The sequence below is a fragment of the Streptococcus sp. OMI750 genome, from assembly GCF_047463895.1.
Taxonomy (GTDB): Bacteria; Bacillota; Bacilli; order Lactobacillales; family Streptococcaceae; genus Streptococcus.
In genome coordinates, this window is the sequence record NZ_JASHCZ010000005.1 from 57,672 (window position 1) to 115,342 (window position 57,671).

51 protein-coding genes (2 of these 51 cut by a window edge) are annotated in these 57,671 nt (G+C 42.9%); 45 read left to right on the forward strand and 6 right to left on the reverse strand.

What is annotated here, in order from left to right; translation table 11 throughout:
* The 4 genes from glgP to nrdI all read left to right on the forward strand — a co-directional run.
* Positions 1-1,603, forward strand: the 3' portion of a protein-coding gene (gene glgP / locus QM830_RS09020) for a glycogen/starch/alpha-glucan family phosphorylase (protein ID WP_070589838.1). The gene continues 656 nt to the left of window position 1, outside the view; the window shows 1,603 of its 2,259 coding nt (coding positions 657-2,259); its start codon lies off the left edge, out of view; the stop codon is at positions 1,601-1,603.
* Between the two features lie 701 nt (positions 1,604-2,304).
* The gene (locus QM830_RS09025) at positions 2,305-5,115 is read left to right on the forward strand and encodes a GbpC/Spa domain-containing protein (protein ID WP_414326582.1); all 2,811 of its coding nucleotides are present in this window, start codon (positions 2,305-2,307) and stop codon (positions 5,113-5,115) included.
* A gap of 427 nt (positions 5,116-5,542) precedes the next feature.
* Positions 5,543-6,058, forward strand: a complete 516-nt coding sequence (locus QM830_RS09030; RefSeq protein WP_414326583.1) for a hypothetical protein — start codon at positions 5,543-5,545, stop codon at positions 6,056-6,058.
* A gap of 61 nt (positions 6,059-6,119) precedes the next feature.
* The gene (nrdI, locus tag QM830_RS09035; protein WP_414326585.1) at positions 6,120-6,575 is read left to right on the forward strand and encodes a class Ib ribonucleoside-diphosphate reductase assembly flavoprotein NrdI; all 456 of its coding nucleotides are present in this window, start codon (positions 6,120-6,122) and stop codon (positions 6,573-6,575) included.
* A gap of 193 nt (positions 6,576-6,768) precedes the next feature.
* Here the strand turns inward: nrdI and QM830_RS09040 are convergent, their stop codons facing one another.
* Together QM830_RS09040 and argS are read right to left on the reverse strand one after the other, a co-directional pair.
* Positions 6,769-7,014, reverse strand: coding sequence for a MarR family transcriptional regulator (locus tag QM830_RS09040; RefSeq protein WP_414326586.1), 246 nt, complete (start codon positions 7,012-7,014; stop codon positions 6,769-6,771).
* Positions 7,015-7,173: 159 nt separating this feature from the next.
* On the reverse strand, positions 7,174-8,862 hold the full coding sequence (argS, locus tag QM830_RS09045) for an arginine--tRNA ligase (protein ID WP_414326588.1): 1,689 nt from the start codon (positions 8,860-8,862) through the stop codon (positions 7,174-7,176).
* Between the two features lie 104 nt (positions 8,863-8,966).
* Between argS and argR the strand changes: the two genes are divergently transcribed.
* Both argR and mutS read left to right on the forward strand, forming a co-directional pair.
* Positions 8,967-9,407: an arginine repressor gene (argR, locus tag QM830_RS09050; RefSeq protein ID WP_009731876.1), complete on the forward strand. Its 441-nt coding sequence runs from the start codon at positions 8,967-8,969 to the stop codon at positions 9,405-9,407.
* A 125-nt stretch (positions 9,408-9,532) separates the two neighbouring features.
* Positions 9,533-12,082 carry a DNA mismatch repair protein MutS gene (gene mutS, locus QM830_RS09055; protein ID WP_414326590.1) on the forward strand — a complete coding sequence of 850 codons (2,550 nt, stop codon included), beginning with the start codon at positions 9,533-9,535 and terminating at the stop codon, positions 12,080-12,082.
* A 36-nt stretch (positions 12,083-12,118) separates the two neighbouring features.
* Here the strand turns inward: mutS and QM830_RS09060 are convergent, their stop codons facing one another.
* Together QM830_RS09060 and QM830_RS09065 are read right to left on the reverse strand one after the other, a co-directional pair.
* Positions 12,119-12,577 carry a DUF3021 domain-containing protein gene (locus tag QM830_RS09060; protein WP_414326592.1) on the reverse strand — a complete coding sequence of 153 codons (459 nt, stop codon included), beginning with the start codon at positions 12,575-12,577 and terminating at the stop codon, positions 12,119-12,121.
* Complete coding sequence (locus tag QM830_RS09065; protein ID WP_414326594.1) at positions 12,574-13,011, reverse strand: LytTR family DNA-binding domain-containing protein; 438 nt, start codon at positions 13,009-13,011, stop codon at positions 12,574-12,576. The genes QM830_RS09060 and QM830_RS09065 overlap by 4 nt, the downstream gene beginning before the upstream one ends.
* 244 nt (positions 13,012-13,255) lie before the next feature.
* Here QM830_RS09065 and mutL point away from each other — a divergent pair, with 244 nt between their 5' ends.
* From mutL to QM830_RS09085, 4 genes are read left to right on the forward strand one after another with little or no spacing between them, the layout of a single operon-like run.
* On the forward strand, positions 13,256-15,199 hold the full coding sequence (gene mutL, locus QM830_RS09070) for a DNA mismatch repair endonuclease MutL (protein WP_414326596.1): 1,944 nt from the start codon (positions 13,256-13,258) through the stop codon (positions 15,197-15,199).
* 20 nt (positions 15,200-15,219) lie between these two features.
* Complete coding sequence (ruvA, locus tag QM830_RS09075) at positions 15,220-15,813, forward strand: Holliday junction branch migration protein RuvA (RefSeq protein WP_414326598.1); 594 nt, start codon at positions 15,220-15,222, stop codon at positions 15,811-15,813.
* Entirely contained in the window at positions 15,813-16,382 is a 570-nt protein-coding gene (locus QM830_RS09080; RefSeq protein WP_414326600.1) for a hypothetical protein, read from the forward strand. The genes ruvA and QM830_RS09080 overlap by 1 nt, the downstream gene beginning before the upstream one ends.
* A gap of 1 nt (position 16,383) precedes the next feature.
* Positions 16,384-16,947, forward strand: coding sequence for a DNA-3-methyladenine glycosylase I (locus tag QM830_RS09085; RefSeq protein WP_414326602.1), 564 nt, complete (start codon positions 16,384-16,386; stop codon positions 16,945-16,947).
* A gap of 54 nt (positions 16,948-17,001) precedes the next feature.
* Here QM830_RS09085 and QM830_RS09090 read toward each other — a convergent pair whose 3' ends face one another.
* Complete coding sequence (locus QM830_RS09090; protein WP_414326604.1) at positions 17,002-18,039, reverse strand: S66 family peptidase; 1,038 nt, start codon at positions 18,037-18,039, stop codon at positions 17,002-17,004.
* A gap of 375 nt (positions 18,040-18,414) precedes the next feature.
* Here QM830_RS09090 and QM830_RS09095 point away from each other — a divergent pair, with 375 nt between their 5' ends.
* The 34 genes from QM830_RS09095 (at position 18,415) to QM830_RS09260 (ending at position 56,108) form a co-directional block, all read left to right on the forward strand.
* On the forward strand, positions 18,415-19,683 hold the full coding sequence (locus tag QM830_RS09095) for a competence/damage-inducible protein A (RefSeq protein WP_414326606.1): 1,269 nt from the start codon (positions 18,415-18,417) through the stop codon (positions 19,681-19,683).
* Positions 19,684-19,802: 119 nt separating this feature from the next.
* Positions 19,803-20,948, forward strand: coding sequence for a recombinase RecA (gene recA, locus QM830_RS09100; RefSeq protein ID WP_003002082.1), 1,146 nt, complete (start codon positions 19,803-19,805; stop codon positions 20,946-20,948).
* A gap of 87 nt (positions 20,949-21,035) precedes the next feature.
* Positions 21,036-21,434, forward strand: coding sequence for a transcriptional regulator Spx (spx, locus tag QM830_RS09105; protein WP_003009108.1), 399 nt, complete (start codon positions 21,036-21,038; stop codon positions 21,432-21,434).
* Positions 21,435-21,570: 136 nt separating this feature from the next.
* A complete protein-coding gene (locus QM830_RS09110) occupies positions 21,571-22,167 on the forward strand; it encodes an SP0191 family lipoprotein (protein WP_031576799.1) in 597 nt (198 codons plus the stop codon).
* A 124-nt stretch (positions 22,168-22,291) separates the two neighbouring features.
* A complete protein-coding gene (locus QM830_RS09115; protein ID WP_003002070.1) occupies positions 22,292-22,558 on the forward strand; it encodes an IreB family regulatory phosphoprotein in 267 nt (88 codons plus the stop codon).
* Positions 22,558-22,977, forward strand: coding sequence for a Holliday junction resolvase RuvX (gene ruvX / locus QM830_RS09120; protein ID WP_049492638.1), 420 nt, complete (start codon positions 22,558-22,560; stop codon positions 22,975-22,977). The genes QM830_RS09115 and ruvX overlap by 1 nt, the downstream gene beginning before the upstream one ends.
* Before the next feature lie 22 nt (positions 22,978-22,999).
* Complete coding sequence (locus QM830_RS09125; RefSeq protein ID WP_003001941.1) at positions 23,000-23,305, forward strand: DUF1292 domain-containing protein; 306 nt, start codon at positions 23,000-23,002, stop codon at positions 23,303-23,305.
* Between the two features lie 256 nt (positions 23,306-23,561).
* The gene (locus tag QM830_RS09130) at positions 23,562-24,794 is read left to right on the forward strand and encodes a bifunctional folylpolyglutamate synthase/dihydrofolate synthase (protein WP_414326610.1); all 1,233 of its coding nucleotides are present in this window, start codon (positions 23,562-23,564) and stop codon (positions 24,792-24,794) included.
* A gap of 76 nt (positions 24,795-24,870) precedes the next feature.
* Complete coding sequence (locus QM830_RS09135; protein WP_414326612.1) at positions 24,871-25,281, forward strand: SP_0198 family lipoprotein; 411 nt, start codon at positions 24,871-24,873, stop codon at positions 25,279-25,281.
* 276 nt (positions 25,282-25,557) lie between these two features.
* Entirely contained in the window at positions 25,558-27,093 is a 1,536-nt protein-coding gene (gene cls / locus QM830_RS09140; protein WP_414326614.1) for a cardiolipin synthase, read from the forward strand.
* Positions 27,094-27,261: 168 nt separating this feature from the next.
* A complete protein-coding gene (locus tag QM830_RS09145) occupies positions 27,262-29,100 on the forward strand; it encodes an MFS transporter (RefSeq protein WP_414326616.1) in 1,839 nt (612 codons plus the stop codon).
* Positions 29,101-29,222: 122 nt separating this feature from the next.
* The gene (nrdD, locus tag QM830_RS09150; RefSeq protein ID WP_414326679.1) at positions 29,223-31,433 is read left to right on the forward strand and encodes an anaerobic ribonucleoside-triphosphate reductase; all 2,211 of its coding nucleotides are present in this window, start codon (positions 29,223-29,225) and stop codon (positions 31,431-31,433) included.
* 11 nt (positions 31,434-31,444) lie between these two features.
* On the forward strand, positions 31,445-31,585 hold the full coding sequence (locus QM830_RS09155; protein WP_129822760.1) for a hypothetical protein: 141 nt from the start codon (positions 31,445-31,447) through the stop codon (positions 31,583-31,585).
* A gap of 45 nt (positions 31,586-31,630) precedes the next feature.
* Positions 31,631-32,131, forward strand: a complete 501-nt coding sequence (locus tag QM830_RS09160) for a GNAT family N-acetyltransferase (protein ID WP_414326618.1) — start codon at positions 31,631-31,633, stop codon at positions 32,129-32,131.
* Positions 32,132-32,140: 9 nt separating this feature from the next.
* Complete coding sequence (locus QM830_RS09165) at positions 32,141-32,686, forward strand: GNAT family N-acetyltransferase (protein ID WP_009731856.1); 546 nt, start codon at positions 32,141-32,143, stop codon at positions 32,684-32,686.
* Positions 32,652-33,251: an anaerobic ribonucleoside-triphosphate reductase activating protein gene (gene nrdG / locus QM830_RS09170; RefSeq protein WP_414326620.1), complete on the forward strand. Its 600-nt coding sequence runs from the start codon at positions 32,652-32,654 to the stop codon at positions 33,249-33,251. Before QM830_RS09165 ends, nrdG begins: the two co-directional genes overlap by 35 nt.
* A 186-nt stretch (positions 33,252-33,437) precedes the next feature.
* Positions 33,438-34,907 carry an LCP family protein gene (locus QM830_RS09175; protein ID WP_414326622.1) on the forward strand — a complete coding sequence of 490 codons (1,470 nt, stop codon included), beginning with the start codon at positions 33,438-33,440 and terminating at the stop codon, positions 34,905-34,907.
* Positions 34,904-35,635 carry a capsular polysaccharide biosynthesis protein Cps4B gene (cps4B, locus tag QM830_RS09180; protein ID WP_414326623.1) on the forward strand — a complete coding sequence of 244 codons (732 nt, stop codon included), beginning with the start codon at positions 34,904-34,906 and terminating at the stop codon, positions 35,633-35,635. The genes QM830_RS09175 and cps4B overlap by 4 nt, the downstream gene beginning before the upstream one ends.
* A 44-nt stretch (positions 35,636-35,679) precedes the next feature.
* A complete protein-coding gene (locus QM830_RS09185; RefSeq protein ID WP_009731852.1) occupies positions 35,680-36,375 on the forward strand; it encodes a Wzz/FepE/Etk N-terminal domain-containing protein in 696 nt (231 codons plus the stop codon).
* Between the two features lie 12 nt (positions 36,376-36,387).
* Positions 36,388-37,080, forward strand: a complete 693-nt coding sequence (locus QM830_RS09190) for a tyrosine-protein kinase (protein WP_414326625.1) — start codon at positions 36,388-36,390, stop codon at positions 37,078-37,080.
* An 18-nt stretch (positions 37,081-37,098) separates the two neighbouring features.
* Complete coding sequence (locus QM830_RS09195; RefSeq protein WP_414326626.1) at positions 37,099-38,475, forward strand: sugar transferase; 1,377 nt, start codon at positions 37,099-37,101, stop codon at positions 38,473-38,475.
* A 3-nt stretch (positions 38,476-38,478) separates the two neighbouring features.
* Complete coding sequence (locus QM830_RS09200) at positions 38,479-39,264, forward strand: LicD family protein (protein ID WP_414326628.1); 786 nt, start codon at positions 38,479-38,481, stop codon at positions 39,262-39,264.
* A 20-nt stretch (positions 39,265-39,284) separates the two neighbouring features.
* Positions 39,285-40,007, forward strand: coding sequence for a WecB/TagA/CpsF family glycosyltransferase (locus tag QM830_RS09205; protein WP_414326680.1), 723 nt, complete (start codon positions 39,285-39,287; stop codon positions 40,005-40,007).
* Positions 39,982-41,067 (forward strand): glycosyltransferase family 4 protein, encoded by a 1,086-nt coding sequence (locus tag QM830_RS09210; protein WP_414326629.1) that lies wholly within the window; start codon positions 39,982-39,984, stop codon positions 41,065-41,067. Before QM830_RS09205 ends, QM830_RS09210 begins: the two co-directional genes overlap by 26 nt.
* Complete coding sequence (gene wecB, locus QM830_RS09215; protein WP_414326631.1) at positions 41,064-42,158, forward strand: non-hydrolyzing UDP-N-acetylglucosamine 2-epimerase; 1,095 nt, start codon at positions 41,064-41,066, stop codon at positions 42,156-42,158. The genes QM830_RS09210 and wecB overlap by 4 nt, the downstream gene beginning before the upstream one ends.
* Complete coding sequence (locus QM830_RS09220) at positions 42,158-43,123, forward strand: glycosyltransferase family 2 protein (RefSeq protein WP_414326632.1); 966 nt, start codon at positions 42,158-42,160, stop codon at positions 43,121-43,123. The genes wecB and QM830_RS09220 overlap by 1 nt, the downstream gene beginning before the upstream one ends.
* 55 nt (positions 43,124-43,178) lie before the next feature.
* On the forward strand, positions 43,179-43,886 hold the full coding sequence (locus QM830_RS09225) for a 2-C-methyl-D-erythritol 4-phosphate cytidylyltransferase (RefSeq protein ID WP_070665026.1): 708 nt from the start codon (positions 43,179-43,181) through the stop codon (positions 43,884-43,886).
* A 1-nt stretch (position 43,887) separates the two neighbouring features.
* The gene (locus QM830_RS09230) at positions 43,888-44,913 is read left to right on the forward strand and encodes a zinc-binding dehydrogenase (RefSeq protein WP_414326633.1); all 1,026 of its coding nucleotides are present in this window, start codon (positions 43,888-43,890) and stop codon (positions 44,911-44,913) included.
* 6 nt (positions 44,914-44,919) lie between these two features.
* Positions 44,920-46,338, forward strand: a complete 1,419-nt coding sequence (locus QM830_RS09235) for a flippase (RefSeq protein ID WP_414326635.1) — start codon at positions 44,920-44,922, stop codon at positions 46,336-46,338.
* 139 nt (positions 46,339-46,477) lie between these two features.
* Positions 46,478-47,635, forward strand: a complete 1,158-nt coding sequence (locus tag QM830_RS09240) for a polysaccharide polymerase (RefSeq protein ID WP_414326636.1) — start codon at positions 46,478-46,480, stop codon at positions 47,633-47,635.
* 82 nt (positions 47,636-47,717) lie between these two features.
* Positions 47,718-48,815, forward strand: coding sequence for a UDP-galactopyranose mutase (gene glf, locus QM830_RS09245; RefSeq protein ID WP_414326638.1), 1,098 nt, complete (start codon positions 47,718-47,720; stop codon positions 48,813-48,815).
* Positions 48,816-48,830: 15 nt separating this feature from the next.
* Entirely contained in the window at positions 48,831-49,883 is a 1,053-nt protein-coding gene (locus QM830_RS09250; RefSeq protein WP_414326639.1) for a galactofuranosyltransferase, read from the forward strand.
* A 145-nt stretch (positions 49,884-50,028) separates the two neighbouring features.
* On the forward strand, positions 50,029-53,505 hold the full coding sequence (locus QM830_RS09255; RefSeq protein WP_414326641.1) for a GBS Bsp-like repeat-containing protein: 3,477 nt from the start codon (positions 50,029-50,031) through the stop codon (positions 53,503-53,505).
* 143 nt (positions 53,506-53,648) lie between these two features.
* Positions 53,649-56,108, forward strand: a complete 2,460-nt coding sequence (locus QM830_RS09260; RefSeq protein WP_414326643.1) for a GBS Bsp-like repeat-containing protein — start codon at positions 53,649-53,651, stop codon at positions 56,106-56,108.
* Between the two features lie 302 nt (positions 56,109-56,410).
* Here QM830_RS09260 and QM830_RS09265 read toward each other — a convergent pair whose 3' ends face one another.
* Positions 56,411-57,274, reverse strand: coding sequence for an RluA family pseudouridine synthase (locus QM830_RS09265; protein ID WP_414326644.1), 864 nt, complete (start codon positions 57,272-57,274; stop codon positions 56,411-56,413).
* A gap of 103 nt (positions 57,275-57,377) precedes the next feature.
* Between QM830_RS09265 and pbp2a the strand changes: the two genes are divergently transcribed.
* On the forward strand, positions 57,378-57,671 hold the start of the coding sequence (gene pbp2a / locus QM830_RS09270; RefSeq protein ID WP_414326646.1) for a penicillin-binding protein PBP2A. Its footprint extends 1,941 nt past the window's final position; 294 of the gene's 2,235 nt are visible here — the first part of the coding sequence; it begins with the start codon at positions 57,378-57,380; the stop codon falls past the right edge of the window.

Genomic DNA, 57,671 nt, shown 5'->3' on the forward strand with positions numbered 1-57,671 from the left:
GACCCTCTTCTTGTACCCAGATGATAGTAACCGTCAAGGGGAATTGCTCCGTATCTTCCAACAATACTTCATGGTATCAAACGGTGCACAATTGATCATCGACGAAGCCATCGAAAAAGGAAGCAACTTGCATGACCTTGCTGACTATGCTGTTGTCCAAATCAACGATACTCACCCATCAATGGTCATCCCTGAATTGATCCGTCTTTTGACAGAACGTGGTATTGGAATGGATGAAGCCATCTCTATCGTTCGTAGCATGACGGCTTACACTAACCACACAATCCTTGCAGAAGCCCTTGAAAAATGGCCACTTGAATTCTTGCAAGAAGTGGTTCCTCACTTGGTTCCAATCATTGAAGAATTGGACCGCCGTGTTCGCGCTGAATACAAAGATCCAGCTGTTCAAATCATCGATGAGAATGATCGCGTACACATGGCGCACATGGATATCCACTATGGATTTAGCGTAAACGGGGTAGCAGCACTTCACACAGAAATCTTGAAGAATTCTGAGTTGAAAGCCTTCTACGACATTTACCCTGAAAAATTCAACAACAAAACAAACGGTATCACATTCCGTCGTTGGCTCATGCATGCCAACCCAACCTTGTCACACTACTTGGATGATATCCTCGGACGTGACTGGCACCATGACGCATCTAAATTGGAAGACCTTCTTTCTTATGAAGATAAAGATGCAGTCAAAGCAAAATTGGAAAACATCAAGTCTCACAACAAACGTAAATTGGCTCGTTTCTTGAAAGACCATCAAGGTGTGGAAATCAATCCTAACTCTATCTTTGATACCCAAATCAAACGTCTCCACGAATACAAACGTCAACAAATGAACGCTTTGTATGTGATCCACAAATACTTGGACATCAAAGCTGGAAATATCCCTGCTCGCCCAATCACTGTTCTCTTTGGTGGTAAAGCAGCTCCTGCCTACACCATTGCACAAGATATCATCCACTTGATCCTTTGCTTGTCTGAAGTGATTGCAAACGATCCAGCAGTAGCTCCACACTTGCAAGTGGTGATGGTTGAAAACTACAACGTAACTGCTGCAAGCTACTTGATCCCAGCTAGCGATATTTCTGAGCAAATCTCTCTTGCTTCGAAAGAAGCTTCAGGTACTGGTAACATGAAATTCATGTTGAATGGTGCGTTGACACTTGGTACTATGGATGGAGCAAACGTGGAAATCGCTGAATTGGTTGGACGTGACAACATCTACATCTTCGGTGAAGATTCAGAAACTGTAATCGATCTATATGAGAAATCAGCATACAAATCAGCGGACTTCTATGAACGTGAAGCTATCAAACCATTGGTAGACTTCATTATCAGCGATGCCGTTCTTGCAGTTGGTAACAAGGAACGCTTGACTCGTCTTCACAAGGAATTGATCAACAAAGACTGGTTCATGACTCTTCTTGACTTGGAAGACTACATTGTCACCAAAGAACGCATGTTGGCTGACTACGAAGACCGTGATGCATGGTTGGATCAAGTCATCGTTAACATTGCGAAAGCAGGATTCTTCTCATCTGACCGTACGATCGCTCAGTACAACGAAGATATCTGGCACTTGAACTAATCGCTATATCTTAGACCAAGGTCCTTGAGACCTTGGTTTTTTTAATTGAGAACTTAGAAAGAAAGTGTAAAAGATAAAGGGAGTTTAGAACTTGTTTCTAAAGAGCGAAGTAGCTAAGTCTTCCAAGATATAGCAGATCTCTCTTGTAGGAGATCTTGATTTGGATATAAGTTAATCAGAGAGAGAATAATCCATTAAAAAATGGTAGAGGTGGAACTGTTGGTTGAATGGTAGACAAAATATAAGCAATACTGGCCCCTGTATGGTTTAAAAGAGGCTAGAGCAAAGGGGGGCCTACTTGAATCGCTTCCTAAAAAAGTATTGTTTTTTTGAATTTCGTAGCCGTACAAGGGAAAAAATTACATAATTTTTTATTTCAAACCTCAAATCTAATTTATTAGTATAAAAATTTACTTCCCCTTGAAAGAAGAGTTGGTAAAATTTTGTGAATGAAAATGGAATGTGAATATCCTTGAAAATAGAGAGTTTTTTATAGGTATTTGCATATATTTATAAGCATAAAATGAAAAAGAGCTCGAAAGTTTGGGATTTCAAGTTGTTATATATTTAAAGTAAAATAAAAAATGAAAATGGACAAATATTTAAAAAGAGTTGATTGTGATACAATTAAATCAGCTGGAGGTAGCAATTTTTTGCCTCTACAGTGAGATTTTTTTAAACAAAAAAGGAGAGTTTTGAAAATGAAAAGCTATCGTGAACATGTTTCGAAGCAGGAAAAATTTTCAATTCGTAAGTTATCAGTCGGTGTCGTTTCATTGGCCATCGCTGGATTGGCTACTGTGAATACCTACGGAGCAGAAGTGAAGGCAGATGAGGCAACTGCGCCTGCAACTGAAGCGATTACTACGGATACAGCAACAAGCGATGCAGCTGTTGCAACAAGTTCTAAGTTGACATCTACAACTGTGACAGAAGGAAATAAAACAGTTACGACGACTTATGTAGAATCACCAGAACTTGAAAAAGCAAAAGCTGATGCAGCTACAGAAGGTGTGACCGTTACAGAAGAAGCTGAAAAAGTTCAACCCTCTATCGCAGCAGCAGAAGCAGATAATAAAGCTCAAACAGCTGAAATCAACACAGTCGTTGAAAACTACAAAAAGGCCAAAGCCGATTATGAAGCAAAATCTCAAGAAATCACATTGATTGAAAAGAGAAATGCGGATGCGGAAGCAGATTACCAAAAGAAAACAGCAAAGTACAATCAGGAAAAGGCAGCTTATGATAAAGCTTTAGAAGAGTACAATACTACAAAAGCAGCCTACGATACCAAAGTAGCAGAAAAAGCAGCAGCAGATCAAGCGAATGCAGAAGCTAAAGCTAAGTATGATGCGGAAATGGCTGTTTACAATACAGCTAAAGCGCAATATGACAAAGATTTACAAGAATATCAAGCTAAGAAAGCTCAATACGATAAAGATAAAGAAGCTTATGGTAAGTTAGTTGCTAAGAAAGCAGAAGAAGATGCTGCCAAGAAAAAATACGACTCTGATCTTAACATATACAATGTTAAAAAAGCACAGTATGAAAATGACTATATTGCTTATCAAAAGGAATTAGCTGAATACGAAATTGCTAAAAAACAATATACGGACGCGAAACAAGCATACGACAAATATATGACAGACAATGCGTATGCTGACCTTAAAAATGTGTCAACTGTCCAAGATTTGACCTTCCAACGTGAAGGTGGAGCAACGCACACCATTGACGGCATTAGCACTTATCTGACCCGTGACGCCCAAGCTCGTTTGAATACCAGCAATGTGCAACAATATGATTCCAATAAATTGGAAGCTGCAGATATTGTAGCAACCAGTCCTTGGGCGAATAATGAGACTGAATACATTCAAGTAAAGGAAGGCGACAAATTTGTTGTTACCTATGATAACTTGAATCAGTCCAGCATGCGTGAAGATACGGATATGCATCCAATCAAACGTGTGATTTACCGTTATGAGATTTTAAGTCTTCCATCAAATGATGGCAAAGGGATTGCAGCAGTCAATGCAGATCCAACAGTAACCATGACAGTGGGTGCTTCAACAGACCAAGACAAACCTGTTAAGGTTGCTGTCGATGTTGAATTCTATGATGGTGATGGCAATAAATTTGATTTGACGAAACGCAATGCCATTGTCGCTTTGAACTCACTCAACCACTGGACAGGTGCTTCCTATGTAGATAGTGGAGATAAACCTCGTGCCCTTACAGTAGAAGCCAAAGATAAAGATGGTAAGACTGTTCGTGGAACTTGGGATCCCTATGCAGATGGTTCGTCAATGAGCATTGAAAACAATGAAGTGAAGGTTAAAACAGGAAGAGCAAACTTTGGTGATGCCACTGTTTCCATTTCAGCGGACAATCCTCTTAAAATTGTGAAACAGACCTATGGTTATGTAGAAGTTGAAGCCGGTAAATGGGCACCAGGTACAACTCCTGAGAAGGAAGAAGTAACAGATGCCTTAACTGTGAATGCTTCAGGTTCAGGAAGTGTTCATTCCATTGGAACGGAAGAATTTACCTTTGAAGGTAAGGATGACGTTCTCGGATCATACAAAGTAGATGCAACGACTGGTCAAATTACGTTCACACCTAAGAAGAAATTCGAAACAGTAGACCACCAAGAGTCTGTAAATGTTGGAAACAATAAATTTATTCCAATTCCAAACTCAAGTGTTTCTTATGATGCGGCTACTAAGGAAGTAACTTCTTTCAAGGATAACCAATATATTGAACATGGTTCCGTCTTTAACGGGGAAACATCTTCAACTCTTGAAGGTTGGGATAATCCATCTTCTAAATATCTCTATTACGGTGGAGCAGGCTTGAAGATGTCTGATGGTCACTTGGTCTTTACAGCTAATGGGGCCAATGCGGCTGGTCAGCCAACGGTTTACTGGTTTGCCATCAACTCAAATGTAGGTCTTCCGAAAGAGCCAGGTAAAGAACCGAAAGAGCCAACAGCACCTGAAGAACCAGAGGCTCCAACTCCACCAACGATTACAATTGAAAAACTACCAGCAATTCCGACGGAACCAACTCCGCCAACAGCTCCTACAGCACCAACCAAACCAACCTACACTGTCATTACGGTCGATGTGAAGGAACCAAAGGCTCCAACTCCACCAACCCAACCAACCCCGCCGACTCCTGAAGTCGTTCCAAATACGAAACCGGTGAAACTGGAAGCTGAAGTGAAATGGCATAAGAATAAAGTGGTAACGGAAACAGACATTCCAACCCCACCAACACTAGTTCCTCCAACTCCACCAACTCCATACAACCCACCAACACCAATCGTTCCTCCAACTCCAGAGGTTCCAACAAAACCAACTCCTGAAGTTCCGGAACAGCCTGTAGAACCTGCGCAACGACAAACACCTGCGCTTCCAAATACAGGTACAGAAAGCTCAGCTGCAGCTGTTCTTGCAGGTGCGATGGTTGGATTGCTTGGATTGGGTCTTGCTCGCAAGAAAAAAGAGGATTAATTCTTATTTCTTTCGTTCATTCATCTAAATAAAGAAAGTCAGAAGGCAAGTCCTTCTGACTTTTTTGATGGAGTGATGACCAAATAGTTGAGAAAAAGGACTGAATAGTTTTTGGATAAGGAACGGAAATGGCTTTTAAAGACCAAATAGTGTCCAAATGAAGCAGAATAGAAATAATCTACTGAAATAGAGAAAAATCAGCTATACTAGTCCTGTTCGAATGAAAGTTTATAGGACTCCGTTAGATCTCTAATCATTCCAATCATACAGTTGCGATGTCTTTTTCATCTTTTGCACACATTACTTTTCCAAATGAATTTCATTTGAACATATCAGCGATCAGGCAAGTACTTCCATGCTTTTGAGGTGCTTGCCTTTCTATCTGTATCGCGATATAATAGTGTGTAAGAAATGAAAAGGAGTTTGTATGAAAAAGAAACCTATCTATTTGTATATCCTGTTATTTTTCTCCACAGTGGGAACCCTAACATCAGCTGTCGCTACCTTTGGAGCTTCAAAGAATTTCGAATTGACAGACGATTTTGCAAACCAACTTGCTTTAACGACAGCTCAAGACAAGGCAGATTACATAGTTTATTATGAAAAATCAGTACAAGTCAATCAGTCTCCACTAGCTTTTTTATTTGTTTCACTGATTTTGATTGCCTTACTTGCAACTTTCTATTTCCTCTTTATGAAGCAGGATCTGTTAACAGCCCATTATACGTATATGGGACAGATTGTGTTAAGTCAAGTCTTCTCTTGTTATAATTATTTTGCAGGGCGCTCACTATTAGCTACTTTTTCAAATCCATCCCTTCGTCAACGATATCTAGCATCTTCATCCCTTGCTTTGTTACTCTTGACGGCTATAGCCATCCTCTTCTTTGGAATTGTTTTGTATAAAGCCTTGCGTTTGAGAAAAGCTCAAGCTAGGGCATAATAGATAAGTTTGAATGGAGCTCTCTTAGAGGATAAGAGAGCTTCTTGATTGGAGAAAAAAGATGAAAGTATCCTTTGTTTATATTAGTCTGAGTGGGAATACAGAAAGTTTTGTCCACCGCTTAAGTGACTATTTGCTGGAAGCCCATCCCGGACTTGAAATTGAGAAAGTTCATGTGAAAGACCTAGTCAAAGAGGGCCAGCCCTTCTTTGAAATGACCAATCCTTTTATCACTTTTTTGCCTACCTATTTGGAGGGTGGAAATGGTGTTGACAATGGCGATGTGGAAATTTTGACGACAGATGTCGCAGATTTTATTGCTTATGGAGACAATGCCAGCAAGTGCTTAGGAGTTGTTGGATCAGGCAATCGGAATTTTAACAATCAATATTGTTTAACCGCTAAGCAATACAGCCAACGTTTTGGTTTTCCCATGCTAGCAGACTTTGAGATGCGAGGCATGTTGGGAGATATTAAAAAAGTAGCTGCCATTGTAGAAGAGTTGTATCATCTGTAAAATAAAGAGAGGCTGGGACAAAAGTCCTAGCCTCTTAATTGTTTTTGGATTATCGAGCAAGACGCAGTGGTTGAGTGGGCTCTACTACACTGATTTTATCAGCTTTTACAGCCCTACTTACTGTGCGGAGGTGGGACGACGAAATCGAATTCTAACGAATTACCGATTTCTGTCCCACTCTCTTTTTTACGGTTTATTTTAATTTCTCTATAACTTCTTTAGCAAGTAAAAGACCTAATCGATAGTCCTTATTGATGGCATGGATGACATCGTTGATGTTGGCGGTCTCTTGGATTTTTTCCTTGATGCTATCTTTGAAAGCTTGGTCTTTCAAAAGTTGTTCTTGTAAGAGTCGTTGGAGTTTTTCTCTTTCGTACTTGTTAAACAAAAAGAGGATCACTAAACTGATGAGGATCAGAATATAAACGGTTTGATTCATAGGGTTCTCCCAGATAAAAATTGATGTGTGAAATGTTGTCTCTTCGAAAATCCGAGCATGGACATGAGAAAAGGAGTGAGAAAGAACTAAATTCAAACGCATTTAGTTTTTTCTCACTCCCATAAGAGATGTTCTACTTATCAATAACTAGATAAGAAATTACATTTTCTCAGGTGCATCGACACCAAGTAAGCGAAGAGCTTCTTTCAAAACAACTGCTGTTGAGTAGCTAAGAGCAAGGCGGCTATCGCGTTCTGGACTTTCATCCAAGATACGAGTGTGTGCATAGTACTTGTTGAAGGCTTGAGCCAAGTTGATGGCATATTTAGCAATCAAGGATGGATCATAGTTTTCAGCAGCACGTTTCACGACACGAGAGAAGTCTTGGAGAAGTTTGATGATTTCCCAGCTTTCTGGGTCGCTCAAGCTGTAAGTTGCATCTGTTGATGGAGTGAAGTTAGCTTTGCGAAGGATGGATTGGATACGAGCGTAAGCGTATTGAACGTAAGGTCCAGTTTCCCCTTCGAAGGATACCATGGCTTCAAGGTCAAAGTCATACCCGTTGCGACGGTCAGTCTTCAAGTCATAGAACTTAACGGCACCAACACCGACTGCATGTGCCACTTCTTCCTTGTTTTCTAGTTCAGGGTTCTTCTCTTCGATCTGAGCTTTGGCACGAGAGATAGCTTCTTGAAGAGTTGGTTCGAGTAGGATGATATTTCCTTTACGAGTTGACAATTTTTGGCGGTTCTTTGTGACCAAACCAAAGTCAACGTGGATCATATCGTCGCTCCACTCAAATCCCATTTTCTTCAAAACAGCTTTCAACTGACGGAAGTGGTTGGATTGTTCTTGACCGACAGCATAGATGTTTTTCACAAAGTTGTAAGTCCGAGCACGGTAGATAGCGGTTGCGATATCACGAGTGATATAAAGAGTAGCGCCGTCTGATTTTTTGATCATAGCTGGTGGAAGGTTGACATCATCCAACTCAACGATGCTAGCTCCTTTAGATTCTTTCAACAAGCCTTTTTCTTCAAGGATTTGGACAGCTTCATCCATCTTGTCATTGTAGAAAGCTTCCCCGTTTAAGCTATCAAACTCAACACCAAGGAGTTTATAGATACGGTTGAATTCCACCAAGCTTTCGTCACGGAACCATTGCCACAATTCAGTCGCTTCTGGATCTCCATCTTCCAATTTCTTGAACCAGAGACGTCCTTCTTCATCAAGCTTAGGATCGTTTTCAATTTCGGCATTGATACGAACGTAAAGTTTTAGCAATTCATCGATTGGATTGGCTTCGACAGCTTCCTTGCTACCCCATTTTTTATAAGCGACCATCAAGAGACCAAATTGTTTGCCCCAGTCTCCCAAGTGGTTGATTTTAATGGTGTTGTAACCCATTTTGCGGAAGATGTTTGAAAGAGCATCCCCGATAACGGTTGAGCGCAAGTGACCAACCGAGAATGGTTTTGCAATATTTGGACTAGAAAGGTCGATGGTAATATTTCCTCCATGTCCTTCGTCTTGCTGACCGTAGTCTGCACCTGCTTCGATAACAGATTTGATCACTTGATCAGAGATCTTAGATTTGTCCAAGAAAAAGTTTACATAAGGTCCAGTTGCAACAACTTTTTCGAAGGCGCTTTGGTCGATTTTTTCAGCAATGTCTGCAGCGATTGCTTGAGGAGCCTTGCGTTCCACTTTTGCAAGTGAGAAAGCTGGAAAAGCAATGTCACCAAGATCAGATGATTTTGGTTGTTCAAGCAAATTTAAAATAGCATCTTGGTCAAGAGAGTCAATCACTTTGGCCAATTCACTAGCAATGAGTTCTTTATTGTTCATATTAGCTCCTTAGTCCTTTTAACTATTATTTTAACACAATTCTGAGCGAATTTTCAATTTTTTTGGTATAATTTAAAGTATATTTATTCAAAAGTGGAGGTCCAATGAAAAAGACAGAACGACACCTTTTGATTCAACAGATGATTCGAAATGAAAAACTGTCCACGCAAAAAGAGATTCAGGATCGTTTAGAAGCAAAAGGAATTGCAGTAACGCAAACGACCCTCTCACGTGATTTGCGGGATCTAGGTCTGGTCAAGGTGAAGCGAAAAGATCAATTGTATTATATTTTACCAAACGAGCCAGAAGTAGCAGAGATTTATATTATGTTGTCTACCCATGCCAAATCTGTCTCGCGAGCGGAATTCACCTTGGTGTTACGGACAGAGCTTGGAGAAGCAGCCCTCTTGGCCAATGGTGTGGATGAGATGTCAGATGAGCGTATTTTAGGGACAGTAGCAGGGGCTAACACTCTCTTGATTGTCTGTCGAGACCAAGATGCAGCCATTGAAATTCAAAATGAAATTTTAGGGATGATGCAATAATCAAGCCCATTGAAAGTAAACCGATTCTTAGATGTCATAGGAGGAAGATAGGCAACTATCTACTCCTGTTTTCATCTATGGCGCTTGTTTCGGAACATGATGCACAGTAAGGATTAAAAGAAAGTATGGCAGTAGAAAAAATATCTCCTGGAATGCAGCAGTATCTAGATATCAAAAAAGACTATCCAGATGCTTTTTTGCTGTTTCGAATGGGTGATTTTTACGAATTATTTTATGAAGATGCAGTGAATGCAGCTCAAATTTTAGAGATTTCCTTGACCTCACGGAATAAAAATGCAGAGAATCCGATTCCTATGGCGGGTGTTCCCTACCATTCGGCCCAGCAGTATATCGATGTCCTCATTGAACAGGGCTATAAGGTTGCGATTGCAGAACAAATGGAAGATCCCAAAGAAGCCAAGGGGGTCGTTAAGCGGGAAGTGGTACAGGTGATTACCCCTGGTACAGTGGTGGATTCGACAAAACCGGATAGTGAGAATAACTTCTTGGTTGCCTTGGATCGCTCAGGAAATGATTATGGACTAGCCTATATGGATCTGGTGACAGGTGAGTTTCAGGTGACCACCCTTAATGACTTCACTATGGTTTGTGGAGAAATCCGCAATTTACGTGCGCGTGAGGTGGTCCTGGGTTATGAGTTGCCAGAACAGGAAGAGCGTGTTTTTGTGAGCCAGATGAATCTCTTGCTGTCACATGTTGAGACGGCGCTTGACGATGTCCAACTCTTAGGGGATCATCTGAGTGAGCTAGAAAAGAAAACGGCTGGGAAACTTCTCCAGTATGTCCACCAGACGCAAATGCGGGAATTGAGCCATCTCAAAAAAGCCCATCATTATGAGATTTGCGATTTCTTGCAGATGGACTTTGCGACCAAGGCCAGTCTGGATTTGACAGAGAATGCTCGGACTGGGAAGAAACATGGTAGCTTGTATTGGTATTTGGATGAAACTAAGACGGCCATGGGAGGTCGTTTGTTGCGGTCCTGGATTCAGAAACCCTTAGTCGATTTGAAACGGATTCAAGAGCGCCAGGACATCATTCAGGTCTTTATGGATCATTTCTTTGAACGGAGCGATTTGACCGACAGCCTCAAAGGGGTCTATGACATTGAACGCTTAGCGAGTCGGGTTTCCTTTGGTAAGATCAATCCTAAGGATCTCTTGCAGCTAGGAGATACTCTGGGGCATGTGCCGACGATCAAGTCGATTCTACTGGGGATTGGTGATCCAGTATTAGATGTCTTGATTGCACGCTTGGATGAGCTACCTGAGTTGCACCGCTTGATTACTTCCGCGATTGCTCCAGAAGCGTCTGCTGTTATTACAGAGGGAAATATCATCCGTACAGGTTTTGACGAGCAATTGGACCAGTATCGTGTCGTTCTTCGGGATGGTACTGGTTGGATTGCTGAGATTGAAGCCAAGGAACGCGAAGCTAGTGGCATTACCGGTCTGAAAATTGATTACAACAAGAAGGATGGCTACTATTTCCATGTCACCAATTCTCAATTGAACCACGTTCCTACTCATTTTTTCCGCAAGGCGACCTTGAAAAATTCAGAACGTTTTGGTACGGAAGAATTGGCACGCATCGAAGGCGATATGCTAGAGGCGCGTGAGAAGTCTGCTAATCTGGAATATACGATTTTTATGCGGATTCGTGAAGAAGTTGGTAAGTATATTCAGCGTCTGCAACAGTTGGCTCAGGCAATTGCGACGGTTGATGTTTTACAAAGTCTAGCCAGTGTTGCCGAATCGCAACAATTGATTCGTCCCCTCTTCCATGAAGAGAGACGGATAGCGATCGACAAAGGCCGTCATCCGGTTGTTGAGAAAGTCATGGGGGCCCAGTCCTATATTCCGAATAGCATCTTTATGGATGAAGAACAGGATATTCAGCTGATTACAGGGCCAAATATGAGCGGGAAGTCTACCTATATGCGCCAATTGGCGATTATCGTAATTCTTGCCCAAATCGGCTCCTATGTCCCAGCGCAAAAGGCTGAGTTACCAATCTTTGACGCCATTTATACCCGGATCGGTGCTGCCGATGACCTGGTATCGGGCCAGTCTACTTTTATGGTAGAAATGATGGAGGCTAATCAGGCCATTCGCAAGGCAACGCCCCAGTCTTTGATTTTATTTGATGAATTGGGACGGGGAACGGCGACCTATGATGGGATGGCCCTCGCCCAGTCCATCATCGAATATATCCATGATCGGACCGGAGCCAAAACCTTGTTTGCGACCCATTACCATGAGTTGACGGCTCTCTCAGAGACCTTGTCCCGTTTGGAAAATGTCCATGTCGCGACCTTGGAGCGAGATGGTCAGGTTACCTTCTTGCACAAGATTGAACCTGGCCCAGCGGATAAGTCCTATGGGATTCACGTGGCCAAGATCGCTGGTTTGCCAGAAGGATTGCTGGAGCGGGCGGATGCGATTTTGACCAAGCTCGAAGGACAAGCCCAGCAAGTACCGCTTGTGGATGAAACTCCTCAAAAAGAAGTACCTTCACAGGTTGCTGAACAAATGTCCCTCTTTGAGGAAGTGACAGAAAATACAGTGATCACAGAATTGAAGAATCTGGATCTCTACAATATGACTCCGATGGAAGTCATGATGGCAGTCGCCGAATTGAAAAAGAGAATATAAAAAAACAGTTCATTTTGAACTGTTTTTTTATATTCCTCAGACTTTCCCTTGTAATTGACGGTTGATCTCGTCTACTTTCTTTTTATTGAGGTAGTAAGAAACAAGCCAGATAATGAGATAGACGAAGCTGAACTCAAGAATGACGGAGAGATAAAAACTGATTTGCATTGGGAACCAGCCCCCCAAAGTTGCTAGTGGTAGGAAACCAAAGAGCATCAAAAGATAGTGGCTGACGGTTGCGCGCAGTAAACTCCAATCTTTGTTGAAAAGGACATTCCCCAAGCTGAAGAGGAGTCCGATTCCGGCCCAGATTAGGACACAATAGAGCATAACAATAGAGCCGTGTACTTCATGTTTTTGCATCCACTGGCCAACAGCTGAGCTAGGACTGAGGGGCATATAGGTGGAAGGGGCGTTCAAGAATGAAAAGAGGATGGAGAGGATGAGACCGATCAAGATCCCTTTTAGAGCGTTTGTAAAATGGTGTTTCATCATGATAATTTCTCCTTAATAGCTTTTAAATACCGACGAGAGGAGTATGCTAAACTCCCGTTTTTAAGATAGATTTGAACCGATCCGCTAGTGGTAAAATGCAGATGATCGATTTCTTTGGTGTTGATAATTTCAGATTGGGAAATTTTTAAAAAGTAGCTGGGCAAGTCTTCAGAGACTTGGTAGAGAGGACCTGTAAGGATAAAATGATCATCCTTTGTTTCACCAACTACTTGCCGATTTTCAATATAGAACCGATGGAACAAGCGGGCCTCTACAAGATAGGTTTCTCCCTCTTTTTTCGCTCGCAAACGTTCCTTCTGGTCTAACATTTCCACAAAATCACGGACTTGTTCTACACGCGCAGAAAGTGTAGGTGATGTAATGGTCACCGCTTCTTCTTGGAAATGGGAATCAATGTGTACTTCAACTTTCATAAAATTTTATCTCCCTTCTTAGGTAAAGTAGGTTGGCCTGCTAGCCCGGCTCCTTCTTTACACTACTATTAAACACTTTTTCCAAAGGGAAGACAAGGGGATTTGTTTATGTGGTCATTTTCTTTGCCTATGCGGTTTTTAGGGAAGAAGATGGGGCCAGCCTCCATTTTTAAGAAAGGGAGTCCTGTGGATCTGTGGTATAATAGAGCTACATGTATCGGTGAAAAAAGGTAAAGGAGCAGCTATGTCACAGATTATTGAATTGCCAGAAGTCCTAGCCAACCAGATTGCGGCAGGTGAAGTAATTGAACGACCTGCTAGTGTGGTCAAGGAATTGGTTGAAAACTCGATCGATGCTGGAGCTAGCCAGATCGTCGTTGAAATCGAAGAAGCAGGATTGAAGTCGATTCGGATCACAGACAATGGGGAAGGAATTGCGCATGATGAGGTCGCTTTGGCCCTTCGTCGACATGCGACCAGTAAGATCAAGAATCAAGCGGATCTTTTTCGCATTCGAACGCTTGGTTTTCGTGGCGAGGCCATGCCTTCCATTGCTTCTGTTAGTATTCTAACCCTTCTAACGGCGCAAGAAGGAGCTGCCCACGGGACCAAATTGGTCGCAAAGGGTGGTGAAATTGAGGAATTGGAGCCAGCGACAAGTCCTGTCGGGACCAAGATCACAGTAGAAGATCTCTTTTTTAATACCCCTGCTCGTCTCAAGTATTTAAAGAGCCAGCAGGCAGAGCTATCCCATATCGTGGATATTCTCAATCGCTTGAGCTTGGCCCATCCAGAGATTGCTTTCACCTTAATCAATGACGGAAAAGAAATGACCAAAACGGCAGGTACTGGTAATCTCCGGCAAGCGATTGCGGGCGTCTATGGTCTAGCTTCTGCCAAGAAGATGGTGGCCATTGAAAATCACGACCTGGATTTTGAAGTGACGGGCTTTGTGTCTTTGCCTGAATTGACTCGTGCCAATCGCAACTACATCAGTCTCTTTATCAACGGCCGCTACATCAAGAATTTCTTGCTCAATCGGGCTATTTTAGACGGCTACGGTAGTAAACTCATGGTGGGTCGCTTCCCACTTGCGATCATTCATATCCAGATCGACCCTTACTTAGCGGATGTCAATGTTCATCCGACCAAGCAAGAGGTTCGTATCTCCAAAGAACGAGAACTGATGGCCTTGATTTCCCAAGCCATTGCGAATGCTCTGAAAGAGCAGGACCTAATTCCGGATGCTCTAGAAAATCTAGCCAAGTCGACCATTCGTCGAGCAGAAAAGCCGGTTCAGACGACTTTGCCTTTAAAAGAAAACCGCCTTTATTATGACCGCGAAAGTCAAGATTTCAAACTTCGACCAGAGGTGGCAGATCCTCAACTTCCTCTGACAGATGAAGCTACTGCTGATTCGATAAGCCAAGAAAATCCAGTAGAAAAACCGACAAGCGCGATCAAGTTTGCGGAAAGAAAGGCTACGGTATACGATGAACTGGATCACCCAGAGTTGGATCTGGCTAGTCTAGACAAGGTCTATGACAAGCTGGAGGGAGAGGAAGCATCGACCTTCCCAGAGTTGGAATATTTTGGACAGATGCATGGGACCTATCTCTTTGCTCAAGGAAATGGGGGACTTTACATCATTGACCAGCACGCGGCCCAAGAGCGGGTCAAATACGAAGAATACCGGGAGAGCATCGGGGATGTGGACGGTAGCCAGCAACAACTGCTGGTGCCTTATATCTTTGAGTTCCCTGCAGATGATCTGATCCGCCTGCAACAGCGCAAACACCTCCTAGAGGAAGTGGGCGTCTATCTAGAAGAGTACGGAGCCAACCAGTTGATCTTGCGGGAGCATCCGATTTGGATGAAGGAAGAAGAGATCGAGTCGGGTATCTATGAGATGTGTGACATGCTCCTCTTGACCAAGGAAGTGTCCATCAAGAAATACCGGGCTGAGTTGGCTATCATGATGTCCTGCAAACGCTCCATCAAGGCCAACCACACGCTGGACGATTACTCTGCACGCGACCTGATCTATCAACTGTCCCAATGTGACAACCCTTATAACTGCCCTCATGGCCGTCCAGTTTTGGTTAACTTCACCAAGTCAGATATGGAAAAGATGTTCCGACGCATTCAGGAAAATCACACTAGCCTAAGGGAATTGGGTAAATATTAAATAAAGAATAAAGGAAGATTATGTACGAATACATTAAAGGAATCTTAACGAAAATCACCGCCAAATATATCGTAGTAGAAACAGCTGGGATCGGCTATCTCTTACATGTAGCTAATCCATATGCCTACTCTGGCAAAGTGAATCAAGAGGTGCAAGTCTATCTGCACCAGGTGGTCCGTGAAGATGCTCACCTTCTCTATGGCTTTGCGACAGAAGAAGAGAAAAAGCTCTTTTTGAACTTGATCTCGGTCTCTGGAATTGGACCAGTGTCAGCTCTAGCTATCATTGCTGCGGATGACAATGCAGGCCTTGTCCAAGCCATCGAAAGCAAGAACATCACCTACTTGACCAAGTTTCCGAAGATCGGCAAGAAAACAGCCCAGCAGATGGTCTTGGATCTAGAAGGTAAGATCAATCTTGATCTAGAAGATGCACCGGCTCAGTCCAAAGCCAAAGTTGCAGAAGAAAACCAAGCCCTTGAGGAAGCCATGGAAGCTATGTTGGCATTGGGCTACAAGGCAACGGAACTCAAGAAGATCAAGAAATTCTTTGAAGGAACTTCGGATACAGCAGAGAACTATATCAAGTCTGCCCTTAAGATGTTGGTGAAATAATGAGCATTGCTCGAATTAAACTAGTTGAAGCAAGAAGCAGTAACAACCATATAAAGATAATGTTTAAGAATGGGAAGATTAAGACGATACGGATACACTGTAAAGTTTTTCCTTTGTTTTGTAAAAATTGTCAACAGAGTCAGACAGAATTATTTTTGCATAATGGATCTCGCTATGGTCAAGTTGGCTCAATTCCTTGTGAATTTTGTGGTGTGAGTATTGCCATAGTGGATAACGACAATATAGTAGATAGTATAAAGGTGAATGATGAATCTTGTTCTTTCGAAAAACTCTATCTGTTAAGTGCAGACTACATTGAATGGTTTCAAGAATGGTATGGAATAACATTGGCTCCCGAAAGCTTTTTTGAAGGTTGGACTGATTGGATAACTGTAGACCAACTTCGAGAACAGATTGAAACATTAACTGGTATAGAAACAGATGGTCAAGCAAGGTATCAAACAGATGAAAAATTTAACCCTCTACCACCAGATATTAATCGTTGGATTAATCTATTGGACAAGTCTACTGTTCCCTTGCCTGATTATGTTTCAAAGATAGGAGAATAAGATGCCAAAACGTTGTAGCTGGGTTAAAATGAACAACCCGCTATATGTAGCTTACCATGATGAAGAGTGGGGCCAACCTCTCCACGATGACCAGGCGCTCTTTGAGTTGCTTTGCTTAGAGACCTATCAGGCTGGCCTGTCTTGGGAGACGGTGCTCAATAAACGGCAGGCTTTCCGTGAGGTTTTTCATGGCTATCACCTTCAAGGTGTTGCAGACATGACGGATGAAGAACTGGAAGCTTTGTTAGACAATCCAGCCATCATCCGCAATCGTGCCAAGATTTTTGCGACACGTGCCAACGCCCAGGCCTTTCTACAAGTGCAGGCAGAATTCGGAACTTTTGATGCTTATCTTTGGTCTTTTGTGGATGGACAAACCATCGTCAATGATGTGCCTGACTACAGCCAGGAACCTGCCAAAACAGCTCTATCTGAGAAATTATCCAAAGATCTCAAAAAACGAGGCTTTAAGTTCACTGGGCCAGTTGCTGTATTGTCTTTTCTACAGGCTGCAGGTTTGGTTGATGACCATGAGAATGATTGTGAATGGAAAAGCGGTAAGTAGTGAGTACAGATAGCGAAAGTATTTGAGAATATAGAAAAAGCTGAGAAATTCATCTCAGCTTTCTTTGTTATAGTCAAAGCGAATGACTTGCTCCGTTGCGTCTACATACGCGTGTACTCCAAAGGGAACAATTGCTCTTGGTGTAGCATGGCCAACGTTTAGATTATAGACAATTGGGATATTGCTGTCAATGATATCCAATAGTGCCTCTTTATAGTCGTCATAGAAGGTTTCATCCATAGGTTTTCCGACCAAGAGTCCACTGATGACTTCAAATATCCCAGTTTCTTTTAAAGCCTGCAACATTTTTTTGAAATCATCAGGTTCAGGCTGTTCTTCGCTTGTTTCTAGCAATAGAATCTTTCCTTCCCAGTCGGATAAGTCAGGGAAAAGTTTGTATTTTTGGCAGAGGTCTGTGCTATCTGCGTGTAGAGAGTTGTCAAAAATATCATAGAGAGACTCAAGACAACCACCGAGGATTTCTCCCTCAAACTGAGCATTGCCTTGTAACAAGTCAAAACCTGTATTTGCATGGCTGACACGAGGTGTTCCCAAGGCTTTGGGACTAAAATCAGTCCGTTCCTCATACCAAACGTCACTAGGTCGAATTTCTGAGATTCTTCCCGTCTCAATCAATTCTTTGAAGTAGTGGAGGCTATAGGGCAACATTTCTTTGTCTAACTCACAAATGTCTGCTAGAAATGATTGCCCGTAAAAAGTCTTGATTCCTAGTTTGTGCAACATAAGGTGGTTCATGGTCGTATCCGAGAAACCGAGAAAAATCTTTGGTTTGATAACCTTTTGGAGTTGGTCATTTTCAAAAAGATAAGGTAGCAAGCGATAGGTATCGTTTCCACCAATGGCGCATAGGATCATGTCGATGCTATCATCCGAAAAGGCCTGCATCAAATCCTCTGCACGAGCTTCAGGATGTTCTTTGATAAAATCTAAGCCTTTTAGCGAATGAGGTAAAAAGATAGGATTGAGTCCGAGGTCCTTGAGACGTTGAATACCCAGGTCCACTTCGTGCTTGACAAAGTCTTCACCCATAGTCCCACTAGATAAACTTATAATACCAATAGTAGAAGTCATATACTATCCTCCTAGAAAAAATTGAAGCTATTGTATCACAAAAGATGAGGGAAAACAATAAGAATTAGAGTCAGAAGAAGGCTTTTAGATCAAGAAAGTAGTAAAAAAGCAACCACTCGATATGGTTGCTTCAGAATATAGATAAGCTCTATCAACAATAGAAAATAGCCCTTCAGAAGTTGATTGCCACATAGTTAAAACTCATAGGAACGCTGATGTAATGATATTTCTAAGAGTTTTTACTTTATACTCTAAAAGAAAAAGATTGAAGAAAGTTGTCCAAAATGGACTTTATCTTCAATCTGTTTTTTAAATAATTTAGGAAATTGTGTTAAAATGAAATGAAAATTACGAATAGTATAAGTGGGAGGCACCATGAAGGCGGAAATTATTGCAGTGGGAACCGAAATTTTAACAGGACAAATTGTGAACACCAATGCTCAATTCTTGTCTGAAAAATTAGCTAGTTTAGGGATTGATGTTTATTATCATGTGGCGGTAGGAGACAATGAAGGTCGTCTCTTCTCGACCATTGAGACAGCTTCAAAGCGCAGCGATTTGGTGATTTTATGCGGTGGACTTGGTCCAACAGAGGATGATTTGACCAAGCAAACTCTTGATAAGTTTTTAGGGAAAGAACTGGTTTTTGATCCGACAGCGCTTGCCAAGCTTGACACCTTCTTTGCTAGTCGCCCTGATTATGTCCGGACGCTCAATAATGAGCGACAAGCACAAATGATCGCCGGATCAATCCCTCTTCAAAACCGTACAGGTCTCGCGGTTGGAGGTTTGATCACGGTTGATGGTGTGACCTACGTCGTTCTACCTGGTCCTCCAAGTGAGTTAAAGCCCATGGTTAATGAACAATTGGTGCCTCATTTGACAACAGGGGAGCAGCTCTTTTCAAGAGTTTTGCGCTTCTTTGGGATTGGGGAAAGCCAGCTGGTTACGATTTTAGCCGATATCATTGAAGAGCAGAGTGATCCGACGGTTGCTCCGTATGCCAAGACAGGAGAAGTGACCTTGCGTCTGTCTACAAAGGCGAAAGATCAGGCAGAAGCGGATGCTAAGCTCGATGTCTTAGAAAAGGAAATCTTATCACGCCACACCCTGGATCATCAACCCTTGCAAGAGTTGTTTTACGGTTATGGAGATGACAATTCGATGGCCAAGGTTGCCTTTGATCTTTTGAAACAGACTGGTAAGACCATTACAGCTGCAGAAAGCCTTACAGCTGGACTCTTCCAAGCGACTCTGGCAGATTTTTCGGGTGCTTCCAGCATCTTCGCAGGCGGTTTTGTCACCTATAGCCTAGAAGAAAAAAGCAAGATGTTGTCTATTCCAGCTCAAGAGTTGGAGCAACATGGAGTAGTGTCTCATTTTACAGCTCAAGCAATGGCTTCACAGGCCCGTAAGTTAACAGGATCCGATTATGGTGTTAGCCTGACCGGAGTTGCGGGGCCAGATAGTCTGGAAGGGCATCCAGCAGGGACAGTCTTTATCGGACTTGCAACTCCAAATGGAGTGGATAGTGTCCAAGTCAATATCGCCGGACGTAGCCGAGCTGATGTCCGCGAAATTGCAGTTCTGCATGCCTTTAATTTGGTGCGCTTGGCTGTATTAAATAGTGAAAATTTGGTATAATGAAGTTTGTGCCAAATGAAGAATGATTCTAAAAATGGATAGGAAATGAGCCTTTCAAATGACGGTGATCGTTGGTGAGTGGGGTGCATTTCCTGTATAGTAAAAAATAGGAGAAAAGAATGGCGAAAAAACAAAAAAAATTAGATGATATCTCTAAGAAATTTGGAGATGAGCGTGAAAAAGCGCTCAATGATGCCCTGAAGTTGATCGAAAAGGATTTTGGTAAAGGATCCATCATGCGTTTAGGTGAACGCGCAGAACAAAAAGTTCAGGTCATGAGCTCTGGTTCATTAGCTCTTGATATTGCCTTGGGTGCTGGGGGCTATCCAAAAGGTCGGATCATCGAAATCTATGGTCCAGAATCATCTGGTAAAACTACCGTTGCCCTCCATGCAGTAGCGCAAGCACAAAAAGAAGGGGGCATTGCGGCTTTTATCGATGCCGAGCATGCCTTGGATCCATCTTATGCAGCAGCTCTTGGTGTTAATATCGACGAACTTCTCTTGTCTCAACCAGACTCAGGAGAACAAGGGCTTGAAATTGCCGGTAAATTAATCGACTCTGGTGCGGTTGATTTGGTGGTTGTCGACTCTGTTGCGGCCTTGGTACCTCGTGCGGAAATCGATGGAGATATCGGGGATAGCCACGTTGGTTTGCAAGCGCGAATGATGAGCCAAGCGATGCGCAAACTCGGAGCTTCGATCAACAAGACCAAGACCATTGCCATCTTTATCAACCAATTGCGTGAAAAAGTTGGGGTCATGTTTGGGAACCCTGAAACCACACCTGGTGGTCGTGCCCTTAAATTCTATGCTTCGGTTCGTTTAGATGTTCGTGGAAATACCCAAATCAAGGGTACTGGGGACCAAAAAGATACCAACGTTGGTAAGGAAACCAAGATCAAGGTTGTGAAGAACAAGGTAGCTCCACCGTTCAAAGAAGCCATGGTTGAAATCATGTACGGAGAAGGAATTTCACGTACAGGTGAATTGGTGAAGATTGCAACAGATTTGGATATCATCCAAAAAGCGGGTGCGTGGTACTCATATAACGGCGAAAAAATTGGTCAAGGATCTGAAAATGCTAAGAAATTCTTGGCTGACCACCCAGAAATTTTTGACGAAATCGACCATAAGGTTCGGGTTCATTTTGGTTTGATCGAAGAAGACGAAGCAGTGAAAACCCTTGATAAAACTGAGGAAGCAGCTCCTGTCGTAGAAGAAGTAACTCTAGATTTAGATGACGCGATTGAAATTGAAGATTAATTTTTTTCAAAATAGGTCGCTAGACTGATGGTTTTTGTGTTATAATTTAATACGATAGTATTATCGTGTAGCGAAAGGAGTGCATGCATGATTAAAATTTATACAGTGTCAAGTTGCACCAGCTGTAAAAAAGCAAAGACTTGGCTCAACGCTCACCAGCTAACTTATAAAGAACAAAACCTCGGTAAGGAAGGAATCACCAAAGAAGAATTATTGGATATCCTTACAAAGACTGAAAATGGAGTGGCAAGTATTGTCTCTTCAAAAAATCGATACGCTAAAAATCTAGGAGTGGACATCGAAGACTTGAGTGTCAATGAAGTCATTGACATCATCATGGAAACACCTCGTATTCTTAAAAGTCCGATCTTGGTAGATGACAAACGTCTCCAAGTGGGCTACAAAGAAGACGATATTCGTGCCTTCTTGCCACGATCAGTTCGAAATGTAGAAAATGCAGAAGCGCGGATGCGTGCAGCTCTTTAAAGCGATTGAAAATCAGAAACAATTTGTTTCTGATTTTTTTCTTTTTAAAAATCGGAATGAAAAGCAGTTTACTGCGCCATTTTACGAAATCTATGATACAATATTTTAGAAAACAATAACTAGTAAGGAATGGAAAATGAAAAGGAAAATCTTCTTATTGGGTGCGCTTGCCTTGTGTTTGACTGGATGCGGTCAAAAAAAACAAGCGAAAACGCCAAATTCAAGTGAGCAAAAAGCAATCCAAGCAAAGGCAGAACAGCTGCAAAAGGATAATAAGAGTATTCTGCAAAAAGCTGAAGAAAATAAAGTCATCACTAGGACCTTTGTCTTTCCAAAAGATGACAAGGGAACACAACAGACGCAAATCGTCACCTATGTGGGGAACACCTTTAAAAAGTTGGAGACTATCAATGTGACGGCAACCGATGAGGAGTTGAAAAAAGGGATCCAACAGGTTGGAGTCGAGGAAGCACAAAAGCAATTGAGAGAATCCTTTAACAAGGACGATGCCTTTAAGGAAGCTTTGACAGTGCCAGGTTTCACAGCTGATTTGACCTTGGAAAATGAGAATGAATACAAGGTGACCATCACCTATGACTTTGAAGCAATGGATGTGAAGAAGGCTGAAGGCATGACTTACTTCAAAAACAATCACTTACCAGAGTTGTTGAAGTTGACACCGAGTCAATTTGCGGATAATCTTATCAATGCTGGAGCAAGTGAGCAAAAATAAAAAAACAGTTTAACTGAAATAGCTCAAAAATGCTTGAAAAAGCTGTAAAATCAAGGGCTTGACCGTTGTGGAAAACTCTTGATTATGGTATAATAGTAATATTCTAAGGAAAGAGGGTGTTCTTGTGGGATTTACAGATGAAACAGTACGTTTTAATCTTGATGATTCAAATCGTAAGGAAATTAGCGAGACCTTGAAAGATGTATACTTGTCACTGGATGAAAAAGGCTACAATCCAATTAATCAAATCGTAGGATACGTACTCAGTGGTGATCCTGCCTATGTACCTCGTTATAATAATGCACGGAACCAAATTCGTAAATATGAACGAGATGAGATCGTGGAAGAATTGGTACGTTATTATTTGAAAGGGCAAGGAATAGACCTCTAATGAGAATTATGGGATTGGATGTTGGCTCAAAGACCGTCGGGGTTGCTGTGAGTGATCCTCTCGGTTTTACAGCTCAGGGTCTTGAAATCATCCAAATCGATGAAGACAAAAAAGAATTCGGTTTGGAGCGCTTAGCCGAATTAGTAGCTCAATACAAGGTGGACCGTTTTGTTGTGGGCTTGCCAAAAAACATGAACAACACCAGCGGACCGCGTGTGGAAGCCAGTCAGGCTTACGGCACGATGATTGCTGAAAAGTTTGAGTTGCCAGTCGACTACCAAGATGAACGGTTGACGACAGTTGCTGCAGAGCGGATGTTGATTGAGCAAGCAGACGTTAGCCGTAGCAAACGTAAAAAAGTTATTGATAAGTTAGCGGCGCAGCTTATTTTACAAAATTATTTAGATCGCAATTTTTAGAAAGAAAACGAGGAAGAATAGTATGGCGCATGATCATAACCACGACCATGAAGAACGTGAATTAATCACATTGGTGGATGAACAAGGAAATGAAACCTTGTTTGAAATTCTTTTGACCATCGATGGCAAAGAAGAATTTGGGAAGAACTATGTCCTTTTGATCCCTGCAAATGCAGAAGAAGATGAAAACGGCGAAGTTGAAATCCAAGCTTATTCATTTACAGAAAACGAAGACGGAACAGAAGGCGACCTTCAACCAATCCCAGAAGACTCAGATGCAGAATGGGATATGATCGAGGAAGTCTTCAACAGCTTTATGGAGGAGTAAAAACATCCAGTGGATGTTTTTACCCCAACTCCAAGAAATTAGAAAGAGTTGGTAAGTCCGGGGGATGTTTTTACCCTTGCGCTAGAAACAAAGACCGCAAGTAAGCCCGGTGGACGTTTTTAGCCCTGCTTCAAGAAACAAGAAAAAGCAGGAAGTCCGATGGACTTGCTGTAAAAATGAGAAAGAAATAACTACAAAAGAAAGGAGCGCAAACGTCAGGAGAGGTTTTGTCGCTTTTTTCTTTTAGGAGGAAGATGTGAATAAGATTGAGCAATGGATGAATAGTCGGATCGGTCTGAATTTTCGATCGGGACTGGATCGTATGGAGCAGGCAGTGAGCCTTTTAGGAAGACCGGATAAGGCTTATCCGATCCTTCATGTGACAGGAACCAATGGGAAGGGATCCACAATCGCCTTTCTGCGTCAATTGTTGATGGCTCATGGGAAGAAGGTTGGGACCTTTACTTCTCCTCATATGATCAGTATCCATGATCGGATTTGTATTGGGGATCAGCCGATTTCAGATGAAGATTTTACTCGGATTGGCCAAGAAGTCCAACAAATGGAGCAGACCTTGCTTCAAACCCAGGACCAACTCTCTTATTTTGAGATTATCTGCCTCATGGCCCTCTTGTATTTTAAGGAACAAGCTGTGGACGTGGTCTTATTGGAAGTTGGTATCGGTGGGCTTCTAGATACCACCAATGTAGTGACGGGAGAGATCGCAGTGATCACTTCGGTCGGCCTGGATCACCAGGAAACACTGGGAGGGACGATTGCAGAAATCGCCCAGCAAAAGGCAGGAATCTTTAAGAAGGGCAAGAAAGCTGTGGTGGGTCCCTTTTCGGATGATGCCATAGCTGTTTGTCAAGAAAAAGCGAAGCAACTGGATGTGGATCTCCATGCCTTCCAGAAAGATTTTGGGTTAGAGCAGGACCGTTTTTGGAATGAACGTGTGGAACTTGTCTTGCCGTCTCTGGGCTTGAAGGGTGATTACCAACGGGAAAATGCTGCAGTAGCTTTGGAGGCCTTTTTCCTCTATATGGAGGGCCTAGATCAAGAAGTGGATATGGATCAGGTCAAGCTTGCCTTGCAAGAGACGCGGTGGCCGGGCCGTCTAGAGTTGTTTGGCGACCAGGTGTATCTGGATGGCGCCCATAATCCTCATGCCATGTTGCGCTTGATCGAGTTTGCCAACAGCTTAGCAGGAAAGCGCGTGAAGATTTTATTTGGAGCCCTTAAGCGAAAAGATTATAGCGGGATGCTCCAAACGCTTCAAGCGGGATTGCCGGAAGCTGAATTGATTTTGACGACCTTTCATTACGGAGAAGTGGTGGCACAAGGCGACCGACAAGACTTGCCCTATGTAGCGGACTATAAGGCCTATATCAAAGAATTTATGGATCAGAGTCGTCCAGATGAAGTCTTATTTGTGACAGGGTCCTTGTATTTTATTGCGGAAGTAAGGGCATTTTTATTAGAGGGGTAAACAATTGACCTAAAGACTTTCTTGGCGTATACTGGTGGTAGATAGTATACGGTTATGGCGAAAGGAGCCGATCTTAATGAAAAAAATCATGTCTATACTGACCTTGGCAGTAGCCCTTTTCCTGACTGCTTGTAGCCAGCAAGAAAAAGCGACACAGACTTCGAGCAAACAGACGTCTGCTTCATCACAGACTGTGACGTCAGCGAGTGAAGAACAGAAAGAAGGGGTGTCCATAGATGGCAGTTATCGTGGACAGGACGAGGAAAATACGATCCTCTTGGTGGTGACGGGTCGAAAAGGCACGTTTACGGTGCAAGATGCTGATGGAGAAGAAGAGGCCAAAGAGGTTAGTATTGATCCGGTCAATCAATCCATGCGTATCGGAGATGAGCCTTATCGCTATCGGATCGAAGGAAATCAGTTGTCGCTAGAAGATCTGGAGCAAGCAGAGGATGATCAAGGGATTATCGTTTTAACCAAGCAATAAGGGACGAAACAAGAGAGAGTGGGACAGAAATCGGTAATTCGTTAGAATTCGATTTCGTCGTCCCACCTCCGCACAGTTGAGTAGGGCTGTAAAAGCTGATGAAATCAGCGTAGTAGAGCCCACTCAACCACTGCGTCTTGCTCGACAATCCAAAAATAATTGAGAGGCTAGGACTTTTGTCCCACTCTCTTTTTGTTTGTCTAGAAGGGGTTTGGTTGGTCGTTGCAACGGGTAAAAAGAATTGGTATACTAGTAGAAAGAAAAAAGGAGGATGCTGTGACCTTTCGAAAATTACGTCTATTAATGTCCAAATATGGATTTAGTATTTTGTTTATGGGCTTTGAACTATGGGCATCCTTTGCGGCATTCTTTTGGCTTAATAGATGGTTCCCTCATTGGCTATCTGTTGCAGTCATTGGGCTCTTATATGTGTCGACAATCTTAGCTATTGTTAATCGAAATACCCCGCCTGAAAATAAGGTGACCTGGCTCTTGATTGCCGTCATTCCTGTCTTTGGATCGCTTTTATACCTCATGTTTGGAGAGCGGCGTTTGTCCAAAAAGGAAATGATCCAGCTGAAAAATATGGAGTCCATGAAGTTTCGAGAGGACAATAGTCATCAGTTGCGTAAGGAGCTCAAGCAAGAAAGCAAGGCGGTTTATGGCTTGGTCAAGTCGATTTTATCCATGGACCACAATGCGGATCTCTACAATGGGACGGCATCGACCTTTTACCCTCTAGGGGAGGAGATGTATGCGCAACTACTAGAGGATCTAAAAGCCGCGAAAAAATTTATCTTCATCGAGTTTTACATTATTGATGAGGGCTTGATGTGGAACAGTATCCTAGAAATTTTAGAGCAGAAAGTGAAAGAGGGGGTCGAAGTCAAACTCCTTTATGACGATATCGGCTGTATGGCGACTTTGGCTGGGAACTATACCAAACGCTTGAGAAAGATGGGGATTGATGCCCATAAGTTTAACAAGGTGATCCCCCGTCTAACAGTGGCTTATAACAACCGAGATCACCGCAAGATTCTGGTCATTGATGGGCAGATCGGCTATACGGGTGGTGTCAATTTGGCAGACGAGTACATCAACCACATTGAGCGGTTTGGTCACTGGAAGGACAGTGCCATCCGTTTGGATGGACGAGCTGTTAAGGCCTTGACGCGACTCTTCCTCATAAACTGGTACATCAACCGTGGGGAAATCGAGGATTTTGACCGCTACCATATTGAAAACAAGGCAGTCGAAGGCGAAGGGCTCTACATTCCCTATGGGAGTGGACCAAAGCCGATTTACAAGTCGCAGGTCGGAAAGACGGTTTATCAAAATATGATCAACCAGGCGACGGATTACGTCTATATCACGACTCCTTACTTGATCATCGATTATGATTTGACAGAAGATATCCGCAATGCGGCCCTTCGTGGGGTGGATGTTCGCATCGTGACCCCGCATATTCCGGATAAAAAATTGATCCAAATTGTTACGCGTGGGGCTTACTTGGATCTGATGGATGCTGGTGTGAAAATCTATGAGTACACGCCTGGTTTTGTCCATAGCAAGCAAGTCCTGGCAGATGACGAAATGGCGGTTGTAGGGTCGATTAACTTTGATTACCGCAGCCTGGTCCATCACTATGAAAATGCTGTCTGGATGTATCGGACGCCTGCCTTGAAAAAGATTCGGGAGGACTTTGACCATATCTTTGAAGTGTCTCAAGAAATTACAGAGGATACCTTCCGCTTTACATGGCACCAAAGCTTAATCAAGGAAATTATGCAATTGTTCGCACCGATGTTGTAAATGTATAAAAACGAAAATCAGAGTCAGGAATCGAGATGCCTGACTCTTTTTCTATAGGACTATGTGATAAGAGGCTGACAGGGTCAGCAGAATTTGGTATACTAGAGAAGATAATGGGCTTTTTTCTAAAAGGAAAGAGCAGAGGAATAGCGAAGAAAAGGAAAAAGAATGAGCGAAAAAGAGCAAGAAATGACTTCGAAAAAGTTAGGGCTTCACGTGGGAGACAGTTTTCAGGATACACGTGAAATTCGCGAAGTGCTAGATAAATCAGTCTTTCGTGAAGAAGAGCCGACTCATAGCCAGCAGGCAGAAGTCTTGGAGGAGCCTGTTGCAATGGAGGCATCAGAGGAAATTCGTGATGCCAAGCCAGAAGCAGTAGCAGAACCTACACAAGAATTGGAACAAGAAGCGGAGCAACCGCTCAGTCGGATGAGTCGTCGTTCACGTAAGGCGGGAGTTGAAGCGACAAAAGCGGAAGCATCTAAGCTAGAAGAGAATACGGAAGAGCTAGAAGCGGATGTGGCAGTTGAGCCAATCCGTCGTCAAGCTAAGCGTCCAGTGCCCCTAGCGATTCCTTTTGTGTTGAGTCTCTTGATTAGTTTGCTGCATGTCGGGGTGCCATTTTTAACCCGTTTTGCAACCAATCAACAATCGCAAAACTTGTATGCTGGCTGGGCAATGACCAAGGGGCAAGTACCGTTTGGTGATTTTTACGGAACCAATGGTCTGCTCTATTATGCAATCAACTGGTTGGGAAGCTTGGCTGGTGGACATTGGATCTTGATGATTCTCCAAGCGATTGCTCTCTTCTTTGCGGGGACTTACCTCTATCGGGTTGTGCGCTTGCTGGTGTCTGATAAAGATACAGCGAAGAATGTCCAGTTACTCTTTTATTTCTTGGTGTTAGGCCTTGGTTTTGGAGGAACTTATGTGACTCTCTTTAGTCTTCCAATCCTATTTGCCAGCATGAATTTCATTTTGGCTTATTTGATTGGGGATCGTAAGGATGAAGGCTTTATCCTTTATGGTGCGATTGCAGCTGTGGCTTTCTTGATTGATCCGATGACCAGTGCCTTGTTTTATTTGTTGGCCTTCCTTGGATTAACAGCCTTTAACATCAAGCAGAAGAGATGGGCGCGTGGCTTTTATCAACTGCTAGCAGCTCTCCTTGGTTTTTCACTCGTCTTTTATCCAATTGGCTATATCACCGTTTTGAATCAGACTTTTGGCTATGCCATTAACCAAGTAACCTATGTCTTTAATGCCTTGAATTTTAGCAATGGACAGACCTTCAGTAATGCCATTTATTATGGACTGTTGGCGCTGGCCTTTGGTCTGGTCTCTGCCTTTTTGATGTCCTTTACGAAGCAAAATAGCAGTGCTCGCCGGATCTTCCGCTTTATGGGATGGGCAGGTAGCCTGGTAGTCCTCATCGTGTCGATTGGTCTTCCGGAGCAAGGCGCTTACCAATTGTTGCCAATGTTGCCATTTGTTCTTCCCTTGTTTGCGATCTGGTTCTCACGAGATGGGGAAGAAAACGACGGGATCGAACGTCGTGGTCGGAAGAAGAAAAACAAGGAAGTTTGGGCCGCTTACTTTACGAGCCAAGTTTTCTTACCGCTAGTAGCCTTTGTCTATCTGTTGGCGAATCCAGTGGTTCAAGATGTTGTGCTTCAGTCTGGTCAATCGAGTGAACGGAGTGCTATTGCCAGCTACATTAAACATCACACCAAGTCGAAAGATACTATTTATGCTTGGGATACGACAGCTACTCTCTATCAAGAAAGCGATCGTTTGGCAGCTTCTGCCTTATTGACCCCGACGTCTTATCTGGGAATTAATGAAAATCGGACCAATGTGATCCAACAAATCGATCGGTCTGAACCGAAGTATATTGTGGTCAACAATCAGGTGGAGTTGACCTCCAATATGAAGGACTTGCTCAAAGAAAATTATCGTCTGGTTGAGAAGAAATACCGTCATTTCAAACTCTATCAACGCTCTTAAGAAAATCAATATCTTGTGTTTTAGAAAGTTTTTTAGAATTTTCACCACAAGATATTGATTTTTATTTTTGGAGTGGTATAATACAACTTGTATGTAAATAAATGAAGAGAGGCATGTTTGGTATGATCACCTTGAGAGAAGAAAAACTGAGAATGGCCCCGGATATTTTTGTTGAAAAACGAGATGGCCGTCGTGTTCAATTCGATGTTGAAAAAATTTATAAAGCCTTGTTGAAGGCGACAGAAGAAGTGACTTCTCTCACTCCAGTGATGGAAGCCAAACTAGAAGCCATTGTCGATCGTGTGATCGCAGAGATTTTGGAGCGTTTCCCAAATGGTGTGAAGATCTATGAGATTCAAAATGTGGTCGAACATGAATTGCTTCAAGCCAATGAATATGCGATTGCGGAGAGCTATATTACCTATCGGACTCAGCGGGATTTTGAGCGCTCAAAAGCAACCGATATCAATTTTACGATCGGAAAACTCCTCAACAAAGACCAAGCTGTCGTCAATGAAAATGCCAATAAGGACAGCGACGTTTTTAATACCCAGCGTGATTTGACAGCGGGAATTGTCGGCAAGTCTATTGGTCTTAAACTGTTGCCCAAACACGTAGCCAATGCCCACCAAAAAGGGGATATCCACTACCATGATTTGGACTATAGTCCTTACACTCCGATGACCAACTGTTGTTTGATCGATTTTGAAGGCATGCTGCGTAATGGCTTTAAGATTGGAAATGCAGAAGTAGAAAGTCCCAAGTCCATCCAAACTGCAACGGCTCAGATCTCGCAAATCATTGCCAATGTGGCTTCTAGTCAGTATGGTGGTTGCTCAGCTGACCGAATCGACGAGGTCTTAGCTCCTTATGCAGAAAAGAATTATCAGAAGCACTTGAAAGATGCAGAGGAGTGGGTTCTCCCGGAAAAACGTGAGCACTATGCTTGGCAAAAAACGAAAAAAGATATCTATGATGCTATGCAGTCCTTGGAATACGAGATCAATACCCTCTTTACTTCCAATGGGCAAACACCTTTTACTTCATTGGGCTTCGGCCTTGGAACTACTCGCTTCGAACGCGAAATCCAAAAGGCGATTCTTGAGATTCGAATCAAGGGACTTGGTTCAGAACACCGGACCGCAATTTTCCCTAAGTTGATTTTTACCTTGAAAAGAGGCCTCAACTTAGAACCAGATAGTCCCAACTATGACATCAAGCAATTGGCCTTGGAATGTGCGACCAAACGCATGTATCCGGATATCCTCTCATATGATAAGATTGTCGAATTGACGGGTTCCTTCAAGGTACCCATGGGTTGCCGCTCTTTCCTCCAAGGGTGGAAGGATGAAAATGGCGTCGAAGTCAATTCTGGTCGGATGAATCTGGGGGTTGTGACGGTGAATCTACCCCGGATTGCCTTGGAATCTGGTGGAGACAAGGAAAAGTTCTGGCAAATTTTTAATGAACGGATGAATATTGCGGAAGATGCTTTGGTTTACCGGGTGGAACGCACCAAAGAAGCGACACCAGCCAATGCACCGATTCTCTACCAATATGGGGCTTTCGGAAAACGTTTGGGTAAATATGACCAGGTAGACCAGCTTTTCCGTAACCGTAGAGCGACGATTTCACTTGGCTATATCGGACTCTATGAAGTGGCGACGGTCTTTTATGGGCCAAACTGGGAGGAAAATCCAGAAGCTAAGCAATTCACGATCGAGATCATCAAGGATATGAAGAAACGGGTCGAAGAATGGTCCGATCAGTATGACTACCACTTCTCCATCTATTCGACGCCGTCAGAAAGCTTGACAGACCGCTTCTGTCGCTTGGATACGGAGAAATTTGGTCAGGTTCCAGATATTACAGACAAGGAATACTATACCAATAGTTTCCACTACGATGTTCGTAAGAACCCAAGCCCGTTTGAGAAGCTAGATTTTGAAAAAGTCTATCCAGAAGCTGGAGCGACGGGGGGCTTTATTCACTATTGTGAGTATCCTGTGCTCCAACAAAATCCAAAAGCCCTTGAGGCAGTTTGGGATTATGCCTATGACCGGGTCGGCTATCTTGGAACCAATACACCAATTGACCGTTGCTACAAGTGTGACTTTGAAGGAGACTTCACGCCTACCGAGCGGGGCTTCACCTGTCCAAACTGTGGCAATAGTGATCCTAAGACAGTTGATGTGGTCAAACGGACCTGTGGCTATCTAGGAAATCCTCAAGCCCGTCCCATGGTTAATGGACGCCACAAGGAAATTGCTGCGCGGGTCAAACACATGAATGGGTCCACGATCAAATCAGCTGGACATGAAGTGACAGATTAGAAAAGGACATTATGGGAAAATACCAATTAGATGATAAGGGCAAGGCTCAGGTGCAACGATTCCACGAGAAGCATTCAACAGGTGGAGTCAATAAAAAAGACCGCGTGGCCAGCCTAAGAGAGAAATTTTTAAAAAAGGCTAAGAAAAAATAAAAGTGAGAGTCCGCTCTCGCTTTTCTCGTATGGGGGGAGGTAAAGATGGAACTACGCAGACCGACTCTAGCAGATAAAGAAACTGTATTAGACATGATGGCAGAGTTTGAAGCGAATCAATCAGCTCACGATGGCGGATTTTGGGATGCTGAGAATTTTGTTTATGAAGAGTGGTTGGAAAGTAATCAGAATCATGAAATGGGGATTAATTTGCCTGAAGGGTGGGTGCCTGATATTCAGTTAGTTGCTTTTTCGAGAGATGGACAAGCCGTAGGGTTTCTCAATCTGAGATTGCGTCTTAGTGACTATTTGCTGGAGGTAGGTGGTCATATTGGTTATTCCATCCGTCCCTCTGCGCGTGGGCAAGGATTGGCAAAAGAGCAGCTGCGGCAAGGATTGCAAGTAGCCAAAAATAAAAATATCAAACGTGCTTTAGTGACTTGTGATAGTGACAATGCTGCTAGTCGAGCAGTGATTCTGACTAATGGCGGAGCTTTAGAGGATGTTCGAGGCGGGAAAGAGCGCTATTGGATTGATTTAGATTGAGGAAAGTTTATGAAGTTACAACGACCAACTTTAGAAGATAAAGACGCGATTTTAGAGATGATTGCTGAGTTCGATGCTGCAAAATCCTATATGCACGGTGGCATGGGCTCCACTTGGAAGCGAGCAAAGGACTTTGCGGATTGGTTGCGAATCGTAGAGCAGCAGGAGGATACTGAGAATCTGCCAGAAGGCTGGGTTCCTACCATTCAATTTTTATCCTTTGATGAGACTGGCTACCCTCTGGGCTTTTTAGCCCTGCGCTTGTCCTTGAATGACAAATTATTTGTAGAGGGTGGTCACATTGGCTATTCCATCCGGCCCAGTCAACGCAGAAAGGGCTTGGCTAAGTTGCAGCTAGAGCTAGGACTAGCAGAGGCTCGAAAGCAAGGATTGGAACGAGTACTGATTACCTGTGATGAAGACAACGAAGCCAGTCGTCGCACCATTCTCTCTGCTGGCGGTGTTTACGAAAACACAATCGACAGAAGTCAGCGCTACTGGATTGATTTGGAGGATGAAGATGAACAATCCCAAACCTCAAGAATGGAAAAGTAAGGAGCTGAGTAAAGGGCGAATCATTGACTATAAGGCCTTTAACTTTGTAGATGGCGAAGGTGTCCGCAACTCCCTTTATGTAGCGGGTTGCATGTTTCACTGCGAGGGCTGTTACAATGTGGCCACCTGGTCTTTTAACGCGGGTATTCCCTACACCAAAGAGTTAGAAGAACAGATCATGGCCGATTTGGCCCAACCCTATGTTCAGGGCTTGACCCTGCTTGGGGGGGAACCTTTTCTCAACACTGGTATCCTGCTGCCTTTGGTCAAGCGCGTGAAAAGAGAATTGCCTGACAAAGATATCTGGTCTTGGACCGGCTACACTTGGGAAGAAATGATGTTAGAAACGCCTGATAAACTGGAGCTCTTGTCGCTGATTGATATCCTGGTCGATGGACGGTATGATAAAAGCAAACGCAACCTCATGTTGCAGTTCCGAGGCTCTTCTAACCAGCGGATCATTGATGTTCAAAAATCATTGAAAGAAGGAAAGGTTGTCATCTGGGACAAGCTCAATGATGGCAAGGAAAGTTTTGAGCAAGTCAAGCGGGATGATCTTTTGTAGGATCTTCAAAAACCGGGTGTTTCACCCGGTTTTTTGGATTATCTGCATAAGTATACAAGGGATTTTGCCTGTTTTGGAAAACGCTTACTTTTCAAATGTCCATAATGGACAAAAAAGTGATAATTAATGCATTTTTTGCTAAAAATATGTTACAATAAATATGATTAGGACTAATTGGAGGTATTTATGTCACAAAGGAGACGGAGTCGTCGTTCAGAGCATAAGTGGGGGCAATTGCGAATCGTTAATTCCGTATTGCTTATTTTTTTGCTTATAACCGCGAGTTGGGCGACCTATACCATGTTGGCCAATAACATCTTGGCTTTTCGCTATGTTAATGTTCTCGTGATGGTGCTACTAGCTGTTCTCTTGCTCTTATCAGCTTGGTTTGTGATCAAAAATCAGGCCAAAAAGACAGCTTTGGTCCTGCTTCTTGTCGGCTTATTGGCTAGTTCAGGAGTTTTGTTTGCTAGTCAACAGCTGCTAAATCTGACGAGTAATGTCAATGGGCACTCCAACTATACAGAGTTTGAGATGGCTGTCTATGTCAAGAAAGACAGTGAGATCAAAGACATCAAAGAGATTAAAGAAGTGGTAGCCCCAAAGGGTAACAATAACGAAGCCAATCTTACGGCCCTCTTGGACAATATCAAAAAGAACAAGGGACAGGAAATCTCCGTAGTGGACGCACCGACTTATCTAGATGCCTATAAGAGCCTGCAAGAAGGGAATGCTTCTGCCATGGTGCTCAACAGTACCTTTGAAGATACTATCGCTGCTGAAGATGCCGACTATGCGAAGAAGTTGAAGAAAATCTATTCCTACAAGATTCGAAAAGAAGTGGCGGCGACAAGTAAGGTATCTGCAGATGCAGATGTCTTTAACATCTATGTCAGCGGGATCGATACCTATGGTCCGGTAACCTCGGTTTCACGATCAGATGTCAATATCATCATGACCGTCAATCGGAAGACCAAGCAAGTTCTGTTGACAACGACGCCGCGGGATGCCTATGTGCCAATTGCAGATGGCGGTAACAACCAAAATGACAAGCTGACCCATGCGGGAATCTATGGGGTGGATGCCTCGATTCATACCCTTGAAAATCTCTATGACATTAAGTTGAACTATTATGTCCGTCTCAACTTCACATCCTTCCTCAAGTTGATTGACCTGGTAGGGGGGATCGATGTGGAAAATGATCAAGAATTCACGAGTCTTCACGGCAAGTTCCATTTCCCTGTTGGGAAGGTCCATTTGAATTCAGAGCAAGCACTCGGTTTTGTTCGGGAACGCTACTCCCTCCAAGGTGGCGATAATGACCGTGGGAAGAACCAAGAAAAAGTCATTGCGGCCATTATCAAAAAGTTGACCTCTACCAAGGTCTTGAGCAACTACAATGAGATTATCGGGAACCTCCAAGATTCTGTCCAAACCAATATGCAGTTGCCAACCATGATGAATCTGATTAATACCCAATTGGAAACAGGTGGCTCTTATGAGGTGACTTCCCAAGCGGTTACAGGTCAAGGTCGAAATGACTTGCCATCTTATGCCATGCCAGGTTACAACCTCTATGTCATGGAGTTGGATCAAGCCAGCTTGACCAAAGCTAAGGAAACCATTCAAAAAGTAATGGAAGGAAAAGAAAAATGATTGATATCCACTCGCACATCGTCTTTGATGTGGATGATGGACCAAAGACAAGGGAAGATACCCGTGCCTTATTGGAAGAAAGCTATCGCCAAGGGGTCCGGACCATTATCTCCACTTCTCATCGTCGCAAGGGGATGTTTGAAACTCCCGAAGAAAAAATTGCAGAAAATTTTCAAGAAGTGAAGGAAATCGCAGCTCAAGTCGCGCCTGATTTGACCATTCATTACGGTGCAGAGATCTACTTTACCAATGATATCTTGAAAAAATTGGAGGAGAGAATCTTTCCACGTTTGGCAGAAACGCGTTTTGCTTTGATCGAATTCAGCATGGGAACGCCATACAAGGAGATTCATACAGCCTTGGACCGTTTGCTCCATCTAGGCATCACCCCAGTGGTGGCCCATATCGAGCGCTACAAGTGCTTGGAGAAAAATGAGGAGCGCGTGCAAGAGATGATCGACATGGGCTGCTACATGCAGATCAATAGTTCAAGTGTTCTCAAACCTCGCCTCTTTGGGGATGAGCAAAAACAACTGAAAAAACGGGCTCGGTATTTCTTAGAAAAAGACTTGGTTCACTTTGTTGCCAGCGATATGCACAATGTGGATAAACGACCGCCTTATATGGCAGAAGCCTATCGTTTGATCAAGGAAGAATACGGAGAACAACGAGCTCAACGGCTCTTTGTCGACAATCAACAGCTCTTGTTAGCGGATGAATTAATCTAACCATGAAACAGGTGGAGAGATCCACATGAAGGAGTAATTAGGAAATGAACAATCAAGAAAAACAAGCAGTGGAAATTGATGTTTTCGCTATGCTGAAGACCCTATGGAAACGCAAGTTTTCGATCGTTTTGGTCGCTCTTGTCTTTGCTATCGCAGCCTTTGGCTACAGTGCATTTTTAGCTAAGAAAGAATACCAAAGTACCAGCCGTATTTATGTGGTTAGCCGTCAAAATCAGGAAAACAACGCCTTGACCAACTCGGATTTGCAGGCAGGTTCTTACTTGGTTAAAGACTATCGTGAGATCATCCTTTCTCAAAATGTCTTGACGCAAGCCATCGAAGAATTGAAACTCGATATGACACCTGCTGAGTTGTCGAAAAAGATCAGTGTGTCTGTTCCGACCGATACTCGGATCCTCTCCATCACAGCTAAGGATGGAGATCCAAAAGAAGCTGCTCGTATCGCCAACGGCCTTCGCAATGTAGCAGCTGAAAAGATCATCTCTGTAACCAAGGTGTCAGATGTCACGACTTTGGATGAGGCAGAAGTGCCACAATCACCTTCTTCACCAAATATCCGACGCAATGTTCTTCTTGGCTTCATTGCTGGAGCTGGTCTGATGGTGGTTCTCTTGGTTGTAGTAGAAGTCTTGGACGATCGTGTCAAGAGACCAGAAGATATCGAAGAGTTGATGGGCTTGACCCTACTTGGTGTTGTGCCAGATATTAAGAAACTGTAGACTGGGGATCGCATGAATACGTTAGAAATTTCAAAAAATAAACTGCAAGAAATTCGAAAGGCAGAAGAGTACTTCAATGCCCTTGCAACGAATATCCAATTGAGTGGGGTGGATTTAAAAGTGATCGCCATCTCATCTGTACAAGAAAATGAAGGAAAATCAACCACTTCAACTAACTTGGCCGTTGCCTTTGCGCGTGCCGGTTACAAGACCCTCTTGGTTGACTGCGATATCCGGAACTCTGTTATGACAGGGGTTTTCCGTAGTCGGGATAAGATCCAAGGCTTGACGGATTTCTTGTCTGGCCGTAGCCAATTGGACCAAATTTTATATGCAACAGATTTTCCAAATTTGGATATTATTGAGTCTGGACAGGTAGCGCCAAACCCAACAGGGCTCTTGCAAAGCAAGAATTTCACTGTCATGATGGATGCCTTGCGGGATCATTTTGACTACATCATTGTTGATACTCCTCCTATCGGGGTCGTAATCGATGCGGCTATCATTGCCCAACGCTGTGATGGTACGGTCTTGATTACAGAATCTGGGGCCAATGGACGCAAGGCTGTCCAAAAGGCCAAGGACCAATTGGAACAAACAGGCACACCTTTCTTAGGAGTAGTGCTCAATAAATTTAACATTAAAGCTGCGGAGTATGGTTCGTATGGTGGATACGGAACCTACGGAGAGTATGGGAAAAAGTAAAGAATAGGATTGAGGGAAATGGGAGAAGAAAGAATCGAACTGGAAAAATTAAATATTGTTCTCTTTCAAAGTTTAGCTGTCCTGTTTTCGGCTTACATTGTGAGTCTTTTTAAAGATGCAGAATACACATCACAGACGATCGCTATTCTTTATCTCTTACATTTTGTAGCCTTTTACATTAGCAATATTGCCTATCGTTTTTACAGCAGGGGCTACCTGGATGAGCTCTTTCAGGTTTTGAAATACAATGTGTTTTTCGCTGTTGGGATCACCTTTACCTCTTTTATGCTCGATGGGGTCTTTTCCATCTCTCGTCGGGGAATGATCTACTTCTTTCTCTTTAATACCTTTGCTGTCTATATTATGGATCTCTTGCTCAAGCGCTACCGGAAGTCTATTTTGCCACGTCGGAAAAGTTCGAGAAAAATTTTCCTGATTACAGCGACCAGTCGAATGGAGAAAGTCTTTGATATTCTGAACTCGCCCAACCTCTATCATGGGCAACTGATCGGTGTGACCGTCATGGACGATACGGATTTTACCCATTCAGGCGTACGGGTCGTGCAGCCGGATCAAATGATGAATTTTGTCACCAAGGAAGTGGTGGACGAAGTGTTTATCAATCTGCCGAGTGAGGACTATAATATCAGTGACTTTGTCTCGGAATTTGAGAGCATGGGGATCGATGTATCGGTCAATCTCAATGCCTTTAACTTCACGTCATTGGGGAATAAACGGGTTCGAGAAGTTGGTGGCTTGAGTGTTGTCACCTTCTCAACCAACTTCTACAAGCCGAGTCACGTGTTTGCCAAACGCCTCTTGGACATTGCAGGAGCCCTCTTTGGACTCTTGATTTGTGGTCTAGTGAGTATCGTTTTAGTCCCTCTGATCCGTAAGGATGGTGGACCAGCCTTCTTTGTACAAAAGCGGGTCGGCAAAAACGGTCGTTATTTTAATTTCTATAAATTCCGCTCCATGCGCGTAGATGCCGAAGAGATAAAAAAAGATCTCATGGAACAAAATACTATGACCGGTGGCATGTTCAAGATGGAAAATGATCCGCGAGTAACACCAATTGGTCGCTTTATCCGGAAGACCAGTCTCGATGAATTGCCACAATTTTACAATGTTCTGATTGGTGATATGAGTCTGGTCGGGACTCGTCCCCCAACAGTTGACGAATATCAAGACTATACACCAGCTCAAAAACGCCGACTCAGCTTCAAACCAGGTATTACCGGACTTTGGCAAGTGAGCGGACGCAGTGAAATCAAGGATTTTGACGAAGTGGTCAAACTGGACGTTGCGTACATGGATGATTGGACGATCTGGAGAGACATTCAGATCTTGCTCAAGACCGTGAAGGTTGTACTTAGAAAAGAAGGAGCGAAGTAGGTTGTGAGTAAAGTAAGACAGATTCAATTAGGAGAGTTGTCCTTATTAGAAAAGTATATTGAGGTTTGTTCTAAGTACAATCTTCGCTATTATGCTTTAGGTGGGACTCTATTAGGAGCTATTCGTCACAAGGGCTTTATTCCTTGGGATGATGATATGGATTTGGGAATGCCTAGAAAAGACTATGAAAAATTCCTGGAAATTTGCGAAAAGGAATTGCCGGATCATGTCATCCTAAGAATCCATGATGATAATTTGGGTAACACATCCATCATGGATACTTCCCTTCAAATTGAATTTGGTGGGGTTGTGTGTAGTCCTTTTATCGATGTGTTTCCTTTAGATGGTTATCCATCAGATGGTTTCCACTATTTCTTACACACCAATAAAATTAAGTATTACCGTGCCCTTTCAAAAATATCTGTCATCAATCGATTGCACAATCGCGACCGAGGTTTCTTTGAAAATACAATTGTGAAGGTCTCTAAGATCCTTCACTTGGACAAATTATTAAATACAGAAAAAATTAATCAGAAATTACAGAATACGATTAAACGCTATGACTTTGAGACAAGTGCTCTTGTCGGAAATGTCTTAGGATCGTATCGCGAGAGAGAGTTGGCCTACAAAGAGGTATTTGGGGAGCCACAACTCCTTGATTTTGAAACCATTAAAATCAGTGGACATGCTGATCCGGATGCTTATCTGACAAAGATCTATGGTGATTATATGAAGTTGCCAGAAGAATCAGAGCAAAAAGGTCATTTTGAATCAACTTGGGGAGAATAAGCTTGAAAAGTTTTACAATGATGGGGGTCAGAATTGACCCTTTAACAATGGCTGAAACCGTTGCTGCTACAGAACAGTTTGTCCGAGATAAAAAACCGCTCCATTTGATGGGGGTCAACGCAGACAAACTTAATCAATGTGCGACAGATGAGGCCATCAAGAAGATTGTCAATGAGTCTGAAATCATCAATGCAGATGGTGCTTCTGTTGTTCTCGCTGCGCGCTATTTGGGCTATGCTGTGCCAGAGCGCGTGGCAGGCATCGATTTGATGCAGGAATTGCTCCATTTAGCCAATGAAAAAGGTTACTCTGTCTACTTCTTCGGAGCAAAAGAGGAAGTCTTGACAGATATGCTGGCCATCTTTAAAAAGGATTATCCGAATCTCCGAGTAGTAGGTCATCGCAATGGCTATTTCTCCACTGAAGAAGAAGAGACTATCCAAGAAGATATCCGTGAGAAGAATCCGGATTTTGTCTTTGTCGGGATTACCTCTCCTAAAAAGGAGTACTTGATCCAGAAGTTTATGGACAATGGAGTGAACTCTGTCTTTATGGGAGTGGGAGGAAGCTTTGATGTCCTATCAGGTCATATCAAGCGGGCACCTTTGTGGATGCAAAAAGCCAATCTGGAATGGTTGTTCCGTGTGGTCAATGAACCCAAACGGCTCTTTAAGCGCTATTTTGTAGGAAATGCCACTTTTATTAAGAGAGTAGTACATGAAAAACGGAAAGCAAAAAAATAACATTCTTCATATTTCGAGGACCATGGATATCGGTGGGGCTGAACGTATTGTCTATCAGTTGGCGACAGATCTTAAGGATGAATTTGACCAGGTTCATGTCGCATCAACTGGTGGATTGTGGGAAGAAAAACTAGCAGAGAATGGGATTCAACACCATCGCATTTTAGACGTCGATAGCAAACAGCCAGCTACGGTGCTCAAGATTCTTGCTAGTCTCTCCAAAATCATTAAAGAGAATAAGATCACTCTTGTTCACACCCATCATCGAATGGCTGCTTTCTACATTCGTTTATTGCAACTGCGTCATCCGAACTTGATTCATGTCTATACAGCCCATAATGTTTTTAAAGATAAATTGCCACTGTACAAATTTGCACTAGGGAGGGCTCGAACGGTTGCTGTCAGTCAAGCTGTCCAGGAAAATATCCTTAATGATGTAAAGTCAAAAAACTCTGTTATGATTTATAATGGAGTGAAAATGCAACACAGTGAACATATAGTAAATGAAATTACTAAGTGTGACGGTATCAAAATAGGCTGTATAGCTCGCCTATCCGAACAAAAAGGTTTGTCCTACCTGATCCAAGCCATGTCACTGGTGACAAATCCAAGTGTCTCCCTGTTTATTGTCGGTGACGGAGAATTGAGAAATGATTTGATAAATCAAACAAAAGAACTAAATCTGGAAGAAAGAATTCATTTTTTAGGCTACCGAAGCGATGTCTTAGAGTGTATCAATAGCTTTGACTTTTGTGTTCTTCCGTCAGTCTTTGAAGGATTTGGATTGGTCGCAATCGAGGCCTTTATGAATGGTAAAACAATGATTGCAACAGATATTCCAGGTGTAAATGAAGTAGTGAACTCTGAGAATGGGATCCTCGTCCCAGCTGAGGATCCGCAAGCCCTGGCGCAAGCAATAGAGGAATTAGCAGGGAATCCTGAGAAAAGAGCCTCTCTAGCTACTCAAGCAAAGAGGGATTATGATGCCAAGTTTAGCTATTCTATCTTTTTAGACAACTATCGTAACTTTTACCAGTCGATGAGGAAGGGTTCAAAATGAAAAAAGTAATGTTGGTGTTTGGGACGCGTCCAGAAGCTATTAAAATGTGTCCTTTGGTGAATGAACTCAAGCAGCACAATACGATTGAAACCGTAGTCTGTGTAACAGGGCAACACAAGGAAATGTTAGAACAGGTCTTGGATGTCTTCCAAGTCACTCCAGATTATGATCTTGGGATCATGAAGGCCAACCAAACCTTGTTCACCATCACGACCTCTATCTTAGAGAAAATCCAACCAGTTTTGGAGCAGGAGCAACCTGATATTGTCCTCGTCCATGGGGATACCACTACCACCTTTGCGACAGCTTTGGCGGCCTTTTATATGGGCATCAAAGTGGGGCATGTGGAAGCAGGTTTACGGACTTACAACCTTCAAAGCCCCTATCCTGAGGAGTTTAATCGTCAGGTTACTTCCATTGTGTCAGACTATAACTTTGCACCGACCCAAGTTTCGAAAGGAAACCTCTTAAAAGAGGGGCGCACCAATATTTTCGTTACAGGAAATACTGTTATTGATGCCTTAAAAACAACGGTAAAAGAAGACTACGACCACCCTATATTGGAGTGGGCAAAAGGGAGCAAGCTCATCATGTTGACGGCCCATCGTCGCGAAAATCTTGGAGAACCTATGGAGCACATGTTCCGTGCGGTCAACCGGATTTTGGATGAGTTTGAAGATGTCAAGGTAGTCTATCCCATCCACAAAAATCCAAAGGTCAGAGAATTGGCTAGTAAGATTTTTGGAGAGAATGAGCGAATGAAAATCATTGAGCCCTTGGAAGTGATTGATTTTCATAATTTCATGAACCAAAGCTATATGATCTTGACAGACTCAGGTGGGGTTCAAGAAGAAGCACCTTCTTTAGGAAAGCCCGTCCTTGTCATGCGCGATACGACAGAACGTCCAGAAGGTGTGGCTGCAGGGACTCTGAAATTGGTTGGGACAGAAGAAGAAGCCATTTATCGCAATTTTAAGCTCCTTCTGGAAGACCAAGACGAATACAAAAAGATGAGCCAGGCAAGTAATCCTTACGGGGATGGGATGGCTTGTCAACAGATTGTAGAAATTATTATGAAGGGATTAGCATAATGGAAAAGGTTTCGATTGTCATACCGGTCTATAATGTTGAGGAGTATTTACAGTATAGTGTCGGTAGTCTTAGACAACAGACCTATTCAAATATTGAAATCATCCTGGTCGATGATGGATCAACCGATCGTTCAGGAGAAATTTGCGACCAGTATGCTCAGGAAGATGACCGTATTCGAGTGTTCCATCTTCAAAACGGAGGGTTGTCTAATGCTCGAAATACAGGAGTGAAAGCTGCGACAACTGACTGGATTATCTTCCTTGATTCTGATGATTATTATGACATTAGAGCAGTCGAATATTTGGTTGGCTTAAAAGAACAGTATAAAGTTGACCTTGTATCGACACCGGTTATTGAAGTAAGAAATCATGAGGACAAAGATTTTTCGGGTGATGTAGATGAAAAAAGTTCAAGGAAATTAGATCGTCATACAGCCCTCAAAGAAATGTTCTATGGTCACCACGTTGGGACCCATTCGGGTGGAAAGTTATATAAGAGAGGGATCTTGCTCCAACACCCCTATCCAGAAGGAATGATCTACGAAGATTTGGCTGTTGCTTATGAACATATTGCTTGTTGTGAGGAAATTGCAGTCAGCGATCTAAATCTTTATAAATACTATCGAAGACCAGGGAGTATCGTAAATTCTTCTTATAGCGATCGGCTTTTGGATTTTTACAAGGCCATGGACTGGAACAGAGCCTATGTCGAGAGAGACTATCCTGATGATCCGGAAATGAAAAAAGCGGTCAATACCCGCTATGTCTTTAATGGCTTGCATGTGGTCCATGCCTTATTAGGTTCTCAAATGTATGATCAAGTCAACAAGATTCGTAAAGAGTATCGCCGCTATTGGAAAGATATTCTAATCAATTCACATATTACAAGAAAAAATAAACTCAAATACCTTCTTTTGCTCCTTTCTCCTCATTTGTATCAAAAGGTGAGAGCAAAACTAGGCTAGATTGCTAATAGCTATGTTTTAAAGAAGGAAATTGAGACAAAACAGGAGGTTTAGGATGATTTATGCAGGGATTTTAGCAGGTGGAACAGGATCACGGATGGGGATTACGGATATGCCCAAACAATTTTTGGATTTGGGTGGACGTCCTATTTTAATCCATACTGTTGAGAAGTTCTTATTAGTCCATGAAATTCAGAAAATTGTATTGGGAATTCATCCGGACTGGGTGACCTATACGGAAGACCTGGTCGACAAATACTTGGCTTCTTATAAGGAACGGATCTTGGTTGTAGAGGGAGGAAGTGACCGCAACTCTACCATTGAAAATATCATCTTGGCTATCGATAAGGTGCAACCTTTAACAGATGAGGATATTATCGTCACGCATGATTCGGTTCGTCCCTTTGTCAGCCTAAAAACCATCCAAGAGAACATTGAACTAGCTAAGAGTCATGATGTGGTGGATACAGTTGTCGAAGCGACCGATACCATTGTTCAAAGCTTAGATAATACCTTTATCACGGATATCCCAGAACGTCAATACCTCTATCAGGGTCAAACCCCTCAAACCTTTAAAATGAAAGATTTCCTTGCCTTGTATCATGACTTGAGTGACCAGCAAAAAGAAGTCTTGACAGATGCCTGCAAGATCTTTGTTATCAATGGTAAAAAAGTTGCCCTGGCTAAAGGGGAATACTCCAATATTAAAATTACGACGATTACAGATTTGAAAATTGCACGCGGTATGATTGAGGACAATTAATATGTTGAACCAAATCTTTCAGCTGACCCAGCCGAAAAATATCACCATCAAATACCAAGAAGAAGACATGAGCCGTGAAGACCTGGTGTTGATTCGCCCCTATTACATGGCTATTTGTCATGCGGATCAACGTTACTATCAAGGGAAACGGGATCCTAAGGTGCTTAAAAAGAAATTGCCCATGGCCCTGATCCATGAGTCGTCTGGTATCGTGGTAGCGGATCCTACAGGGACCTATCAACCAGGACAGATCGTGGCTATGGTTCCCAATCAGCCTCCCCATCAATCAGAGGGTGTTTTCTTTGAAAATTATTTGGAGGGGACGCACTTCTTGTCTAGTGGCTATAATGGCTTTATGCAGGAAGTCGTTGCCCTGCCGCTGGATCGTGTAGTGGCTTATCCAGAAGAAGTTCGTGGTCCCGTGACAGCTTTAGCAGAGTTTAGCAGTGTGGCCATGCATGCCATTCATCGCTTTGACCTCATTGCCCACCAACGAAGAGAGTCCGTTTTGATTTTAGGTGACGGTAGTCTTTCATATGTTGTTGCAACTTCTTTGCACTATCTTTACCCTGATTTGAAGATAACTGTAGTTGGGCGCAATAGTGATAAATTGCAATTGTTTAATTTTATCCACCAAGCGATTTTGACCAGCGAGTTGACAGAAGACCAACGGTTTGATCATGCCTTTGAATGTACTGGTGGTCAAGGAAGTGAGCCAGCTATCAATGATATTATTGATCATATCAAGCCCCAAGGAACCGTGATGTTGATGGGGGTTAGTGATAACCGGGTCGCAGTCAATACAAGAGATGTTCTTGAAAAGGGCTTGACCTTTGTTGGGTCTTCTCGTTCAGGTCGTGAAGATTTCGAGCGGGCTGTAGAGATGCTGGCTAATCGTCGCGTTCAAAGTCGTTTAAAGAATATCATCCATGTTGACGGAGAAGTTCAAGCTATTTCAGACATTCATCGTGCTTTTGCGACGGATCTAGTCACGCCGTTTAAAACAGTCTTTAAGTGGGGAATATAAACACCGATGAAAGTTCTTAAAAATTACGCCTATAATCTCTCCTACCAGTTACTGGTGATTATCTTGCCGATTATCACCACCCCTTATGTAACACGGGTTTTTAGCTCGAATGACTTGGGGACCTATGGCTATTTCAACTCCATTGTCACCTATTTTATCCTTTTGGCGACCCTAGGAGTGGCTAACTATGGAACCAAAGAGATTTCAGGACACCGGAAAGATATCCAAAAGAATTTCTGGGGGATTTATACTCTCCAGTTGGGGGCTACGATTTTATCCCTTACCCTCTATGTTCTTTTATGTCTAACCCTATCTTCCATGCAAAATCCTGTCGCCTATATTTTGGGGCTTAGTTTGGTTTCAAAAGGTCTTGATATTTCTTGGCTCTTTCAGGGGTTAGAGGACTTCCGCAAGATTACGATTCGGAATATCACGGTCAAACTGGTTGGAGTCATCTCCATCTTCTTGTTTGTCAGATCTGCCAATGATCTTTATCTCTATGTATTCTTACTAACGATCTTTGAGCTCTTAGGTCAGCTCAGTATGTGGCTACCCGCTCGTGAATTTATTGGGAAACCCCATTTTGATTTGGCTTATGCACGGGTACATTTAAAACCAGTCATTCTGCTCTTTTTACCGCAGATTGCCATTTCCCTCTATGTCACATTGGATCGAACTATGCTGGGTGCTCTCGCCTCTACAAAGGATGTGGGGATTTATGACCAAGCCTTAAAACTCGTCAATATTTTGTTGACCTTGGTGACCTCACTGGGGAGCGTCATGTTGCCTCGGGTATCGAGCCTCTTATCCTCCGGGGACCATAAGGCGGTCATTAAGATGCACCAAATGTCCTTTTTGATTTATAATTTGGTCATTTTCCCGATTATTGCCGGCATGCTAATTGTCAATGATGACTTTGTTCAGTTCTTCCTAGGGAAGGATTTCCAGGATGCACGTTATGCCATTGCCATCATGATTTTTAGAATGTTCTTTATCGGATGGACCAATATCATGGGGATTCAAATTCTAATCCCTCATAATAAAAATAAAGAATTTATGATTTCGACAACTGTTCCTGCCATTATCAGTGTCGGATTGAACCTAATCTTCCTACCAAAACTGGGCTTTATTGGAGCTGCCATTGTGTCAGTGTTGACAGAAGCTTTGGTATGGGGGATTCAACTCTACTTCACACGAACCTATCTTAAAGAAGTGCCGATTATGGGCTCAATGATGAAGATTGTGCTCGCTTCAGGCCTCATGTATGGTCTCTTGCTACTAGTCAAGTCTATTGTCCATATTTCGCCGACGCTGAATGTCGTTCTGTATGCGGTGCTTGGTGGGATCATTTATCTAATCGCCATCCTATCTCTGAGAGTGGTAGATGTGAAAGAATTAAAACAACAATTTTTAAATAAACAGTAGAGAGTAGAAAGGAAGGATATGAATTTTTAAGTAAACAAAATCTTCAGAAAAGAATGCTATAGCACAGATGTTCCCAAAGCAGGCATTTCAATCTAGACAGGATGAGCTTTTCTTTAAAAATTCTTTATCAGGTAATTTAATGATAAAAATGAAATTTGACGATCTACTGGTTGGTGTTGTCGTCTCGATTGTGATCTTCTTTAATACAATATCCACTACGATGTTAAATAAAGGCTTTTTGCATGTTGGTGCTAGCTCGCTCATAGTGGTTGTAGCGCTTTTGTTGCTTCGTTTTTTCAACAAAATTACGATTCCCTATCATTATCTCATTTTGTCTGCTATGTTATTGTTGGTAGCGGTCATGGTTTATTTTAAGACAGATAAGTTAAATTTTTTAGTTTATTCTCTCTTAATGGTTTTGTTGGTCAATGCGGACAGGAAAGTCATTTTAAAAACTTATGTAGGTGTTGTAGGTACGATTGTCCTTACAGTATTTCTATTGTCATTATTAAAGGTAGTTCCAAACTTACAATATAGTCGGGGTTCCGTTATCCGTAATTCATTTGGGTTTATCTATCCAACAGATTTCGCAGCCCATTGTTTCTACCTCTATGTTGCGATCTCCTATTTGTTAAAAGACCGATATATTGTCTTACGATCTCTAAGTGGCGTTCTCTTAGCTTTATTTATTATGAAGTTCTGTGATGCTCGTATGAATGCGGTCTCACTATTGGTCGCTGTCTTACTGTTTCTCTTCTTTTATTTCACAAAGGAGAAGAAGCTGAAGTTGTATCACTTGTTGCCCTATTCGGTCATCCTTTTTTCAACCGGAATGATCTATTTAACCTATCACTTCTCCTGGTCATCTCCACTTTATGTTCAAATTAATCAATTTATTACCGGCCGTTTAGCCTTGGGTAAAAATGCTTTTAATTTATATCCTTTGAATTGGTTTGGGACAAGAGGGGTTCAGTTTATTGGATCCGGGGGAAGTACAGAGTCTGTCCTCAATTATAATTATGTTGATTCGTCCTATGTTCAGATGTTATTTACATATGGTATCGTACCGGTTGCCTTATTAGTCGCCATTTATGTCATTGTTTCAAAATATGAATTCAAGAAGGGGCACTATTTATTTGTTGCAATGTTGTCCCTCATTGCGATTAATTGTATGATTGAAGCGTTTTGGTTTGTACCGACTTATAACATCTTTATGTTCACGCTCTTTGCGACAGAAGTTGTCAAAAAGAAGCCGGTCAATTCCCTCTCTTATAGTGAGGAAATTGAGGGGATTTGAAGGTTTAATCTATAGCAATGAGTCTAGTGAAACGGCTAAGAGGTTAGATGTGTTTTAAAATAGAAAAATAATGGAGTCTACTATGTACGATTATCTGATTGTTGGTGCTGGTTTGTCGGGGGCAATTTTTGCACATGAGGCGACCAAGCGTGGTAAAAAAGTAAAAGTCATTGATAAACGGGACCACATTGGTGGCAATATCTACTGTGAAGAAGTGGAAGGAATCAATGTTCACAAGTATGGTGCCCACATTTTCCATACGTCCAACAAAAAAGTCTGGGACTATGTCAACCAGTTTGCTGAATTTAACAACTATATCAATTCACCGGTAGCTAATTACAAGGGTAGCCTCTACAATCTTCCCTTCAACATGAATACCTTTTATGCCATGTGGGGAACCAAGACTCCTCAAGAAGTCAAGGACAAGATTGCCGAGCAGACAGCTGACATGAAAGATGTTGAGCCGAAAAACTTGGAAGAACAAGCGATCAAGTTGATTGGTCCAGATATCTATGAAAAGTTGATCAAGGGCTATACGGAGAAGCAATGGGGACGTTCTGCGACGGACCTTCCTCCTTTCATCATTAAGCGCCTCCCAGTGCGTTTGACCTTTGACAACAACTACTTTAATGACCGATACCAAGGGATTCCAATCGGTGGTTACAATGTCATTATCGAAAATATGCTGGGCGATGTAGAAGTAGAACTTGGGGTTGATTTCTTCGCCAATCGTGAAGAACTGGAAAGCTCTGCTGAAAAAGTTGTCTTCACAGGGATGATTGACCAGTACTTTGACTACAAGCATGGGGAGTTGGAATACCGCAGCCTTCGGTTCGAACACGAGATCTTGGATGAGGAAAATCATCAGGGTAATGCTGTGGTCAACTACACCGAGCGTGAAATTCCTTATACTCGGATCATTGAGCACAAGCACTTCGAGTATGGGACTCAACCGAAGACGGTGATTACCCGTGAATACCCAGCTGATTGGAAACGAGGAGATGAACCCTACTACCCAATCAATGATGAAAAGAACAACGCCATGTTTGCTAAGTACCAAGAAGAAGCAGAGAAAAATGATAAGGTCATCTTCTGTGGGCGTCTAGCAGACTATAAATACTACGACATGCACGTGGTTATTGAGCGAGCTTTGGAAGTCGTAGCAAATGAGTTTGATTGAAAGAAACCATAATCTATGAAATACTACTTGAAAGAAGAATTCCTGCATGATGTCAACGCAAAGAACGCAGGAAATAAAGCACGCAATGACGTAGAAAGTATTGTGAAAGAAGAAGGCTATCATCCCTTGGTCCTTTCTGTCGACAATTGGTATCAGATGAGTACCCTTGCGGCTCAACGCCATAAGGCAAGGGCTTTTGGTCAAGCCTTGGATCAACTAAAGCAAGGAGATGAGTTGCTGATCCAGTTTCCAATGCTTCACCATAGTTTTTTCTCAACCCATTTGGTTAAAAAAGCACAAAAAAGAGGGATTAAAGTCTATCTCTTGATTCATGACCTAGAAGTGCTTCGACATGCCAACATGACTTCACTACCTTTAAAACACAGAATTCGGATGTACCTTCAAGAAGCAAGTTTTCTCAAAGCAGCTGATGGGATCATCGCCCACAACCCGGTTATGAAATCTGTCTTGGTGGATAAAGGGATTGCGGAAGATAAGATTGTCAGCCTTGGCATTTTCGACTATTTGATTCCAAATTTCCAAGAGAAGAGTGACCAAACAAAAGACCAGCCGATGATTGTGGCGGGTAATTTGGCACAAGAAAAAGCTGGCTATCTTTACTCACTTCCTGCAGAACCTGCCTATAACCTTTATGGCGTAGGTTTTGACGAGAGTAGAGCACTTGAAAACGAGACCTACTTTGGTTCTTTCCTACCGGATGAACTTCCTGCAGCCCTTGAGGGTGGTTTTGGACTAGTCTGGGATGGGGATAGTGCAGAAACTTGTAGTGGTGTTTTTGGCGAGTACCTTCGCTACAACAACTCTCACAAGGCGTCGCTTTATTTAGCATCGGGCTTCCCGCTTGTAGTGTGGAAACAGTCAGCCTTATCTCACTTTGTGCTTGAGAAGGGCTGTGGGATTGCAGTAGAGTCGCTTCATGACTTGAAGGAGACAATCGACAATCTTTCAGATGCTGATTACCAAGACTTGGTGGACAATGCCAAGCGTGTCGGTCAGGAAATCCGAGAGGGTCACTACCTAAAGACGGCCTTAAATCCTTTAGCATAAGATCAAAAGAAGTCAGACGGACTTCTTTTTTTGGTTTTTCAAAAAAATATCACTAATTTTAAAAATTTGCCTCATAAAACTTTTCATCGCTGAAACCGTGTGGTAAAATGATTAACGTATAAAATTTGTATAAAGGGAAGTTTATATGAAAAAGAAAGATCTTATTTTTTATGCCGGAGCGGCAGTCTTGATGGCTGTATCTGCTCAGGGAGTCAGTGCAGATGAGCTGGTTTCAAAAGAAGTCGCTACTACTGAAGGCAATCAAGTCCAAGCTGAAACAGCGCCAGAAGTAGCAACTACTGAAAAGTCAGTCGCACCAGTCGCAAGCAACTACGCAGCACCAGCAAATGTGACTGAACAGCCTGTAGCTTCTGCGAGTAGCACCACTGCTACAGATAATCGTACACCATCTGTAGAGAAAGCTACAGAAATAGCGCCTACTGAGAAGACAGAAGAAAATCCTCTTCCGTCTGATGCAGGAAGCACCACCTTCTTTAATACAGGTGCTCACGCTCCAGCTGGTCGTTCAACAGATGTGGCGGTTCAGCCAAAATCATTCGTTGATGTGAGTAGCCACAACGGAGACATTAGTATTGGAGACTACCGCACCTTAGCTAATAAGGGCGTGGGTGGTGTCGTTGTCAAATTGACAGAAGATACTTGGTACAAGAACCCGAATGCGGAGAACCAAATTCGCAATGCGCAAGCAGCTGGTCTGCAAGTATCGACCTACCACTTCTCTCGCTATACTTCTGAAGAAGCAGCGCGTGCAGAAGCACGGTTTTATATTGCAGCGGCGCAACGCTTGAATCTTCCAAAGAACACCCTCATGGTCAATGACTTTGAGGATGCTAAGATGCAACCAAACATTAACCGCAACACCCAAGCTTGGGTAGATGAAATGCGTAAAAATGGCTACACCAATTTGATGTTCTACACCAGTGCTAGCTGGTTGGATGAAAACAATCTTCGCAAAAAAGGTCCAGTCAACACCGCTCAATTTGGCCTTAAAAATTTCTGGGTTGCCCAATACCCTTCTCCAAAACTATCTGTAAATGATGCGAAAAGTTTGCGTTACAATGGGAAAGCGGGAGCATGGCAGTTCACTTCTCAAGCGGAATTGCTTCCAGGCAAACACGTCTTTGACCACAGTGTGGACTATACAGGTCGCTTTACAGCGAATGCAAAACCTGCAGCTGACCCGACAGTAGGAACCCTAAGTGGAAAGATCAACATTGCCAATAACGATACCATGGCCGGTCGCTTTGATGTCGTGATCTCAGATGTCAAAGCACCAAATGGAGTTCGAACAGTTTCTGTACCAATCTGGTCAGAAACAGGTGGTCAAGATGACCTTGTTTGGTATACAGCTAACCGTCAAGCAAATGGGACCTATACCGTCAATGTAAAAGCAGCGGATCATAAAAACTCAACCGGTCTTTACAATGTCCACCTTTACTATGTTCAAAACAATGGACAATTGACAGGTGTTGGCGGAACAACGACGACAGTAGCCGTTGGAAAGAAAAATCAGACACCGGTGTCAGCTGATTTGACTATTGCAAAATCAGAAAAAGACGGTACCTTCACCATCACAGCTAAGAAGCTTCAAGGCTTCGATGGCTACAAGGAAGTGAAGATTCCATTCTGGTCTCATGCTAATGGGATGAAGGATATCATCTGGTATACTCCGACTCGTCAGGCAGACGGTTCTTATACTGTAACAGCCAAAGCCAGTGACCACGAAAATGCTGATGGCAAATACGAAGCGCAGGTCTTCTATGTAGACGCCCAAGGTCAAAACAAATTTGTGAAAAAGGCCTTTATTGATTACACAGCAACTAAACCAGCTAATGCAGTTGCAGCAGACCTGACCATTACGAAATCAGAAAAAGACGGCACCTTCACGATCACCGCTAAGAATCTCCAAGGCTTCGAAGGCTATAAGGAAGTGAAGATTCCATTCTGGTCTCATGCGAATGGTATGAAAGACATTGTCTGGTACACTCCGACTCGCCAAGCAGATGGTTCATACACAGTGACTGCGAAAGCTAGTGATCACGAAAACGCTGATGGCAAGTATGAAGCGCAGGTCTTCTATGTAGATGCCAAGGATCAAAACAAGTTTGTCAAGAAAGCTTTTATTGATTACACAGCTTCTAAGCCATCTGCTGATCTGACCATTACGAAATCAGAAAAAGAGGGGACCTTCACGATTACCGCCAAGAATCTTCAAGGCTTCGATGGCTATAAGGAAGTGAAGATTCCATTCTGGTCTCATGCCAATGGCATGAAAGACATTGTTTGGTATACTCCAAACCGCCAAGCAGATGGTTCATACACAGTGACTGCGAAAGCTAGTGATCACGAAAATGCCGATGGCAAGTACGAAGCGCAAATCTTTTATGTGGATGCTCAGGGGCAAAACAAGTTTGTGAAAAAGGCCTTTATTGATTTCAAAAATCAATCTCGTCCAACTGGCAGCCTTATGATCCAAAACAACAACAAGGATACGGGGACTTTTGATGTCATCATCAAAGATGTTTACAGCCCTAAAGGTGTGCGAACTGTTCAAGTTCCAACTTGGTCGGATAAAGATGGTCAAGATGATATCCGTTGGTATGAAGCAACTCGTCAAGCGAATGGAGACTACAAGGTGTCTGTCAAAGCGAGCGATCACAAGAACTCAACTGGCAAATACCATGTTCACCTTTATTACATCCAAAATGATGGTTCTCGGATTGGTGTTGGTACAACAACCACAGATGTGGAAGTTAGAAATGCCATGACCAAGACCCAAGCGTCTATCAAGAATATCAATGCAACGAATGGCACTTATACGGTAGCGGTGGATCAAGCCCCTCAAGGTCGTCAGATTAAGAACATCCGTGTCGCAGCGTGGTCTAAAGCTCATCAAGAAAATCTATACTGGTACTCTGCAACACCGTCAGGTATGCATACAGAAATAACAGTCTCTGCCAATAATCACGGTAATGAAGCAGGCAACTATACGACTCACGTCTATGTGGACTACAAAGATGGGGGAGTTGAAGGTTTTAACCTGGGTCAGACAGCCTTGTCTCCACGGAATCAAAAAGTGAATCCTAAAACGACCTACTATTCTCAACGAGACCCTCGTTGGGCCGGGAAATATTATGGCATCAGTAATGTCGATCAGTCAGGCTGTGTGCCGACCTCTCTTGCCATGACCTTTACGGATATCCTTGGAAGAACGATTCTGCCAACAACAGTGGCTGATTATCTTTACAACAATACTGATTCATTTAATAAAGGTGAGGTAGGAACAGATGCAGATGGGATTGTATCTGCTACTCGTAACTGGGGCTTGAAGAGTCAATTGGTATCCGGAGCTGGAGGTATTGCAGAAGCCCTCATGGCCGGTAAGCATGTACTTGCTGCTGTAGGCAATAGCCAATTTACCAGTGATCCTTATACTCATGAGTTGGTCTTGCATGGCTATGATAATGGTAGAACCTATGTACGCGATCCATATAATAGCGGAAACAACGGCTGGTATTCGATCAATTATCTTCACTCCATTAAGAGTAAAGACCCAATGGATAACAAGCTCGGAGCACCTTTCTTCTCTATTTTTGCATAAGCATATTGAAGGCCGATCCGGCCTTCTTTTTTCTTTAGATTAAGTATGAAATCTTCTAATGAAGTTGTTTCGTGATCTGACGGTTTGTGCTATAATACTACTATGTGGGTAGAATCCGTATAAAAAAATACAAGGGAAGATAAATGAAAAAGAAAGATCTTATTTTTTATGCTGGGGCAACGGTTTTGTTAGCCTTTTCGACACAACAGGTCCAGGCAGATGAGCAAGTCGCATCCGATCAAACCTCAGAAAATACTTCAGCTATCGTGTTGAAAACAACAACGGTATCAGAAGCTCAGAATATTGCAACCGATGGGGTGAAAACTGATCAAGCAGTTCAGACAGAAAAACCGGTTGTAACAGAGACGACACCTGTCACACCGATTGTTGGCAATAACCCGTCTTTTGACAAGGGAACTAGCGACAAGGTTGTATCAGAGAATCCAGCACCTGCTGTGGTAGCTAGTCGCGCTCCCTACGGCGCACGGGCACGAGTGATAGAAGCGAGAAATGAGAGTGTCCCTCAACAGGAATCTCCGGTTTCTGCAGATTTGAATATTGAAAAATCAGAGTCAGAAGAAGGTACTTTTACCATCACCGCTAAAAATCTCCAAGGTTTCGATGGTTACAAAGAAGTGAAGATTCCATTCTGGTCTCATGCAAATGGCATGAAAGACATTGTCTGGTATACTCCGACTCGCCAAGTAGATGGTTCATATACGGTAACAGCTAAAGCGAGTGCTCACGAAAATGCTGATGGCAAGTACGAGGCGCAAGTCTTCTATGTGGACGCCCAAGGTCAAAACAAGTTTGTGAAAAAGGCCTTTATTGATTATACAGCTCCCAAACCATCTGCTGATCTGACCATTACGAAATCAGAAAAAGAGGGCATCTTCACAATCACTGCTAAGAATCTCCAAGGATTCGATGCTTATAAAGAAGTGAAGATTCCATTCTGGTCTCATGCAAATGGCATGAAAGACATTGTCTGGTACACACCGACGCGTCAAGCTGATGGTTCATACACAGTGACTGCGAAAGCTAGTGATCACGAAAACGCTGATGGCAAGTACGAAGCGCAGGTCTTCTATGTAGATGCCAAGGGTCAAAACAAGTTTGTCAAAAAAGCCATTATTGATTACACAGCACCCAAACTATCTGCTGATCTGACCATTACGAAATCAGAAAAAGAGGGGACCTTCACGATTACCGCCAAGAATCTTCAAGGCTTCGATGGTTATAAAGAAGTGAAGATTCCATTCTGGTCTCATGCCAATGGCATGAAAGACATTGTTTGGTATACTCCGACTCGCCAAGCAGACGGTTCTTATACTGTAACAGCCAAAGCTAGTGACCACGAAAACGCTGATGGCAAGTACGAAGCGCAGGTCTTCTATGTGGAAGCAAAGGGTCAAAACAAGTTTGTCAAAAAAGCCATTATTGATTTCAAAAATCAATCTCGTCCAACTGGCAGCCTTATGATCCAAAACAACAACAAGGATACAGGTACCTTTGACGTCATTATTAAGGATGTATATAGCCCTAAAGGTGTGCGGACCGTTCAAGTTCCAACTTGGTCGGATAAGGACGGCCAAGACGATATCCGCTGGTATGAAGCGACTCGTCAAGCGAATGGAGACTACAAGGTATCTGTCAAAGCGAGTGATCACAAGAACTCCACTGGTAAATACCATGTTCACCTTTACTACATCCAAAATGATGGTTCTCGTGTAGGGGCTGGTACGACAACTACAGAAGTTGAATTTCGAAATATGACGACCAAGACCCAAACAGGGATTAAGAATGTTAATTCTGGTGCAGGAACCTTTACGGTAACGGTGGATCAAGCACCTCAGGGACGTCGGATCAAGAACATCCGTGTTGCAGCCTGGTCTCAATCCCATCAGGAAAACCTCTTCTGGTATACAACAGCCCCTTCTGGAACGCATACAGAAGTACAAGTCTCTGCAGCGAATCACCAGTACCAGAAAGGAAATTACACCACTCACGTCTATGTGGACTATGTGGATGGTGGCGTTGAAGGCTTTAACCTGGGTCAAACAGCCTTGCATCCTCGTGAGACAGTTAGTCAAACGGCTTTCACTCCTCGTGTTACCAATGGACAACGGGACCGTGTCTTACGGGCGGCAGCCAATTTAGTTGGTGTTCGTGGCGGAACTGCAGCTCACCATCAATTGGTCAATGATTACAACAGTGTCAAACCACTTCCTGTTGGTTATACTGTGAAGACGACCGATGATTGGTGTGATATCTTTGTCACAACGGTCTTCCAGCGTGAGGGCTTGAGTGGTTTGATTGGCCGTGAATGTGGGGTTGAACGTCATATTCAGATTTTCAAACGGTTGGGCATTTGGAATGAAGATGGGACCACTACACCAAAAGCAGGGGACATCATCACTTTTAACTGGGATCAAAATACCCAGCAAAATAATGGATTTGCGGATCACATCGGAATTGTTGAGAGCGTCTCAAATGGGGTTATTCACACCATTGAAGGAAACTCCAACAACCAAGTCCGTCGCAATACCTATCGGATCGGCCATGGCAATATCCGTGGATTTGCAACCCCTCGCTATCAATAATAAAAAAGAAGCCTGTGGCTTCTTTTTTGAATGAAGACAAAGTCATTCTAAAAACTTTCCTTAAGTGAGTACGGACGTCAGCGAACTTCTACGAAGTTCCATGACTAATTATTGAGTCTAAGGTCTCAATAATTCCGAGTGCTAGAAACAATAGTGTTTCTAGCACTTTTCTCACGGCGGAAAGTTTCAGAAGATGATTGAATAACTCTAACCAATAAAATTTTTTTCTTAATGGAAGTTATTAGGTTGTATATAACAACGGTTTGTTTACATTCTCCAAAGAAGCCCTGTGGCTTCTTTTTTTAGACTCTCAACCCTTCTTCGAAACTCTTAGAAGGGGCCTCGACTTGGATAGTTTCAAGGGTTAATGGATTGGTGAAGGTCAAGCGGTGGGCATGGAGCATGAGTCTTTCTCCGCGTTCAGGGTTATAGAGAGGATCCCCGACAATGGGGTGCCCATGATGGGAGAGATGAACCCGGATCTGATGGGTACGACCGGTCTTGAGTTGGCATTTGACTAGGCTGTTTCGCCCGATTTTTTTCAGTTGCGTCACCTGGGTTTCTGCGTACTGCCCCTTGCGTGAATCGACCAGGCGCTTGCGCCGATCGTGGCGATCACGTCCGATTTTATCCTTGTAGATGATGGTCTTTTGCGCTAAACTTCCTTGGATCAAGGCCCAATACTCGCGTTGGATTTTTTTATCTTCCAAAATGCGGTTGAGAATGGGAAGGATAAAAGGATTCTTAGCAAATAAAATGGCCCCACTGGTTTCTTTGTCTAGGCGGTGCACGACGTAGCAGGTGGATCCAACATAGCTGGAAACATGGTTGAGAAGAGCAATTTCCATCGGTTCGTTGGCATGGGTTTTCATGCCTTCGGGCTTATTGACGATGATGACGTGCTCATCCTGATAGAGTTCTTCGACCAGACTCGGATCACCGGCTGGGAGCTCTTTTTCAGGGTAATCGTCTGCATCAAAGATCAGCTGGATCTGGTCCCCTTTTTGAACAGGACTCTGCCAGTTGATGGTCTGCCCATTCACCAAGACGTGTTTTTTGACCCGTAAAAAATGCCGGATCTTACGGGGAATGAGGAAGTAGTCTTCAAGGAGCTCTTTCACAGTCATCTGGGGAAAGGTTTCTGGGATGGAAAATTGATAGTTCATGCTCCTATTGTAGCAAAATCTAAGCTTAAAGAAAACTAAATGGGAAATAGAAAGGAGCGATCTTTTCTTGCTAGGACAAGGATAAGGTGTTACAATAACAGGTATGAATAGAATAAAAGAATTATTTGAAAACCTGATCACTTTTTTTAGAAAGGATCATCCGCCCAAAACAGTGGCAGAAGAAGTGCCAGACACGGAGTTACCAGAAGAAGCGGTGGAGACGACCTATAGTCGCTCGGGCAAACACAGAAGTAAGCCTCTGTCTCAGCACCCCTTCCGTCGTTTCTGGCGTCGTTTCCATTTGACCAAGATTCTCCTGATCATTGGGCTAGGCTTTAGCCTCTTGACAGGAGGCTATCTCTTCTACCTTGCTAAGACAACCAATGTCAAGGATCTG

What these genes read in the sequence shown, in the direction of transcription:
- QM830_RS09110 (WP_031576799.1), top strand. Translation starts at nt 21,571, where the DNA reads ATGAAAAGGAAAATCTTCTTATTGGGTGCGCTTGCCTTGTGTTTGACT.
- argS (WP_414326588.1), bottom strand. Translation starts at nt 8,862, where the DNA reads ATGAACAATAAAGAACTCATTGCTAGTGAATTGGCCAAAGTGATTGAC.
- wecB (WP_414326631.1), top strand. Translation starts at nt 41,064, where the DNA reads ATGAAAAAAGTAATGTTGGTGTTTGGGACGCGTCCAGAAGCTATTAAA.
- QM830_RS09230 (WP_414326633.1), top strand. Translation starts at nt 43,888, where the DNA reads ATGTTGAACCAAATCTTTCAGCTGACCCAGCCGAAAAATATCACCATC.
- QM830_RS09185 (WP_009731852.1), top strand. Translation starts at nt 35,680, where the DNA reads ATGAACAATCAAGAAAAACAAGCAGTGGAAATTGATGTTTTCGCTATG.
- QM830_RS09040 (WP_414326586.1), bottom strand. Translation starts at nt 7,014, where the DNA reads ATGAATCAAACCGTTTATATTCTGATCCTCATCAGTTTAGTGATCCTC.
- nrdI (WP_414326585.1), top strand. Translation starts at nt 6,120, where the DNA reads ATGAAAGTATCCTTTGTTTATATTAGTCTGAGTGGGAATACAGAAAGT.
- QM830_RS09095 (WP_414326606.1), top strand. Translation starts at nt 18,415, where the DNA reads ATGAAGGCGGAAATTATTGCAGTGGGAACCGAAATTTTAACAGGACAA.
- nrdD (WP_414326679.1), top strand. Translation starts at nt 29,223, where the DNA reads ATGATCACCTTGAGAGAAGAAAAACTGAGAATGGCCCCGGATATTTTT.
- QM830_RS09225 (WP_070665026.1), top strand. Translation starts at nt 43,179, where the DNA reads ATGATTTATGCAGGGATTTTAGCAGGTGGAACAGGATCACGGATGGGG.
- QM830_RS09090 (WP_414326604.1), bottom strand. Translation starts at nt 18,039, where the DNA reads ATGACTTCTACTATTGGTATTATAAGTTTATCTAGTGGGACTATGGGT.
- QM830_RS09250 (WP_414326639.1), top strand. Translation starts at nt 48,831, where the DNA reads ATGAAATACTACTTGAAAGAAGAATTCCTGCATGATGTCAACGCAAAG.
- QM830_RS09080 (WP_414326600.1), top strand. Translation starts at nt 15,813, where the DNA reads ATGAGCATTGCTCGAATTAAACTAGTTGAAGCAAGAAGCAGTAACAAC.
- QM830_RS09175 (WP_414326622.1), top strand. Translation starts at nt 33,438, where the DNA reads ATGTCACAAAGGAGACGGAGTCGTCGTTCAGAGCATAAGTGGGGGCAA.
- QM830_RS09210 (WP_414326629.1), top strand. Translation starts at nt 39,982, where the DNA reads ATGAAAAACGGAAAGCAAAAAAATAACATTCTTCATATTTCGAGGACC.
- QM830_RS09160 (WP_414326618.1), top strand. Translation starts at nt 31,631, where the DNA reads ATGGAACTACGCAGACCGACTCTAGCAGATAAAGAAACTGTATTAGAC.
- QM830_RS09060 (WP_414326592.1), bottom strand. Translation starts at nt 12,577, where the DNA reads ATGATGAAACACCATTTTACAAACGCTCTAAAAGGGATCTTGATCGGT.
- argR (WP_009731876.1), top strand. Translation starts at nt 8,967, where the DNA reads ATGAAAAAGACAGAACGACACCTTTTGATTCAACAGATGATTCGAAAT.
- ruvA (WP_414326598.1), top strand. Translation starts at nt 15,220, where the DNA reads ATGTACGAATACATTAAAGGAATCTTAACGAAAATCACCGCCAAATAT.
- QM830_RS09240 (WP_414326636.1), top strand. Translation starts at nt 46,478, where the DNA reads ATGATAAAAATGAAATTTGACGATCTACTGGTTGGTGTTGTCGTCTCG.
- QM830_RS09220 (WP_414326632.1), top strand. Translation starts at nt 42,158, where the DNA reads ATGGAAAAGGTTTCGATTGTCATACCGGTCTATAATGTTGAGGAGTAT.
- QM830_RS09145 (WP_414326616.1), top strand. Translation starts at nt 27,262, where the DNA reads ATGAGCGAAAAAGAGCAAGAAATGACTTCGAAAAAGTTAGGGCTTCAC.
- QM830_RS09065 (WP_414326594.1), bottom strand. Translation starts at nt 13,011, where the DNA reads ATGAAAGTTGAAGTACACATTGATTCCCATTTCCAAGAAGAAGCGGTG.
- QM830_RS09190 (WP_414326625.1), top strand. Translation starts at nt 36,388, where the DNA reads ATGAATACGTTAGAAATTTCAAAAAATAAACTGCAAGAAATTCGAAAG.
- QM830_RS09255 (WP_414326641.1), top strand. Translation starts at nt 50,029, where the DNA reads ATGAAAAAGAAAGATCTTATTTTTTATGCCGGAGCGGCAGTCTTGATG.
- QM830_RS09205 (WP_414326680.1), top strand. Translation starts at nt 39,285, where the DNA reads ATGGGGGTCAGAATTGACCCTTTAACAATGGCTGAAACCGTTGCTGCT.
- QM830_RS09025 (WP_414326582.1), top strand. Translation starts at nt 2,305, where the DNA reads ATGAAAAGCTATCGTGAACATGTTTCGAAGCAGGAAAAATTTTCAATT.
- QM830_RS09155 (WP_129822760.1), top strand. Translation starts at nt 31,445, where the DNA reads ATGGGAAAATACCAATTAGATGATAAGGGCAAGGCTCAGGTGCAACGA.
- ruvX (WP_049492638.1), top strand. Translation starts at nt 22,558, where the DNA reads ATGAGAATTATGGGATTGGATGTTGGCTCAAAGACCGTCGGGGTTGCT.
- QM830_RS09085 (WP_414326602.1), top strand. Translation starts at nt 16,384, where the DNA reads ATGCCAAAACGTTGTAGCTGGGTTAAAATGAACAACCCGCTATATGTA.
- recA (WP_003002082.1), top strand. Translation starts at nt 19,803, where the DNA reads ATGGCGAAAAAACAAAAAAAATTAGATGATATCTCTAAGAAATTTGGA.
- QM830_RS09165 (WP_009731856.1), top strand. Translation starts at nt 32,141, where the DNA reads ATGAAGTTACAACGACCAACTTTAGAAGATAAAGACGCGATTTTAGAG.
- mutL (WP_414326596.1), top strand. Translation starts at nt 13,256, where the DNA reads ATGTCACAGATTATTGAATTGCCAGAAGTCCTAGCCAACCAGATTGCG.
- mutS (WP_414326590.1), top strand. Translation starts at nt 9,533, where the DNA reads ATGGCAGTAGAAAAAATATCTCCTGGAATGCAGCAGTATCTAGATATC.
- nrdG (WP_414326620.1), top strand. Translation starts at nt 32,652, where the DNA reads ATGAACAATCCCAAACCTCAAGAATGGAAAAGTAAGGAGCTGAGTAAA.
- QM830_RS09125 (WP_003001941.1), top strand. Translation starts at nt 23,000, where the DNA reads ATGGCGCATGATCATAACCACGACCATGAAGAACGTGAATTAATCACA.
- QM830_RS09235 (WP_414326635.1), top strand. Translation starts at nt 44,920, where the DNA reads ATGAAAGTTCTTAAAAATTACGCCTATAATCTCTCCTACCAGTTACTG.
- spx (WP_003009108.1), top strand. Translation starts at nt 21,036, where the DNA reads ATGATTAAAATTTATACAGTGTCAAGTTGCACCAGCTGTAAAAAAGCA.
- QM830_RS09030 (WP_414326583.1), top strand. Translation starts at nt 5,543, where the DNA reads ATGAAAAAGAAACCTATCTATTTGTATATCCTGTTATTTTTCTCCACA.
- QM830_RS09195 (WP_414326626.1), top strand. Translation starts at nt 37,099, where the DNA reads ATGGGAGAAGAAAGAATCGAACTGGAAAAATTAAATATTGTTCTCTTT.
- QM830_RS09265 (WP_414326644.1), bottom strand. Translation starts at nt 57,274, where the DNA reads ATGAACTATCAATTTTCCATCCCAGAAACCTTTCCCCAGATGACTGTG.
- glf (WP_414326638.1), top strand. Translation starts at nt 47,718, where the DNA reads ATGTACGATTATCTGATTGTTGGTGCTGGTTTGTCGGGGGCAATTTTT.
- cps4B (WP_414326623.1), top strand. Translation starts at nt 34,904, where the DNA reads ATGATTGATATCCACTCGCACATCGTCTTTGATGTGGATGATGGACCA.
- QM830_RS09260 (WP_414326643.1), top strand. Translation starts at nt 53,649, where the DNA reads ATGAAAAAGAAAGATCTTATTTTTTATGCTGGGGCAACGGTTTTGTTA.
- QM830_RS09135 (WP_414326612.1), top strand. Translation starts at nt 24,871, where the DNA reads ATGAAAAAAATCATGTCTATACTGACCTTGGCAGTAGCCCTTTTCCTG.